Source organism: Deltaproteobacteria bacterium (genome assembly GCA_016183175.1).
GTDB lineage: Bacteria > UBA10199 > UBA10199 > UBA10199 > SBBF01 > JACPFC01.
The window spans coordinates 1-57671 of the sequence record JACPFC010000026.1; the positions used below are offsets into that span (position 1 = coordinate 1).

Consider the following 57671-nt stretch of genomic DNA (forward strand, 5'->3'; position numbering starts at 1 on the left):
ACAGGATTCTGGCCAATTCGGTTTTGCCCGCGCCAACCAGACCGGTTATTGCTACTATTTCCCCTGCCTGTAGATCGAAGGAAACATTGTGGAGAGTATTTTTTTTAGTCACCCCCTCGACTTTGAGCACCGTCTGCCGTTTTTTATCCGGAGAGGTTTTGATTTCTTCTCGTGTGACCCGGGATTCACCCGCCATGAGCCGGATGACTTCATCTATTGTCGTGTCTGGAACATTAGCGGTCTGGACTTTTTTACCATCCCTCAACACTGAAATCCGGTCCGCTACACGAAATACCTCTTCGAACTTATGGGTGATATAAAAAACAGCCGCTTGATTGGATTTTAAATCCTCGATGATTTTAAGCAAGTGATTGATCTCTTGCTTCTGTAATGAGTCCGTCGGTTCATCCATGATAAGAATTCGGGATTCCCTCACTAGCGCCTTCATTATCTCAACGAGTTTCTTTTTAACGATACTGAGACGGGAAACTATTTGGTCCGGATCCATAACGATTCTCAAAAGGTTACAGGTCTCAAAGAATTTTTTCCGCATTTTGTTTTCATCAATGAGGTTTGCGACATTGAGCGGTTCTACCCCAAGAAAGATATTTTCTAAAACCGTCATTTGAGAAATAAGACTGGTCTCTTGGTAGATCACGCCAATGCCGTCATGGCAGGCCTGCTCGGGCGACAAATAATTTTTCGTTTCCCCATTAAGCATTATCTCTCCGGAGTCTCTTTTAAGACCTCCAACAATCAACTTGATGAGGGTCGACTTGCCGGCGCCATTTTGTCCTACCAAGGCGTGTACCTCTCCCGCATAAAGTTCCAAGTCAACGCCGTCCAAAACCGTGACCCCGGAAAAAGATTTACGGAGCCCCTTGATATCCAGAAGAGGAGGGGGAGGCCTCATAATTCAGGCTGGAACCGGTCGACATTCTCCGCGGTGACCCAAACCGGGACAATCTCGACAAATTGGGGAACTTCCTCCTTCTTAAGAAATCGTGCCGCGGTCTCCACGGCCTTAAATCCCTCTTCCGCGATAGAAAAATAGGTCGAAGAACTGACCTGCTTGGATCGGATATAGGAAGCCAGTTCCCCGGAAAATTCCAAGCCGACTATTTTTGTTCCGAGCGTCCCTTTCTCACGAAGCGCCATCGCCGCGGAAACAGACGCGGTCCACCATTGGGTCACGATAATATCCGCCTCTTTGGCCGTTTGTAAAAAATCTTCCATGGCGTTGAGGGCCCCCTCCTTAGTCCATCCAGAAACGTACTGGTTGTAAACGATTTTCCAATTCGCGTGCTGCTTGACAACGGCCTCAAAACCCTCTTCCCGCATTCTTTGGGCAGATGTACCGGGAGTCCCTTGGATAAAAACTATCCTCGCGGCTTGATCTCCAAATAACTGTTCCACCATTTGTCCCAACAGTCCGCCCCCTTTGACTTCATCTCTACCAACGTGGGTAATCACTCCTTTATAATGTCCATGGCGATCTCCACCGATGGTGTTTGAAAAGGTGATCAGAGGGATTTTTGCCCGTTGCACCAAGGGAATAGCAGATTGCAAAGCCAGGTTATCTACCGAACAGATAAGGATCAAATCAACACCCTGTGAAATAAAATGTTCGACTTGAGAGAGCTGTTTGGCCGCTTCCCATTCTGCATCGGCGTAAATAAGGTTCAGCCCGTATTCCCGGGCGGCTTGATCCATTCCCTTTCTCTGTACGGCGAAAAATTCGACACTGCCGGGGATGAGAACGGCGACTACGGGATTTTGATGATTCTTCACAACGCGCAACTGGACGAAAAAAAACACCGAAAATAAAACACCTAAAACAAGCAATCCAATAAGAGGTTTTTTCATCCGTTATGTTTTTCCAATTGCTCCTTGGCAATTCTCAAGTGTGAAAAGGGGATGAGCGAATAGTCCCACGACAATATTAGGCCATCGGCGCCGCTCATCATGGCGTGTTTAATTCCCTCTTTGATTTTGTCCTCCGGTTCCGAGGCGAGACAATTAATGCCGGGAAATATCGGTTTTCCCGATAAAGTCTTGGCCAATCGTACGCCGTCACCTATCTCCTGAGGACTCAACGGTTCATCGTACGTACAGGAATAGAACATCGGCTTGATCCAATCGCAATACGCTGCCAGCTTGTGAAATCGCGTTTGATATTTCCAGTCATCTTTGGCTCCATAGATATCAAGGCCCACGGTGTAATGTTTCTCTTTTTCCTTAATATATTCATATAGTTCCCGATGGAGCCTTTCCATAATGGAAGATCGAAATCTAAGCCACTCGAGATATTGCGGAACATCGAGCAAGAATCGGATGGCCTCATCCGCCGTAGTCATTTTTTCCACCTGACCGGGAATAGAACCCGACTTCACGCCCCTCATCAGTCCCCTTTTAATCTTTTCCACGTTTATTCCCTGTTGGGCCGCTTCAGCGGCGCAGACATCACAAAAGCAGCTCAACCCCATTTCCGGATTGGCAAATCTTTTGATGCCGAGGGTATTTGCAAGCTCATCCGTCAGGGTCTGAAAGCCGAATAAGGAGTAGTGATCGAGAAGGGCATAGCAAAAACCATCCAGGTTATATTCAGCATCCAGATGGTCGACGAGACATTTATAGAACTGCCGCACTTCGGGGTGATTGTGACAAAGAATGGCGGGAATTATCTCTCCGTTGACAGCCCGCATATTCATTTCTTTGTATCTCTCCACATTGGGAAATCGATGTAATATCAGCGCATAAACCTGAATCCCTTTTTTCTTAGCCGCTCGTGCCACTTCAGAAAATAAATCCCTGGAGGCTAGCTCCGTAGTTTTTGATTTAGTCGGTTTAATTTGAGTGTCTTCATAATATTTTAGATCTACGTCACAATTGAATCCTTCACACTCAAAAAAATCCCTGTTGGCATGAGTTAATTTTCCCCAATCACGGGTCGATTGAAAATCAATATGCGTGGAAAGCAGGAGAGTATTGACCCCTCCCTCCCCGATCATTTTTTCCAATTCGGCCTCGACCCCGTGTTCGAGGAACTGCTCCAGATAAAAGGATTGTATTCCCACCACGAAAGGGGAGGTCAAGCCGTCTCCTCAATGAGGCCCAGGAAGAGCCGCTCCATGTTCATCACAGATATCTGAAGCGAGAATTTTTTTATTACCCGATCCCTTCCGTTATTTCCCATGGTTTTTCTTAGTTCAGGGCTGTCGTACAAAGTCCTGATAGCTCCGGCAAGAGAGACAACGTCGCCAGGGGGGACCAAAATCCCGGTCTCGCCATCCGATACCACCTCGGGGATTCCGCCGACGCGTGTTGCGACGACAGGGACCCGCATAGACATGGCCTCAATGGCGGCCATGGAAAAGGACTCCCTCGTCTGGGGGGTGAGCACGAGGATATCGGTTGTTTTCAACAGGCTCGGAATATCAGAACGGTGACCAAGAAAGCGAACTTCGAGTTTTTTCGAGTGCGCCAACTTTCGAAGATCGGCATCATCAGGCCCCGTACCGCAAATAAGGCAGGTCATGTTATTGACCCCCTCTGCATTCAGTAACGACAGGGCTTTCAGCAAATACCTCTGCCCTTTGTCCGTTTCCAGAGCTCCAATACTCCCCACAACGACGGTATCGGACGACAATTTCAATTCCTTCCTTGCATCGGCGACACGTTCCGGGTCAAACAGGTCGGTGTCGACCCCGTTGTACACGGTTTCCACCTTCGAGGGGATTTTTCCCCTTCGCGTGAAAAACCGCCTCACCTTTTCCGACACCGTACAGATTCTGTCGAGAAGCAGAAAATAAAAAAATCTCATCACCTTGCCCAGGATGTCCTCCTTGAAATCGTCGTGGCAGTGAGCGATCGTCCTTATCCCCGACATTTTTCCAGCAAGGCCGCCGATCAACTTTGACAAATTATCGGCGCAATAGATCAAACGGATCTTGTGTGCTTTAAGCAGTTTGCGTATTTTCCAAACGGCCCCGCCGGATAAAAACTCCCAGGCAAAAGGAAAGAAAAAAAAAGGACTTAGGAGGCTGATCTTCCTCGGATGGACTTTTGTCATTCTATCGCCCATGGGCACATGAATGGCCATGATATCCGCCTTCTTGATTTCCCGAACCACGGGTCCATCACAGGCATAGGCTGTGATGGGATGGAAGATGTCTCTCCTCAAATGCGTGATCAGGCTAAGAAATTGAAATTCACCCCCTCGGGGAGATTTAGCCCCATTCACCAGGAAGAGAATATTATATTTCCCGCCCTCGACTTTCATCCGGCAAGCCTTAAGTGAGTGAGAGACGCGTTGTCATCTCCCGCCATTTCTCGAAAAGATACGGCAGGCGCCTTGATAATCTCGCTCCGGAAAAAGTGATCAGGAAAATCAGGGCAGGCATCCAGTGGAAGCCGTATCGCCTCCGATATTCGGAAACGATCCGGCGCGTCTCTTTTGGGCTTTTTGCCGTTTGTGAGGCGGCAAGTTTGCAGTAAGGTTTTAACATCTCATGACGAATGACGCGCCGGATAAAATCTTCAGACACCCTCCACTCCTTTTTGAGATTTGCATAGATACTTTCAAAGTTCCTTTGCGCCTGTTCAAATTGACCCGGATTGAGGTCCATCGGATGATAAAACAGCTTGCAGATGCGGGTTGCTTCCTCATGGGTCAAGGCAAGATCGGTGAGGGCCTGAATATTGCGAAATATTGTTTCTGACTTCTCTGCAAGGCCTTTTTTGTCCGCCTCAATTGAACCGATCGAATTTTTATGAACGCGATAGGATACGAGAACGTCCGGGATGTTTGACAGGGCGAAATTATTCCTGATCAGCGACGACCAGAGTTCGTAATCCTGGGTGATTCTGAAGTCTTCGTCATAACCGCCGTTTTTTAAAATCAGGTCTCTCTGCAGGAGGACGCTTACATGATTCATGGGCGGGGCAAAGAAGATGCGGAAGATTATTTCATGCCGCTTCAGGGGCATCCTCCTGATCTCCTTCTTGTTTCCCTTGTCATTCACCACAAAGGCGGCGGAGCCGACAACCGCATATTCAGGATGTTTTGCGGCGTATTTCAGAAGCCTCTCCAACCAGGCGGGGTTGCTTGCGATGTCATCCGCATCCATCCTGGCGACATATTGACCCTGGGCCTTCCGCAGACCGATATTCAAGGATTTCGTCTGACCGAGATTTTCAGGGTTCGTGTGAACCACTATCCGTGAATCTCTGAAAGATTGTATTGTGTCCATGGAGTTGTCGGTACTGCAATCGTTGACAATCAACAGCTCAAAATCCTTGTGGGATTGCGAAAGGATGCTTTGAATGGCGAGCGAAAGGTACTCCCCGCCATTATAGACAGGCATTAAAACAGTGACTAGGTTGTCGGTTGACACGTCGAATGAAAGGCCCGATCAGTGTTGCGTAGCCATGAGGCGGCAAGGCCGAACCAGATCCAGTGGTAGGGGTAAATAGTTGCGGAAAAGTTCATGTCAATCAGGCTACCGATCACCCCTGTGGCCATGAGGATGCCAAGATTCCTGGTCCGGGTGTCCATGGATCGTCTTTTTTTCATCAACCTGTTTATCAGAAAAAAAATGGCGAGAATGGTCAATATATAAGGGAGCGCGGTAGCCGCTCCCGCCTCCCCAAACATGGCCCACATATGATTATGTTCTATTGACGAATATTCCGTTAATTCCTCCTTTACGGGATCCCACAAGGCCGGTATTTCGGATGTTTGAATCTCGATAAACCGGGTAAATCCGACGCCGAAGATCGGCTTGCCAAGAAAAAGAGACAGGGTGGAACCAAGAGTATAGAGTCGGGGATTGAATACCGTGGTGGTCAGGGCGGAGCCAAATACCGTCATGCCGTCCAGGGAAGAAAAATAGGGAGTCAACGTTGAAAGCAGGCGGAAGATGATTGTTTGGGTTTTCAGGATAAGCCCCCCAAAAACAAGGAGCCCAAAGAACAATTCCGTCCTGGTAAACCACTTCTTGACGGTAAGATAGAGCAGTGCCGCGGCCAATGAGACCATTGCAGATCGCGTGCCGGTTTCCAAAAGTGTGTACATTAAAAAGACCAGGGCCGCGGTATAAAAGTGTCTGTGTCTTCCTTTGGCTTGTCTGAAAAAGTATAATCCGGTCAGCACAAGGAGCAGGAGCATCGAGGCATACTCGATGGAAGAGATTCCCGGAACGGTTTGCCTGGTGAAAGCGCCCGAAACGCCTCCCGCGACATACTGAACGCCTTCAAACTCAATGTGGCCGGGACGGAGGGCATGCGTTGCCGAGAGATAGTTGGAATAGACCGCAAAGATCAGCCCCAGGATAAAAAGGAACTTTAAAGTCGTGTCAATTCTTGCATTATCTTTATAGAGGCCAAGCAGGGTCAGGTAGATAAGAATCGGCGTGAAAAGATAGATGAAGTAGGAGTGGAAATCCGGCTCATTCACAACCAGCGAGATAGAGCCAAAAACAAGGTAGAGCATCGTGACAAAGAGAACCTTGTTGATTTCTTCTCTTCCCACGCGAAGTCGGAAAATATTCGGGAGGTTGTGAATAATACTGACAAGCAAGAGGATGAACAGGGGCGCCACATTGAGCCTCAATAAATTTGTACCCATGAGGCTCACGAGCCAATAATGCGAATAGATTTCGAAGAACAGTATCGCGACAAGGGCCGAGATCAGAACAACACCGGGGTGTTGGCCCACCGGTCGCGCACTAGTCTCTTGTGCGGGGAGAGGTGTATTTGCCATAAAATCCTTCTTTGATAAACCGGTCAATGTGAGAACGGGTCGTTTCCCAATGAAGACGGCTTGATCGGTCATCCCAGGAGGTAATGTGAATTCGTCCCAGGACCTTCGGCAGAGGCGGATAGGAGTTCACCCTGTTGGAACTCGTATAAATTCTCGAGGCCCCGTTCTTGAGTAAAAATTCAGGCTGGTGTTTTAAATAGGCCCCAAAGGTAAATGCGAAATCCCTGGTTCCGGACCGGAGTTTATCCAGCTTCCGCTGGTTTTTTATAAAGGCGCTCTCCAACTCCTCATGGGTGAGGTTGACCGCATTCCAGTGGTTGTAAAGGTGATTGCCGTAAAAGACAAGAGGATGACCGTCCCACTCAAGGACATTCCGCCAGTCGGCAAACCGTCCCTGATAGCCGGAGACGGCCGCTTTATCGACCGGTCTTCTCTCCAGTTCCCATTGCGCAAGAAGACGGGGGGTCAATTTTAGGGCGGGACGCGATGCGGCATCGCCATTGTGACGAGATATCCATTCCGTGAATCCGGCCTCGTGCGTTTCGAGCCAGAAGGCAATAGCGGCCCAAAGAAGGGCCCCCTCCATCGGTTCGATATTCAAAAAAAGAAGCGCAGGCGCCGACTCCCGTTCCAGGATGGGAAGGGCGAATTCAAAAGTTCCCGCCCACCCGTCATCGAAGGTGATCAGACAGGCGTCATGAGGAAGCGGAATATTGCCGTCCAGATCCGTGGGACGGACAGGCGTATAATGCCTCAAAATCCAGAGAAGTTGCCGCCTGAAAAGATCCGGAGTAACCGACATGTCGAAGGATTGTTCAAACAAGCCGGGCTTCGGGGTCACCGAATGAAAGACAAAGACGGACAAGCCCCGGCTTTTCGACAAACGGACGCGCGGCATGCGCGCAAGAGACGCCCCGATCGCTGAACGCAGGAAGTTGGAGACGGGTTTCGGCATGTAAGGCGATTACACGTTGTCGGAATCGGACAAGGTGAAGTGCCAGCGTTGTGTGTGGGACAACAGTTCCCTGCCCGGCTGATTTTTATAGATGATCAAAGGTTGGTCTTTTCGAATCACAAAGCCGGAAACCATGAATAACCATTTCTCAATACGCGAACGATTAACCCACGTGGAATAAAGATCGGGTTGCTGATTCAAGCCTTCCTGGACGGCCCGATTGAGCAGAGCGAGAAAAACAATGGGATGTCGTCTCTCATAAAACCAATCGGCTATCATGACGCAACGCCGATTGTTGTTTTTTTGTTTTTTACAGACAAGGTAGCCCTGAAGAGTTTTGTTTACCCTTGCTTCGTAAAAGCGGTATCGGGCCAGGGGATGCGCAAAGAATCGGAACTCCAGATACTTTTTGTCGCGAACGAGCGACACATCGCTCTGGCCCTTGCATCTTTCCCAAAGGTCATTGTATTCCTCACCAAGGCCCTGAACCTCCCGAACGGAGACGCCCGATATTTTTCCCCACAGAAGCCAGAACATGCGAAGACCCTTCAGGGAGAGGTTTATCAAAGATGCCAGAAGGATCAGAATAATTCTGAAAGGGCGAGAGCGCTTTTGACCGATAATTTTGACGGCGTTGAAAAGACAGGTGGCGTTGGCCAACTGAAGAGCGGGATGAGCCAAAAAATCGCATTTTTTCTCGTACCCCGGTCGTGAATTCTCATTCGGCAGACCGTAGATAAGAGAGCAACCGGATTCATCCGCCCTCACCTTGATATCATTGATCAGGGCCGCAAAAATTCCCCGGCGTTGAAAGCGGATGTCCGTGTAGGTGTCGCCGATCTCGGCGGCCTGGATTTTTTTTCCCCTGTGCCAGATGAATTTGGGGGTTACGGAAACGGAACTGACGATATCACCTCCGTTGACGGCAAGGCTGATAAAACCCGTCCGCACGGGGTTGTTTTTGGTCTTCCACCGATAGTAGGAAGCCGACCAGACCGGGTCGTCTCCCGGGGATTTAAAGGATTCGAGAAAACGGGCCAGCTTCTCATCCATGCCGTCGGCCAGATCGTCGGCGTGAACGATTCTCCATTCCTGTTCGGACATTTATTTTTCGAGGGCTGTTTTTTTGGCGAAGGCCAGCGTTGATTTTGCGGCCTGGTCGAGAAAGATCATATCCACTCCCAAAGCCAGGAAAGTGTGATCCTCCCGAAGGGCCTTTTGGATCGCCTCTTCGGTCGGATGGACCACGTGCAAACCATACCCGATTTTCCGTTGCCGCGCCGCGTTTTGCACCTTCTTTTTCGCCTCATCGAGATCGGGATGATGAAGCTCCCCTATGGGACCAAGGGATCCTGAAAGATCATAGGGCCCGACCAGCACCCCGTCGATTCCAGGCGTCCCGGCTATCGCCTCCGCATTTTCCGCCCCCGCTTTTGTTTCAATCATGGCGATGACAATCAGTTCTTTGTCGCTTCTCTCGCAATATTCTTTGAAACCGGCCCCGTAGGCCTGGGCCCGTCCAAGACCGACTCCCCTTTTACCCCTGGGGGGATAATAGGCGGCGTCAACCGCCTTTCGCGCCTGTTCCGCAGATTCGATGGTCGGGACCATGATGCCGGCGGCGCCGGCGTCCAGGACATTTTTGGCAAGATTCGAATCATTGGAGGGAAGGCGGCAAATAGCCGGCAATCCGGCGAGGTCAATGATCCGGATAAGACGCGCCGCCTCTTCAACGCCCAAGGGAGCGTGTTCCATGTCGAGAACCAGCCATTCAAAGCCGGTGCGCGCCAGTATCTCCGCAGAGGCCTCGCACGGGAAGGTGATCCAGCAACCGAAGGAGAGGGACCGTGATTTCAGTTTCTGTTTAAAGATGTTCATACCAGAAAGGCATTTCCCGCCCTGACACGCAGTAGTGCAGATTTTTGGCCCGGTTGGAAGTCAATTTTTCCGCCGGCCCCGACAACCAGCGCCAGGCCGGCCGCCACATCCCAAAGCGCGATATCGTTTTCCTGATACATATCCGCCCTTCCGGAGGCCACATAGGCAAGAGAAAGGGCGGCCGAGCCGAACAGACGGACCTTTTTATAAATCCTGATCTTGTGAACAAACTGCGTGAGTCCCTCTTCCGTAAAATCAGTCCCGACCGGGAAGCCGGTACAGAGGACCGCCTGCGATTTTTCCCTGACATTGCCGACGCAAATCGGTTGTCCATTGAGCCATGCCCCATGACCGGGAATGGCGCTAAACATCTCCGACTTGTTGAAATCATATACGATTCCTGAGAGGGGCGCCTGATCCTGCCACAAGGCGATCGAGATGCCGTATAAAGGGATTTGGCGGGAATAGTTCAGGCTCCCGTCCAGGGGATCGACGATCCAAAAGGGACCCTGGATCCGGGACGGACCGGTTTTCTCTTGAGCCTCTTCGGAATAGACGGGAAAGGGGCTTTCCTTCGAAAGTTGTTCGGTGATGAACATGTGCAGTTTGCGATCGGCCCCGATTTTCACATCCCTCTCCAGATCCGCGAGGACCCTTTGGTCCTCCGGGAATGACAGACGACCGGCCGCCTGTTGCGCCGTGGCCACGGCAAGGTTCAGATAAACGGAAATTTCGGATGAGGAAGGCATCAAGGGATCAGAACGCCTGCAACAGGTTATCCACCGCCTCCAGTTCCATGGCGCGCCTGCACTCCGCAGTATAGGATCCGATATGAGACGTCAGGAGAACCCGGCTCGAACGACAGAGGGGACCCTGATAGGGTTCCTCCCGGAAGGCATCCAGCCAGGCCCCGGCAACCTTTCCCTTTTCCAGCGCCTCAAGGAGCGCTTCTTCACTGATCAGACCGCCTCGAGCCGCATTGAGTATAATGACGCCGTTCTTCATGAGATCAAATTCTTTTCTTCCAAGAATGACCTGATTGCCGCTACAGTGCAGGGTGATGATATCCGCCGACCGAAGCGCCTCCGTCAATTCGGCCTTCCGGATCCCGGGGTTGTCATTTCGATAAAGGGGATCGACAGCGATGACCTCAACGCCGAAAGCCAGCAGGAGTTGCCCGACTTGCCGTCCGATGCGTCCAAAGCCGATGAGGACCGCTCTCTTCCCAAGGAGTTGCCGACCCATCGGTTTGAACCATCTTTCCTGGTGCATCGAACTGTTTGAAAGATGAATACCGCGCAAGAGACAAAGGAGAGAACCGATCGTAAGCTCGGCCACCGCCGTGACGGGGCCCAGCGGCGTGGAATAAACCCGAATCCCTTTCTTACGGGCCGTTTCGAGGTCTACGTTGGACATGCCGGAACCGCAACGGGAGATGACCTTCAGCTGTGATCTTTCCAGGACCTCCCGGTCCAGGGGCTCAAGCCCTGCGATGATGCCGATCACATCCTTGTCCAGGAGGTTGAGCAGTTCTTCCCTCGTCAGTTTCCTTTTGAAGGGGTTAGGGATGACTTCCAATCCGCTGGCCGAGAGACGCTCCAGGGGGGCGCGGTCGGTCTCCGCAAAAGAGGAGGGGCCGATGAGAACCTTGGCGCCTTCCCGGGAGATCATCGCCCCTTCGCAGTCTCCTCCATGACTTTACCGCAAAGGTAATTGGCGACGAGATGATCCATGACCATGTGAATGTCCTCAACCGGACCATATTCGCCTTTCCGGGTTTTGACATGAATGGCAACGTCACAGAGCCCCTTTAATTTTCCCCCGTCAAAACCGACCAGTCCGATCACGGCGCCCCCCTGTTTTTTGACCCATTCGACCGCGGTAATAATGTTGGGAGAATTACCGCTCGCCGAAATGGCGATTAACTTGTCCCCCGGCCGGTAGTGTATTTTGAGCTGGTATAAGAATATGTTTTCGTAGCCGTCGTCGTTGCCGATCGCCGTCAGGACAGGAACGTTGTCGCTCAAGGCAAGGACACGGAAGGGAAGAGTCGTGCCGCTTTTTTTCAGGACATCGAGACCGATATCATTGGCCATGTGCGAAGAGGTGGCGGCCGACCCGCCATTGCCGATGGTAAAGACGGTGGTTCCTCTCCTTCTTGCATCTTCGAGTTCGGCGATAAATTGCGCGATCGCTTCCGTATCCAGCCCTCCGAGGAGTTCAATCAAATAACTCAAGTATCCCCTGGCGAATTCCGCCGGACTCCCCGTCTCCTTGAAAAGTTGCACGATCTTGTTCATAAAATCCGTCTTCCCGCTTCTCATCAGGCCTGGCCGGGATCCTCGATGTTGTAAGCCTTCCGCCATTCGGGGTCCGCATGATAAATACGATAAACGAGCTTCATGGTTTTTAAGGCATCCGAGCTCCGTCCATTGAGTATTTCTCCCTTTTTTAAAATTGCATCGGCAAATTCGTTGATCTCCAGCCCCCAGGAATCGTCCTCCAGGTATTTCGTACATTCCTCGCGGGTGGTTCCCACGTCCGATTCATCCCAGCGGCCGACCGCCAACTCCTCCTGTCCATAGCTCTTGCTCCCCGAGAGAATCCCGCGGAGCACGAGGAACCCCTTGGTGAGCGAGATATCGAGCGAAAAACGATGTTGCCACTGGGTGGCGCTGGAATGGAGCATGGCGACGCGGCCCTGCCGGTCGCGCATCAGGGCATACGCATTATCCTCGATGTCGTGCTTCCAAAAACTGTTGGAGATGAAGCTTTTTACCTCAACGAACTCGCCGCAGAAGAGTTGCATGAGATCAACGAGATGGATCCCCTGATCGAGAAGGATGCCGCCTCCCGCGTACTGTCGGTCGGCTCGCCACCCGCCTGCGAAGTAGATGATCTTGCTTTTGCCATAGACGCCGCGCATGTTGATGATCTCTCCCAACTCCCCGGACTTGATCAATCTCAAGGCCTCGCGCACCGAATGATGATAGCGGTGGTTAAATCCGTACTTGAGCAACAAGCCGGGCTTGGTCTTTTCAACGGCGATGACCCGCATCACATCCCCCACGTCCCGGCCGGGCGGCTTCTCGCAAAAGACGTGCATGTCTCGCGACAAGCCCGCTATCGTGGCATCGGGGGCCAGATAGTTCGGCAGACAGACAAAGAGTACGTCCAGGGGCTGTTCGATGAGTTCCTGATAGGTTGTGAAACATTTGACGCCGTCGGACATGATGCCTGCGGAGGCGAATTTTTGGTCGCAGATCGCGATCGTCTTGAGCTGTGGATGACGGTCAATGAAGTGCCTTCTCCTCTGGCCGACGATGCCGTAACCGGCGATGCCTATTTTTAATCGGGATTCTTTCAAAATTTGATGCAGGGCTTGCCTTGTTTTTTTTCAGGCGGCGAGATCCATGCTAACATTCGTTATAAAAGTACTTTTGCTTGTAGAGCTGGCCCAATTCCGCGAAAACCCTGTTGCCCTCATCGTCAAATTTTTCGGCTTTTCTGATGACCGGCCAATACTCTTTGGGCAGTTTCGCGTAAAGGGCAAAAGTCCGATGCAATGACTTGATTTCATTCCGCGACAACTGGGGCATGTTCAAAGGGGCATCCACGTTGATCGAGCCGAAGATAAAATCCTCCTCAACGTAACCCTTCTCCACGGCGATCTTTTGCAAAGGGGTGCCGTGGAAGGGGGCGAAGATGGAACAGTTTGTGGTATCCGTGATCAACTTCCGGTTCAACTCGATCGTGTCAAAAATAAGCTCACGCGTCTCGTCGGGAAACCCGATGATATTATTGACGGTAACCGGAATTCCTTCATCCGCAAGAATCCGCGTGCATTCGATGATTTTTTGATCGTCAAAATCCTTCCGGATCACCCGTCTCCGAAACTCGGCGTTTCCATGTTCCAGCCCCAGGGAAATCCGGTGCAATCCCGCCTCCCGGAGTTTTTTGGCCTTGTACCGATTGATCGTTTCAGGTCTTGTCTGAATCCAGAAGGGGAGTCTGAAATCCTTGTAAATTTCGATAAACTGATCGAATTCGGCATCCGATATGGCGAGGAAGGTATCGGAGGTGAAATAAACATACTCGGCATTCCACCGCTTGATCTGCCGCTTCAATTCTTCATGCAGGGCGGGGACGGTTTTCTTTCTGTAAAAATTCTCCGAATTATTTTCTTTGTACAGCGACACCATCGAGGGGGAGTTGCAAAAGGTGCAGAGGAAGGGGCATCCCCGGTTCGATTCGACCGGGACGGTCCGATAGACCTTGCCCGCCATCGGGCGGTAGAGCCGCTCGACCTCAAAGAGGCTGAAATCGGGGATCGGGAGCTTGCTGATGTCCACCAGGTGCCGCGTGTTGTTCTTGATGATCCCGCCGTTTCGCCGAATCCACAGGTTGCCGATTCCGGAGTAGTCCTCGCCGGCGGCCATCTTGCGAACCACCTCGACAAGCACATCCTCTCCCTCTCCAATGGCAACCATGCCGACATTTTTGTTCCGAAAGACGAGATGGGGGGCGTGTGTCGCGAACACCCCTCCCACCAACACCGGGATATCATAGGGTTCAATCGCCTTGAGCATCCGCAGGCACTCCGCATAGGTGCACTCAAGAACCGAAACCGCAATCAGGTCCGGCTGGAAGGCCTCCACCTTCTCGACGAGGTCCTCCTCCATGCGGGTGGTTTTCAGCCGTACCCCCTTTTCTCCCCAGTCAAAAGGGCGCACCTGCAGGGAATCCTGCTTGGATTTATCGGAACTTACCTTCTTGTCCGGATCGGGATAGAGAGTGGAATCGAAAAGATCGACTTCGCATCCCTCCTGCTTCAAGAGGGCGGTAAAAATCCCGATCGAAATCGGTGCGGGATTCATCATTTCACTGTTGGGATAAAGGAAAAGTATCTTAAAAGGTCTCATGGGTTGGATATCACCCCTTGAAAACGAAAACGATAATCCATCGAATACACCACAAACGACTTATAGCATTAAATAACTCAATGGGGCATGTCAAGCGTCATGTGGGTTTGAACTTTTCCGTAAAACGGACCGAAACCATCTTCATCTTCAATGAAGACGTCCATCGTCTCGCCGGTCGGTTCTGTAAAGTAGTCCTGTAAAACCTGTTCCCCGATTTTCCGAAAACACTCCGGGTCGTCTTTCAGCCTTGAATTGATTGTGAGCAATTGATCCCTCATTTCTTCAGGAGTATTAATCGGGGCCAGGGGATAAGCGGTTGCCGCCATCGGATCGAAAAAGAAGGAGTTGTCGGGAATGACCCGCAGGACAGGTATTCCCATGGCGGCCCCCTCGAGCACAGTGATTGAAAGGCCGATGGTGATGAGGGCATGGGCCCCTGGAAGCCAGTCCTGGATTTTGCCTTCATCCGCGAATTCATAGCGGTTCATCCCTGTTCTCCGGAGAAACTCGATCACTTTTTTCCGGGGGAGAACAGGATGGTTTCGGAAATACACCTTGTATTCGGCGAGCGGCTTGAAGGCGCGGCTCGTTTTATCGATCAGCTCAAACGCCTTGCTCGGATTCGGTTCTCCCGGCAGGGAGACCAGAAGCATTTTCTCTTTCATTGTGCTTCCCTTCGGGGCGGGTGGTTCGGTTGCGGAGGCGGTTCGGTATCTTAAACTGGGTCCCTTGAAGAGCATGTCGGGAGGGAAGCCGGCATTTCGAAACAATCGGGAGTAGGCGGGTCCGCTGCAGATAATCTTGTCGGGAAGGGGATGGCGCCGCCATTCCCGGGGTGCAAGATGATAGGCCAGCTGGTTTGGAAAAAACGTCGTATGCTGGAAGGCGATAATCCTGGAATCCGGAAAATATTTGCGGCACGAGAGAATAAACGGTTTCTCCGGGGCGTTGTTTTCAAAGGCGTAGAAAAACCGGTCGATCTCACAGTTTTGCTCCTTCAATTTTTTTAAAAGCGGCGAACAAAGATTCATGACGAGAAGAGAGGGTGAAAGATCGCCCTTCAGGGCCTCATTGTAGAGCGGCGCGATGTCGGTCTTGTCCAATTCCGCTCTTTTGACGGTTTTCCCTGTCTCCCGCAACGCCCTCCAAAGGGCCTCGAGGTAATCCACGAATCCCAGGTAATGGTAAGGCACCAAAAATTTATCATTTTGGCCGCCGAGTAGCATGAGAAGTTTCTTTTTTCCCATCGGGATGTTGAAGAACATGGGGAGAGTCCAGACCTCAAAGCCTTTTGAGCGCAACCACGCCGGCAGGGAACCGAAATTTCGATCCGAAAAACGGCCGTCTTTGCCGAAATTTCCCAGGGTAACCCAGCTTCTTAACAGGATCCTTTTTCCATCCGATTTCTTCCGGATCGGGAGCGGTCGAAGGAATTTTTTTGTGGCCCGGTGAAATCGAAAGCATTCCCATAGATAATAAGCGCACTTCGCCAGGTTGTTGAGTCGGGGCTGTGCCCGAGCCCATATCTTGTCGGCCCAGCCCCACTCGTTTTCAACTTCATATCCCCTTGCCCTTGCAAACTTCTCTATGCCCATCGAAAGGGAGAGGCTTTTGGTGATAAAGATGAGATTGGAGGAAGACATCCCGAGAATTTTTTTGGCGGCGAAAAGAAAAACCACATTCAAAATGAGGGGAGTCGATGCGACATTTCTTGAAGAAACATTATTGCTCCACCAGTCTTGAGAGCCGAATTCAATGTTAATTTGAGCGAGCAACTCAAGCAAAGGTTCTTTTATTTCCTGCAGGGTCTGATCGAAGATTCCGGAGAGATTTCTTGGCTGAATTTTGCTTCCAATCCCGTCTCTCAACTTCGTCCACCGGACATAATCATCAACTAGGAAATAACACAGGGCCTCTTCGTGACGGCCCCTTTTGAGGAATGACAAGGCCTTTCCAAGGGGTATGATCGTCAGATTCCTGGGCATCTTTTTGGTGATTTTATTCTCCCCCCGCCGCTGTCAGGGTTGAACCCGCAATGTAGCCGCTTTTTTCGGCGATCAGGAAGAGTATCGCATGGGCGATCTCGTCCGGCTCCGCCATCCGTTTGAGGGGAATCAGATTGATCCGTTCCTCCAGATTCTTTTTTGGAACGGAGGTGTGCATCTTGGTGTTTGTCACTCCGGCGCGCAGGGAATTCACGGTGATGTGATAAGGAGATCCGGCGCGTTGCAGGGTCCGGGTCAGCGCCTCCAGGGCCGCCTTGGAAATGGCGTAGTGGGCCGTTTGCGAGCCGCCCCCGAATTTGATGCCGATGCTGGAGATGTTGATAATCCGGCCCCAGCGCCGTTCCATCATTCCCGGCAGGACCCTTTGCGCCAAAAGGAACGGGACCTTCAGATTGACGCGCAGGACATCGTCAAGGGCCTTTTCCGTGAGGGAGACAAGGGGGGCCGGATCCGGAATGACGGCGGCATTGTTGATCAGGATGTCGATCCCATGGCCGATCTTTTCAACCTCTCTCCAGAGCTCGGCGGCGCTCCCGGGCGCCAGAAAATCCTTCCGGATCAAAAAAAGGCGCTCCGGATGCTCTTCCTTTTGTTGAAGGAGTTCCGGCGAGGAACTATGGTAATGAGCGATCACCCGATAACCTTCTTTAAGAAGTTGCCGGACCGAAGCGAGTCCGATTCCCGAACCCGCGCCCGTAATGAGCACCGTTTTCATTTTTGGCGGTTATGGAAATGATCCCAGGCGAGGTAATTTTCTTCACCCATGATCGTGCCGATGACATCACATTTGTTGCAGGGATTAAAACTGCGGTCGCTCTTGCCGAGGGTTTCCCGAATCACTTCAAGGCGGCGGCTGCGCCAAAGATCCCAAAAAGACGACCGGGTCAGATTGCCGACGACAACGGACTTCGACCAGTCGTGTGTGCAGAGGAGCATGTTGCCGTTATGGTCTATGAGAGAGAGATAGTGGGGGTAAAAGCAGGGATGCGCCAGGGGAAGGGGGGTCCTTTTATCTTCTTCCGATTTGTACTCTTCGATATCAGCCAGCCCCGCCCGGTTTGAAAAAGTAATGCCCATATTCCCGTTTTCCCTATAGCGGCGTCGCAGAATGAACTGTTCATCCCGCAAACGGCAGGCCTCTTTCAGACGCAGGAATTTTTCTATTTGATGGGGGCCGTCATACATACTGACGCTCAAAAGGTCGAGGCCGGCGGCAAAGATTGAATGGAGGCGCTCCCCGGTCAAACGATCGCCGTTGGTAACGACTTCGACGCCTGCCCTCACATGGCGTTTGGCCGTGGAGATCAGCTCCTCCAGTTTCTTGTGAAGGAGCGGTTCACTGAAAGCCGAAAAGACAATCCGCGAGTCAAAATCGATCTCGGCCAGATCCCTCATGATCTTTTCAAAAAGGGGGACTTCCAGAAATTCGTTGGTATTTGGGAACACTTGGGGATCGGAACGGGGGCAGAAACCGCATGTCCTGTTGCAGAGGCCCGTCAGATTGAACTCAACGATGGCGGGCTTGGGAAAGCCATCCACCGTTTTCACGTTTTTCCTGACGATCTCTTTCTTGCGGTCAATATGCGGATCGAGAAAACGTTCCATCATATCGCTTTTAATCGGGACATAATCACGTCATTGGTCTTGCTTCCGATCCAGACCTGATTCGGTGATTTTTGAAAGGGATACCATGATCCCGTCGGGATAAACATCCGGAACGGGAAAGACTCCAATCCCACCTGGTAATGTTCCTTATGGGCATCGTGAAGAATCACGACCCCGTTATCCCGAACAATTTCCCTGGCTGTCTGAAGGCATCTCCTTCTGAAGCGGGCGTCGATGAAGACGACATTAAAATCCCTTTTAAGCTGTTTCGGAAAATCGATGTAGGATTTTTCGGAATCCGATTGCGGGGCAAAGGCTCCACTGGCGAGGGGCAATCTTCCCCAACCCGATTTTTCCCAAAAAGGCTGAAACTCTTTCAGATATAACTTGACGCAGGAATCGAGCCCCCTGGCCTTTACTATTTTCTTGATCTCTTCATGCCAAATCCGGTTGCTGTCAATCGAATGCCACTCAAAGGGAATGCCTTTTTTCCTCAAATAGTCGGCGTAATAGATGCTGCTGAACCCGCTTCCCCATTCGAAGATCGACAGGACATCGACGTTGAGATGATCGAGTATTTTTTTGAACAACCGGCGATCCTGTTTCGTTTGTGCCGGAAGCTTTAGCCGTCCGTAGACAAACAGTTTGAGGCCAAAGTACAGTTCCTGTAATTTTCTTCCAAGTCGGTTTAGGCGATTCATTTTTGATATCTCAAAAAAAGCGCATCCTTCTCCATAACGGCGCAGACGACTTCACGATCGCTTGGTGTGTCCACCGCATAGGTCTTGAATGGCGAGAGGACGGCCTTGATCGGGACACGATGCTCGATAAAACGCATCATGTCAACGGATTCGGCGATCTCAAGGGGGGTCTGTTTCATCTTCGAATATTTCACGACAACCTCTTTCCTTAACCCGTAAATTCCCAGTTGCTTGTAATGTTGACGGGTCGCTCCATCGGGAATGGGAAGCCTGGAAAAATAGAGGACAAAGTTGTCGGGATCGGAAACCGTCTTGACGTTATTTCTGTTCCGGATCTCATCTTCGCTCTCCAACAGTTCGATTAAATTGACGCAGGAGACCTGTTCATCCTCTGAAAACGGTTGGATCAGGAGATCGAGCGCCGCCGGGTTCAAGAGGGGTTCATCCCCCTGAATCACCAGGACGACGTCAAATTCTTTTCCCTCATCGAGGAGCTTCCCGCATGCCTCCGCAATCCGCTCGGTGCATCTCTCATGTTTGTCGGAGGTCATAACGACGTCCGCGCCGAAATTCATGGCCGTTTCCCGGATCTCCCGGTCGCAGGTCACGATAAAAACCGAGGCGACCTTCTTGTTCATCCTCGTCCTTTGCCAAACGTGTTCGATCATGGTTTTACCACAGATATCGGCCAGGGGTTTGCCCGGAAAGCGTGTCGAGGCCATACGGGCGGGAATCATGGCGATGACCTGTTTTTCTTTGCTCATACCGCAGGGCCGCAGATCACCGCCGGCGTGTCCCCATCCAGTTTCACTTTTCCCTCGTTTCTCCGTTTCCGATTGGTTCCAAAGGAAACATAGGAAACTTCAAGGGCCCCGGGGACCAATGTTTGGAACGAGACCGTCCGCCCTGCATCCAGGGTGCCGTAGATTCCAAAGTCATCCGGGGACTCGCTCTGCAGATCGTGTCCGACGTTTCCTATCCAATAACGGCACGGCATTCCGGCAGTGGTGAGCGAAACCGGAGTTCCCTTGATCCGCCCTGCCTCCCTCGCGCCACGTGTTGGTTCCGGCATTCCATCCGCTTCCACTTCTATCAGCTCCAGTCGGGTTCCGGACCCGTGAAAGGAGACGCTCAAATCGTTAACCGGGGAGAGGTCGTTGGTTTCGAATACGGTCCTGCCTTCGCCCGCATCGGGGAAAGCATGCATTGTAACGGTGCGTCCCCCGTAAAATACCTGATCGACGTTCTGAAGCTTTCCCTTGAAGGTCAGGGAAAATACAAGTCTGCCGTCTCCGAGCCACGACAGATCGGGAAAATGTAGCGTCCATCTCCCCTGGGATGCATAGGGGATGACGGAGGCCCGCAGAATTGTGCCGTGATGAGGTTCGGGGAAAATCCGGGAGAAAAGATTCTCTCCCTTGACCAAAAATGCCGTTTCACCCTCTTCCCCCCGCGTGAAGAAGGGGCGGAAAGCGCCAAACGGCCGGCCTTCCACATTGCCGTAGAATTCCATGTTCATATTCTTGAAGAGAAGCTGTCTGTATTGAGGATACATCCACAATCCCGGTTCCTTGTGATAGATCTTGTTCCCCATCCAAAAAGCCATCGGGTGCATGAGGGGTTCGGCCTCCGGAAGCCGGACAACGACGATTCTGTCCGTCGCCTCGTTCAAGGCGCGATAGGCGGCCTGGGATGATTCGAAGGGACGCCTGTAGTACTTTTCGGCCCTGTCAAAAGGTCGAACGGCCTCATTGAGTACGGCAAACATCATGATCAACGCCACCGCTGTTTTTATGGAGGCCTTTTGAGAGAGGAGATCCGCCAGCACCATGCAGAGAATGGTCCCGGGGAGGGTCCACATCCCCGGTTCTGCGCGGCCCGTGTACATCACGCAGGCGAGCATGGAGAAAAAACCGAGCAAAAGAATTTTTCCTGTCGGGGAGAGAGAGGGCAAACCACGGCGCCGGACCCGAGCCAATCCCCAGACGATCGCCGTCAGCGTCACGGCCCCGGCCGCGACCTGGATCGCCGGTGACCGCTTTGCCACAAACTCGGCGATGCCGAAACACCAGATCGACATTTGATAAGCCGCTATTTTTGCATAATGGAGGGCATGGGTAGCCCACCCTCCGGTTGCGACCAGCCCCGCCCGCGACGACGGGATTGGCGTCCCGTATAACCAAATGTGCGTCATGAGGTAAGGGAGAAACAAAACCGTCATCAGGCCTGCGATCCGCGCCAATTCCTTTATCTTCTTCGGACGGGAGATTTCTTTTTTCCAAATCATGCACAACGCGTAGAGGGCGAGCAACGGCATCGCCACGAACGCGCTCTCAAAGGAAAAAGTCAGCAGGAGATAACAGATTGCAAAACCCGATAAATCGACTTTCCGTTCTCCTTTAAGAAACCGATGCAGGAAAAATAAAGACCACAGGGGCGCCATCATATGAAGAGTGGGAGCTCCGGGGAGGATCATGTTCCGCCAGGTCATCGAAAGATCGAAGGTCACAAGGAGGAAGAAGAACAAAAGGACCCGCCTGCTTTTCCAAAGGGAGCCTACCACTATCAGACTGCTCATTACAAAGGCGAGATAGAGAAGCTTGGCCGCGACATTCAAAACGACTGTAGGATCCGGGGAAAACAATGCGCACAGGTAGCCGAATAAATTGTTGAGAGGGGAGAGGTGATCCTCTCCCAGAAAACCGGCAACAAGCGCCGTCGCGAATCCGCCAGGGGAGGCTTGGGCCATAAACCTCCCAACCGGCCAGAGGTAGACGACGCCATCGTCTCCCAAAGGAAGAAGGTATTGAGAGGCGCGCCATAGGTAGAAGATCTGAAAGAGGGCAATGACGGCGAAGAGGCTTCGATAGCGTGCTTGAGGACCGATCACGCCGCCTCTCTTAACCGGAAGGATTTGATTCCAAGACCCGTTCTCATCATAATCAAGAGTGCGCCCAGCGTTGAGGGAATGTATTGGATCATATGGAGGACGATCGCCGCCGCCAGGGCCTCTTCTTTGTCAATTCCGAAATGGGTCAAAGGGGCCACGATGGAAGCCTCGTAAACTCCAATGGCTCCCGGGGAAGAGGGAAGGGCCATGCCGAGGGAAGAAATTAAGACGACCGTCAAAATTTGTCCGAAATCGAGGTCCAGCCCCGCAATTCCCCATAAAACGAGGTAAGGCACACTCACAAAAAAAACCCAGACAAAGAGGGCATAGACAAAAAGGGATAATAGAAACCTGAGATGAAAATGAGTTTGGACCTGCTTTAGGAATTCGGTGATGAATGAAGTCAGAAACTTGGGCTTGATCACTTTAAGAAATCTGATGGAGGCATCAGGCCATCTTTTATTCAAGATTAAGAGGCACCAAATGCCGGCCATGGGGCCAAGAAGGGTCAAAGCGATCCGGACGTCCCGAATGAAGAAGGCGGCATGAATCGTGGCGAGAAGAAAAATGGAGTGCAGATCAGAAAACCGCTCCCAGAAAACGATATTCAGGCCGCGGCTGATCGGGATCCCAACTTCTCTTTTCAGATAGACTCCCTTTGCCAATTCTCCAAGTCTTGCGGGAAGGATATTGTTCATGCCAAGACCCAGCATGACTGTTTTGAAGGAGTGGAGAAAACCGGCTTTTTTCTGACTCAAAAAATTGATCCGAAGGGCAGGCAGGGAGAGGACCCCCAAGAGATACACTTGGGCCGCCACCAGAAAAACCGGATTGAAATTTCCAAAGACGATCCCAAGACGACCCAGATCGACCTTCCAAAAGGCATAGAGGAGGCAGAGGACAACCAGGGAGAGGCGTAGCAGGAGTCCAAGAACCTTTTTGGGAATCATTTTATCCGCCCGACCCCAGCTTCCAAAGATTTTTTAAAAAAAGAAAACAGCGTGCGACAAACCGCCCTTTCGATGAAAGCAGATAGTGTCCATTCTCTTCGGTAAGATAGCCATTCGCTCTCATGGTATGGAGCCGGCCTCCGACAAGGTTTTTCGAGACGAACCGCTCTCGCAACTGATTGACAGGATACCGTTGTTCCGGAGCGGTCTGGACCAGGATCAACGATTGGAGCGACAGGGAGGTATCCATGGCGTAGTAAAACGGCATGTAGAGTATGAAAAGACACAGAATCGTCAGCCACCCCCAGAGGAGCGGCATCACGAGGTCGCTTTGAAGAAGCAACATCGTTGAAGCTAAATGGCCAAGCAGGGCAATGAGAAGAAGACCGATGATGAACTTGGCGCGCGGGACCGCAGGATTGATATTAAAATAGATCAGGTGCCCCATGAAAAATATCGCAAACCAGATGAGGGCCGACGCCAGAGCCGACGTCATGCGTGACCTGCCGGAGAAACCGCAGGGAATTTGAACCAACGGCGTAGTCGGCTGAAAAGGACAGCGGCCCTTTTTCCCTTTTCCGTGTTGGAAACGGATCCGTCTCCAAGGAGCAGGAGGCCCTGGGATACCATTCCCTGAATTCTTTTTTTATACATCCAATCAATTCCCCGACCTTGACTGTAACCGGTCATGATCTCGTCGAGACTCATCCTCCCCGAGGGGTTCTCGTACAGGTCAATCAAGATGCGAAGCGAAAACCCCCGATCCGCAAGATTGTATAATTGGAGAATACCGCCAAAAAAACCGGCGCTGTACAGAAAGATTGAAAATGCAACGGCAATCCAGTGATCCATGGGAATCATGCTGAAAGGCAGGACACACAGGTCAGGCGAAATTAAATAATAAAGAGCCGGAACGAGAGGCAAGAGGGCGAGATGGCTGAATGTCATCATCCGGGCCCTCTTCCCGGTCGGAAAGAGGCGTAGGCGAATGGTAATGACGGCAAAACAGACGATTTCCGCCGCGAGTGCGGCAACAATAGGGCGCATGGTTTACGGCAGTCTAATCCGGCGTGGAGGCAATTCCATTCTGAAAGCGCCTCAAAACCTGCAATTCAAAAAAGAGGCGGATGACGGTGGCCAGAACGTTTTGGATATTTTTCACGCTGACTGCCTTCGACGAACGGGCGGTCTGCTCGTCAATCGGAAGCTTGAGCTGAATGACGGAAAAATCCTGGAACAAGGCCTTGAGCATCAATTCTGCCTGAAATGCAAATCCGGTCGAGTTCACCCTGGTCGTCCGCAGAAACTCGATAGGATAGATCGTCAGACCGTTGAAGTACTTCATCCGTCTGTTGAATAGAAAATTGAGCGCCAGGGTAAATAGTCGCGAAATAATCCGTCGTCCCCAGCCGCGGACCTCTGGATTGCTGGCATAGGATGTCACGATATCGGCCTTGGCCATGCTTCCAAAAAGCGCCAACAGGGATTCATACGGCCAGGAGTTATCCGCGGGGATGTAGACCAGATAATCCTTGGAGGCCTGAAGAATCCCCCGTGTGTAGCTGGCTCCCAGCCCCAGATTGCCGGGATTGTCGAATGAGCGGACGCATGGATCCGAGCCGCCCAAGCCTCGCGCCACTTCGTCCGTCCCATCCGTGCTCCCGTCATTAATGATAATGACCTCGTAGTCGGTGAGCGATGCGGCGGCCAGAGCCTTCTTTAACCGATCCACCGTGGCGGCGAGATGCCGGCGCTCGTTTAACGCCGGCACAACGATGGAAAGCGATTGCTGTCTCATAACGGGCGGCGAGCCACGATGCCGATGTTCCCCAAAGGGATCGTCAACGGGACCCTTCCCAGACCGGATGTTTTCAGGACCCCCGCCGCCATGCGTCGAACAACCTGGGGAACCCCGGGGGCTCGACTGGCAAAAAAATCAAGCGAATAGCAATTAGAGGTGGAAACAACCTTCAAGACCTCAAAACCGTGATTGGCAAAGAGGGCCCCCAATGTCCGCTTCGAGAAATAATAGAAATGATAGAGGTTGAATGGCGGAAAGCGCCCACCCAGGATCCGCCCCAAAAGCGATTCAACATTGTGCACCACGGCCATCATCACCCCGCCCGGTTTCAAGTCACACAGCGCCTTGGCCAGCACCACCCGGGGGTCGACCAGGTGATCGAGCACGTGGATCATCACCATAAAATCGAAAGAGGACGACGGGTAGGACGTCTGTTCGTAAAACTGGTCAGAGAGGACTGCATCCTTTATATGGGCGGCCAGCTGGCGCGCCGCCGGATTTGGTTCCAGGCCATGAACCTCCTTGAAACCGTCCTTGGCCGCTTCCTCCAGGATGAAGCCCCGATCACAACCGACGTCCAACATCCGGTGGCGACCGTCGAGAAAGGGTTGGGCCAAACGGTAATACCGCCGCATGGTACGTTGAACATTGGTCTCTTCACCCGGCGCGATGTTCGTTTCAGAAGAATCCCGATAGAGCTTGACAACTCCTTCCTCATCAAGGATCGGACTGGCCCTCAGTAACCCACAGTGAGTGCAACGATTGATCTGATAGTGAGCTGAATAGGGGTTAAACGAGGCCATGCTTGACGGATTCTGCTGGAGAGTGGAGTTGTAAACCACCTCGCAGTGCTCTTTTCCACAGGTCGGACACGATGGAATATCTCGCATAGGGGGTAACTTATTCTAAAGATGCCTTTCGTACAACTTGTACCATGCGGGCTTCATCGGGGTAATACTCCTTCTCCAGAGGGGCGCTCATCGGCGTATGGCTGTCCGGGAAGCAGATTCTCTGCGGGTTGGCGAGCAATTTGTCGCCGAGCCGTTCCGAGACCAGAGCGATGATTTCCGCCGCGACACTGACCGATCTCCAGGCCGGGTCGGCGACCACCAACCTTTTCGTCTTCGACACAGACTCACAAACGGTGCCGTCGTCCAAGGGAGAAAGCGTCCTCAAATCAACGACCTCGACGTCAATGGATTCCGATGCAAGCTGGTCCGCAGCCCGGAGCGCCATTGGGACCATCGACCCGATGGCAACGAGAGTGACATCCTTTCCCCTCCGCCTCACGTGGGCATGACCGAATCGCACACGGTAGGGCGCCTCCGGGACATCTTCCGTCATGCTGTAGAGCGATCGGTGTTCGATAATCATGACGGGATCCTCGCCAAAGATGCTTTCGAGCAACAGTCCTTTGGCGTCGTAAGCGGTTGCCGGGACGGCAACCTTCAGGCCCGGAAGATGGGCGAACCAGGCATGGAGACTTTTGGAATGTTGCGGACCCTGTCCCCACCCCTTGCCGACGATGGCACGGATGGTGACGGGCAGATTTGAATGTCCGTTGGATTTAAAGCGCATGAGTGACAACCAATTCACAATGGCATCCAGCGAGTACATCATGAAATCGATGCGCTGGTGGACAATGACCGGACGCATCCCGACCAGAGCCGCGCCAATGGCCGCCGAGGTCATCAACCCCTCGGAGACCGGGAAATCCTGAACCCGCTCGGGCCCAAAACGTTCGACCAAACCGGTTGTTGTTCCGAAAACTCCCGATTTGTAGTCAACGAGCTGACCGAGCACCATGACATCGGGGCTTAGCTCCATCGCCTGAGTCAGGGCCTGATTGATCGCTTTACCGAAGGTTTGTGGAGGCATTTTAATTAATAAGGTCCCGGAATTGTGTCGGCCTGATTCTGATTAAATTCCTTTAATTCACAATCCTTCAGAAGTTGATCCGCAAGCGGGCTTCCCCGGCTGTAATTGAGTTTTGACCATTCGGCATTTCCGGGAAATGGGCTCTTCTTTGCAAATTCAAAGGATGCCGCAATCTCGCTATTGATCTTCTTAAGGATTTTCTCCTTCTCGGGGGCCGACAAGAGATTCTGTTCAACCATCCTCTCTTCGAGAAGGGAGATCGGACAATTTTGTTGCCAAAAATCGAATTCTTCCTTCGGGCGGTAACCCACGTAGCTGTCATCCTCCGGACCGACATGGCTGTTCATCCGGTAGGTAAAAGCCTCCAAAAAATAGGGGCCGCGGCCAGCGCGCGCCCCTTCGACCATCTCCCTGAGCATGGAGGTGCAGGCCATCACGTCGTTGCCGAAGACTGTCCGGGCGGTGACGCCAAAGGTAGCCACCCGCTCACTGATATTTTCACTGGCCATCCGTTTGAATTGCGGGGAATAGGTGGAGTAGCGATTGTTTTCGCAGACGAAAACAATCGGCAGTTTGTGAAGGGCGGCGTAATTCAGGCCCTCCCAAAAGACTCCTTCGTCTGAGGCGCCGTCCCCGAAACCGGCCACCGCAACATGCTTCTTCTTCTGCCGCTGGAAGCCCAAAGCGGCGCCGACCGCCAACGCGGTTGCCCCGGAAAGAATTGCGCCGCTGCAAAAATTGACCGACGGCATGGAGAGATCCTGAGAACCGGCCAGTCCGCCGCTTGCGCCGGTGGCCTTGCCGTACATCTCGGCAAAGAGGGAATTCATCGGCCCCCCCTTTGCCAGATAGAACCCGTGGGTTCGATGATGGCTGAAAAGATAGTCTTCAGGTTTTATAACCACGGAGAGGGCCGCCGGAACGGCCTCCTGCCCGATACAGAAATGAATGGGGCATTTCATTTCATCGGCGGGATGATATTCCGCGATGAGGGCCTCCTCGCACCGTCGAAGGCGAAGCATGAAACGATGCAGGTTCTTCACAACCCCCGGATCGGCGTCTTTGAGGGAGAGCTCGCGATAGCGGCCCATTTTCAAAATTGTTTCGTGATTCATCGTCATGACCGGAGATCCTTGTTAATTCAACTGAACAGTACGGTATTCTTGACGTTCGATTGATTGAATCGTTGTAACGGCGACTTTAATGTCCTTGACCCGGTGGGTGACCTTAACATCCTTATTGTAGCTACCGTCAATCAAAATCGTCCTGCAACCCGCGGCCTTACCGGCTTCCATGTCCTTCCAATTGTCGCCTATGAGATAGGATCTGTCCAAACCGACCGCCCACCGATGAGCCAGATCCAGCAACATCCCCGGTTTGGGTTTTCGGCAGAGACAGTGGTGACTGTCGTCGTGCGGACATATGAGGATTTCCCGGATGGGGAGGGAATCCATGATTTTTTTGTTCATCTTCTCGACCATGACAGCCTTCACGCGCCCTTTGGCGATATCAGGCTGGTTGGAGACGACGAAGAGGAGATACCCCATCTGGGACAATTCTCTGAGCGGTTTCTCGATCCCGGGAATGAATTTGAACTCCTCCAGGCTCCAGGGCGCAATCGGCTTCGAACTCCCCCGGAATACCACCTCGTTAATGACCCCGTCCCGGTCAAGAAATACGGCCCTGTTCATTTAGAGATCCGTCAACCTGACGCGCAACTCGTCCTTCGGATCCAAATTGACAAGATTCATCCGTCGCAGGGTATACAAGTCCGAATTCATGATTTCCTTGATGGAGGCCCTGAAAACATCGGCGCCCCATTTGTCGAAGCTGGCGCTGATTGTTTTTCCGCTGAGTCCATTGGATTCCGGTGATATGAGAAACAGGATGCACTTTACGACCAGATCCAGGGGGACGGATCCCTTCTTCATCTTTTCCCGGGTAAAACGGTAATAGCCCTCGCCGACGACCTCCTCGCCGGCTTCTAATGTCGCCCGGTGAATGTCTGTTGCCACAAAACCCGGTGCAACACAGTTTATCTGGACGCCCAGGCCCGCCAGTTCCTCGGCACTATTTTCCGTAAAACGCACGACGGCGGCCTTGGAAATGGCATAAGCGCTGTAATTGGGAAAATTGCCAAAGGCCCCGCCTCCCGCAAAATTCAGAATTTTTTTAATTTTTGATTTAAGGAGAAGGGGGAGGAGATGTTTTGTGACAAGATAGGTGCCATACACATTGATCTCAAACGTTTCCTTCCATTTTTTCGAATCGGTCCTGTCAAACCGTCCGATTTCCCCCTGAAGTCCGGCGCAGTTGATGAGGACATCAAGCGCATCAAACTGCTTGCCGACAAAATCGGCAAAAGTGGCGACGCTGTTTTCATTCGAAACATCGCAAACATGGTGGCGGATGCCGCTGTTCGTTGAGGCGACCTGCTCCAGTCGTTCTCTCCTTCGACCGCAGATGATCACGGAATGGCCGAGGGTGCTGAGATGCTTGGCCAGAGCGGCTCCAATGCCGGAGCCGCCTCCCGTGATCAGTATTTTAAGGGTTTGAAGCAAGTGATCGGATCGATTCGGAGATATAGAGATCGTTGTGATAGGACGATCTTCCGAGGGCAGTCATCTCTTCAAAAAACTCAATGTCTCTCTTCCAGGTTTCATCGGGACCGGAAAAAGAAAAAGTTTCCTCCCTCGGAACGCCGCTTGGAAATATCCGCTCTCTCCGAATGACCCGGCTTCCGCCCCATTTGTTCAGGCCGGCAACATGGAGCGAGCCTTTGCTTCCAAAGATGTCGATCTCAAAAGTGTTCTTCCACATGAGGGTGCTACAGAGAAAGTGGAGGCGGCCGTCCCGGCTGACAAACGAGCACGAATCCCACGTTTTGGCTTCACAGTGAATTCCTGAAGTGATCCGGTATTGAAGAGGATTTCCCGCGAAAAAAAAGGCGGCAAAATCGAGCAGATGGCAGCCGAGATCCTCCAAAACTCCGCAATCGACGTCTCTCCATGTATTGGCGATGTTTTGAACCGTTCCGTTCCCATAGACAAACCTGGCGAAATAGAACTCACCAAGGGTTTTTTCCTCAAGAAGCTGTTTTAATTTCATCACGGAAGGTTCAAAACGGTGATTATAGGAGGTATACCAGACAACGTTGTTGGCAATCGCCTGGGCATGCAGTTTTTTTGCCATCGACTCGTTTTTGAACAGGAGGGGCTTTTCCAGAAGAACGTGCTTCTTTTTTCCCAGGAGATATTCAAGAATTTCCATTTTTACCGCGTTCGGAACGGCGAGAACGGCCGCGTCAAAGGTGTCCGGAGGAACATCCTTGCAGGACTTGTAATCCGCGTCCTTTTCAAAAGGATCAACCACGGCGGCGCACTTATCCTTGAGCGCCTGTCTTCTTTTTTTGCCGATGTTTCCGTTGCCGACAACGATGTATTTCATTTTATTCAAACTTTTGATTTTTGACGGCGTCAATTTTCTTTTCGATGGCCTCAACGGAAATGGGATTATTTCCCTCAATTTCGCACGCGACGGCCGCGGCGAGATTGCCCAGGATGGAACTGATCAGGATATTTTTGGAGGATTTATAGGCGAGCGTGCTCGCGGCCAGCATCGCATCGCCGGCCCCCAGCCCGTCCACCATGTCCTGGACGAAACTGTCGATAAAGAAAAAGTCCCGGGGACTTTCACTCAAGTCCCGATAGACCAGAATCCCTTTTTCACCCAGCTTGAGAATCAGATATTTTGCCTCCGAGCGTTTATAAAGCTCCGCGCCAAGGGGTCGGATGCCGGTATCCTGATCACCCAGCGAAAAACGGGCTTCTTTTTCATTGGGGAAGATCAGGTCAAACTGTTTGAAGTCCAGAATGTTGCCCCATCGGTTGCTGACCTGGCTGTCGGCCACCATGATCGAGGCGGGATTTCTCACGTTTGTCAGGGCCTTGATCGTTTCTTTCTGGAAAATGCCGTGACGGAAATCGCTGAAGATGGTGACTTCCGCGTCGACACCGGTCACATGATGACACAACTCCCCCAATATCTTCTCGGAGACGACGCTGTTGTCGACCGTATCGACCTGAAGCAACTTGTAGCCGTCGGCCCAAAACCTCTCCTTCTGGGTTGTCGGTCGGGAGTGATCGATGATGGCGTTGGTCTTGATGCTCCACTCTCTCAGACTCCCTAAAACGTAATCTTTGAGGGGGTCATCGCCGATGACGGTGGTGAGGGTCACGTCCGCCCCCAGGCTTTTCAGATGTTTGGCCACGATCCCGGCCCCCCCCACAAAACTTTTGGCCGATTCGAGTTTGATGCTGAACGTCGGCGTCTTGGTCGTCGGCCCCAAAACCGAACAGTAGGAATACTTGTCGACGATCGTGTCCCCCACGACGTGGACCTTGATGTCCCTGAAACTGTGCAGGGTGTCGGTTAGATCTTTGAAGCCGATCTTTTCCGCATCCATGAGGGCCAAAAGCCTGTCGATGGAAATCCTGGGCCTGTGGATGGTTAAAAGATGCGTTGAAGAGTAGACAAAATCTCCCGGACTGAAGATGACCTCTCCTCCGTAAGAGGAGACGGCCTGAATCTCTTCTTTCGTCTTGGGATGTATGCCGTCCTTGCCGTAATCGAAACCCTTGATGAAATAATCCGGCTTGATCATGAGAATGTTGTCTATGGGGGTTTCATGGTAGTCGATGACGACGTAGTTCACCATTTCGAGAGCCGCCAAATTTCTCGCGCGCAAATCCTGGGGCACGTAGGGCCTGTCCTGTCCCTTATAAATATATTTGTCCGCAGTGACGCTGGCCACCAGAATGGCCCCCTTTTCTTTCGCATAAAAGAGGTGGCGGATATGGCCCGGGTGAACAATGTCAAAAGTCCCATGGCACATCACGACCGATTTTTTGCGGGGAGGGGATCCCAATATCTTGACAAGCTCTTCGGCGGTTTTGATCTTATCGGCGATCCTGTTTTTGTTTGGTTTCATTGGATTCCTCCCTGATCATTTCCGAGATATTTGAACCAGTCCCTTGTTGCCTCTTCAATCTTTTCCGGCGACCAAAGAGGCGCCTTTTTCCAATAGGAAATATTCTCGAGCATGATTTTGACCCCCTCTTCGAAGCGGACGGAAGGTTCCCACCCAAGCACCCTTCGTATCTTTGAAATATCCGCAAAGGTGCAATCGGGTTCGCCGGGTCGTTTGGGTATGTGCACGACCTCACCGCCCAGAAGACCGACCAACTGATTGACGCTGTAAGTGCCGCCGCTCCCCACGTTGAAAACTTCATTGTGCACGCCGGATTTCGCCGCCATCACACAGGCATTGACGACGTCCGTAACAAAGGTGAAATCCCTTGTCTGCCGTCCGTCCCCCACGACGGTATAGGGATGGCCGTTGAGTTTCTGTGCGAGGAAAACCCCGAAGGCGGCCCCGTAGGTCCCCGATGTCCTGGACCTTGGTCCGTAAACATTAAAAAATCTCATCGAAACAACCGGTAGCTTGTAGACTTTTCCCCAATGGAGGACCAGCCTCTCGCCCAGAAACTTTGCCAACGCATAAGGATACTCGGTGCGGATTTCCGCGTCTTCCTTTGTGGGGTACTCGTCCGGGATTCCATAACAGGAGGACGAGGCGGCATAAATGAAACGCCCTATTTTTTCTTTTCTTGACGCCTCCAGGACGTTGAATGTTCCCGTGACGTTCGCATGATAATATTCTGCAGGCTTGTTGATGGAAGGAACGATATCTCCCAATGCCGCAAAATGAAAAACCCAGTCCACTCCCTTGAAGAATTCGATCAGGGAATCAAGCCGCGACACGTCGGCTTCAATCAGGGTGAGGTTTCGCTCGTTTTTGCAATGATTGAGATTCTCACGGCGGCCCGTGCTGAAGTTGTCGATTACAGTGACTTGATGGCCCTCCGCCAGAAGCCGATCGACCATGTGGCTTCCGATAAATCCGGCTCCTCCGGTGACAACCGCTTTTTGGGTCATGTTAATCGGGACGCCTGAATGGCCTTGACGTTGTAATAACGGATGTTTTCCATCGAATTGGGGATTTTCCCGTTGCGAAAAGCCCCGCAAAGATCCACGACCGCTTCCTCCAGGGTATGTTTCGGCGCCCAGCCCAGCTCCGCCAAAATCTTTTTGGAAGAGACGTGGTAGGAGCGGAGATCGTTGGAGGGGGCGGTTTCAACGGCAATGGGGTTTAAATGAGGCATCTCCCGGGAGACGATTTTTTGAACCATCCGGGCGAGTTCAGCCACCGTGAAGTTTTCATAGCCGGCGTTGAAGATTTTCCCCGCAATTTTATCGGCAGGCATCTCCAAAAGCTCCCCATAAAGATCGGAGATATCCTCGATATGAATATTCGGTCGTTTTTGACTCCCCCCCAGGACAAGGATTTTACGGTTGGTGACGGCATGATTGGCAAGAATGTTGACCGTCAAATCGAGACGAAGGCGCGGGGAATAACCGCAGACCGTCGCGGGGCGGATGACGACGGTGGTGAAGTCGGGCGACTGGTATTTGAGAAGATGAGGCTCGCACATCCCCTTGTATTTGTTGTAGTCGGTGAGCGGGACAAGGGGATGATCCTCCGTGACCTCCAGGGCGTCGCTGATACCGTAAACGCTGGATGTGGAGGCATAAATGAAACGTTTGGCCCCGCTTTCTTTCGCCATACGGACCATCGGTTCAAAACACTCATAGTTGATGGAGCGGCTTAAGTCGGGATTCAGTTCAAAACTGGGATCGTTTGAAATGCAGGCCAGGTGAATGACCGAATCCACTCCATACAGCGCCTCTTGGAGGAGTGACCGGTTTCGGATATCTCCTTCAACGCATTCCAAAGACCGGTGGGTCGGCAAGACGTCTTTCCCAAAGAGAAAAAGATCGATCACACGAACCTGATATCCCTGCCGAAGGAGTTTGGGGACCAGCACGGCCCCCACATAACCGGCCCCGCCTGTTACAAGGACTCTTTTCATTTTGATTGAACGGCCTCGAATTTCGCCCCGTCCTTCAAAAACATCTGGACCGTCTCCTTGGAATAGGGATGAACAAGCATTCCTTCGAGGAGACCCGGCGTCGCCGTTACGATGTGGGCGCCCGCATCGAGCCATTCAATAACGTTCAGAACCTCGCGGGTTGAACCCACGATGATTTGGGCCTTGAGCCTGAAGGCGTCGAGGAGTTTGCGAAGTCGGGAAATCTCCCCGCAGGCATCGTAGCCCATGTTATTCACGCGGCCCCCGAAAATCGAGACATAGGTTGCGCCCGCCATGGCCGCCAGAAAGCACTGTTGCGCGCTCATCATGGCGGTCACGTTGATCCGGATATTACGCTTCTCTTCCAGCTCATGAATCAGTTTGAGATTATCCAGCTCGCCGTTCGGACCGTGGATGGTGATTTTGACGTTTATGTTGGGGGCCCACTGGCTGAAATCCAGCGCCTGTTCGAGCATGCGTCCCGGGTCATTATTGGTGACCTCGACGGAGAGGGGGAGGGGGGAGATCAGTTTCGCAATTTCGATGCAACTGCGTTTCACACCGGCCAACCCGCCCGTGACCCCCTCTTTGGCAAGAATGGTCGGATTTGTCGTAACGCCGCGAACGATGCCCATGGCGTGATATTTCCTGATTTCTCCCAGATTGCCGGTGTCCAGAAAAATAGCCATGGGGTATCCTTTCTTTGTCTTATCGGGTGCTTTCCCACTTCATTTCGTTCTGTTTGAGACGCGGGTGTGAGACCAGCAGATGCCAGATCACCGCCTGAAATCCCTCGGTGTGTGCGGTGACTGTTTCGGCGTTGACCGGGGGGATAATCACGCAACTGTCAGCCACCTGCGCGGTATACCCCCCGTCCCGCCCCACAACCCCGCAAATTTTTGCGCCCATTTCTTTCGCATAACGGAGTGAATTGACAATGTTGACGCTGATATTTCTTTTGATGTCGCCCCCCCCGACCGAGAAAACGAAAATGACGTCGTTTTTCTTGAGTTTGTTGACTCTTAGCCAATTCAAATAGGATGTGTCCCAACCTTCATCATTGACGCGCGCGGTAAGTTCGGAAACATTATCCGTCGGGGTATAGGATTCAATGCCGCAGATCTTCCTGAAATCGTTTACGGCATGAGAGGCGTGGCCTGCGCCGCCCCCAACGCCCAGAAAGAAAATTCGCCCCCCCTGCTTTCGGGCCTCCGCCAACAGATCAACCATCCGCGTTATCCGGCCCCTGTCGAGTTTGCTCACGATCTCTTTGATCTCCTCAATGTAGTTCTCGATAAATTCCATTGTATCCCTTTAATATCCTGATTGTAGCGTTCGTCAATTAAATAGTATTGCCGCGTACAGGGATGATTTCCATGCCGAGTTTCCCGGCGTCATCCTTCCAAGGCGTCGTTTGTTCAACCAACCAGTGGGTGCACCCGTAACGCTTCAGTTCCCTCCCGACCTCTATCATGTCTTCCGTCCCTGGTTCCTTCGGGGCCGCCCCCATCACCATGAGAAGAGTGCGCGCCGGAGGGCAATGGTCGCGAAGAAGTCTTTCGAAGGAACGAATAACGGCATCCGTCTCCGTGTCGGCTTTCACCCCCACGAGGAGGCTGTCGCAATTGAGTTCTTCAAAGGCCCGGACGACAATTCTCTCCGCCTGGCGATCGGCCGGTTTCGCAGTGACATAAGCCGCCACCTTCCGCCATTTTTTCTGCGCGGCGATCTCCGCGAATTGTTCCGGGGCCAGCTCGTAGGGATGCTTTCGAATCTCCCGGCGCGCGGGTGTTTCTTTGTCTCCCCATAACGGCGCCTGCGACACAGGTTTTCCCGTCATCGCATTCTGGTCTATCAGGGAACGAATGAAAGCCACGCACGCAACCGGGTATCGGCCAATGGCGGTTTCAGCGGCCAGAACAAGGCCATCCGCTCCATCCAGGAGCGTGTTGACCACGTCGTTGACCTCCGCCCGCGTCGGAAGCGGTTCGTTCACCATCGATTCCAGAAGATTGGTGGCTACATAGACGGGGGTTCCTGCCCGATTGGCCCGCGCAATCACCCATTTCTGGATCCTTGGAATGAATTCGACGGGAACCTCTCGGGAAAGGTCGCCGCGGTCGATGAGGATGGCATCGGCGGCCTTGAGAATGGCGTCCAGATCTTCCAGGGCCCGGCGATTTTCCACCTTGGCGATAATTTTGGACCCGGGAGGCGCCATACTCCGAAGCGCCTCAACGTCGGCGCGACAACCGGCAAAGGAAAGGGCATAGTCATGTATTCCCAGTGCCACGCCCAGACGTATCGCGCGACGGTCGAAGGGCGTGAAGGGTTCCAGGGATATTTCCCGGTCCACGGCGACCCCTTTGTTCGATCCGATCTTTCCTCCCATCAAGACCCGGGCGCGGCAATGTCCCGCTTCGGCCATGATCACCTGCAGGATGACGGAATTGAAATCCACACTGACCAGATCGCCCGGCCGCAATTGATTGACCGCGCCTGCGGGGTAAAGAGCCGCTTTTTGCGGGGTCCCGCGCATTTCTTCTCCCACCAGTTCAATTTCGGAATACTCCTCCAAAACACAACTGCCTCCCCGAATCGCCCCCGTTCTTATTTGCGCCCCTTGCGTGTCAAAACATATAGGGACCCGCGCATGATCCCTGATCATTTTTACGGCCGGCGCGATCGCGTCATCGGCGGTGTGGGAAAGATTGATTCTGAACAAATCGGCGCCCAGCTCTTCCAGGCGTCTGATGACAAGGGGGTTAAGGGAGGCCGGTCCCAGCGTGCAAAGAATTTTACGGGTTCGACTGTTCATAGGGATCGGGATCCATGGTCTCCCGCCCAATTTAATTTTCCGGGCAACAATCCCCTCAATAAATTGAAATTTTCCACCGTGATGACCCTTAGTTGAACCCCGAGATAAACATAAATCCCCGCCAGGGCCGTTTTGAGCGTCACCCGAACCGGATACTCGGCCGATGTCACGTTCAAGATCAGGGCCGCGAAGGAAGCGGCAAAAAATATCAGGAATATTGCGGCCATTTTTCCATACTCCCATCGAATGGGGTAATAACGCTGGGCCACCAGAAGGCTGATTGTCCCTGAAATAATGCCTGACGCCAAAAGGGCCCATGCCGCCCCGATGGCGCCCCACTTCATGATGAAGGGGATATTCAGGGCTATCGTAAGGCCCGTGGTGACAAAGGACAAGAGTGTCGTCATGTAGGTTTTTTTCGTAAAGAGAAACCGGGGTCCCGTGAGTTTCCCGAAGAAGAGGAAGCCGTAGTACATGGAAAGAACGATGACGATGCGGATCGCCCCATGATAGGCAGGAGGGGTCAAGAGCGTTATCATTTCTTCGGAGAATAAGGAAACCAGCAGGGCCGGACCGAGGCAGACAAAGGCAAAGGGGGTTATGTACCGTCCGATCGACTCGCCGCCCTTTTCCCCCGGATCAAACATTTTCCGGTAGAATCGGGGCGTGAAGACATTCTCGACAGCCGTCATGAAGGTGAAAACCGTGGAGGCGATCTTCTGGCCGATATTATAAACGCCGACGCCTCCAATGGTCCCCATGAGGCCGATCATATATTTGTCGAACTGGTTATTCACAATTCCAAGGAAAAGCCGGGGGGTCAGCGGGAGGCTGATTTTCAGTGATTCCCGGAGCATTGTTTTATTGAAAGAAATCGGAAGGAGCCTGAAAAACTTCCATCCCAGAACGAAAAAGATGATTATGCCGGATAAAAGTTGCGACCAGACGAGACCCGTAACTCCCACCCGGAGATAGACCACCATCAGGAAGGAGAAGAGGAACCAGAGCCCGCTTTCGGCAATTGTATACCGGGTGAAGTCGCCGGCCTTCTCGCTGTTTTTGAAATAAGTGAGATAATGGGTTTTCAGGGTTGCCGTCCCAGTCGCGCAAAAGGCCCAGAACAAAAGATCGGCATGAAGGCGGGAACCCATAATCCATTCGGCAAGTTGCGGTTTGAAGAGCCAGGTCAGTGTGATTCCGCACCCCAGGGCGATGATTGAGAAGAGCAGAATTGAATAGAGAAGCCGGGCCGCCTCTTCTTTGCCCCGGTATTGGAAAAAATTGCGCTCATAGGCGAGGTTTAGCCCCAAATTGACGAGTCCCGAGGCCGGAAGGGCGTAGATTTGCGCAAGGGCCAGGTGACCATAGTCTTCCGTCGTCAGGATGCGGGTGAAGATGGGGAGTGAAAGGAGGGGAAAGAGGCTCGCAACGGCGACCGGAAGGAGGTAGAGGAAACTGTTCCGGATTGTTTTTTTCCTGGTTTCCACGGCTTTTACCTAAAGAAGAGGGGTTTCATTTTTTGAGGTCAGGAATCGCCGAAATCGGGTGAATGCCAGGCCGTCCAGATAAGGCTCCACTTTCCCTTTGACGTGCCGATCGAGATATTCCGAATATTCCTCATCCGTGACGCCGTACAAGAGGCGGTGGACGTTCTCCCGCATGGCCGCGTAACCGTGGGACACAAGACCGGGAATCTTGTCGTAGACGTTATTCCCCCTGTGCTTGTCGCCCGACTCGTACCAGATGGCTTTTTTTCCCGCTCCCAGGGCTTCTGCCGTGGGGGAGGACATGCAGTGGGTCACCACAAGATCGCTTACAGCCATCATTTGAGGGCTGTCTCCCCCCGGACCCGCCCAGAAGACCCTTGGGTCCGATTTTAATCTTTCCCACAATTTAATGATCCGCCTTCCCCGAACCGGAGAAGACCATTGAAACGAGGGAGAGACAAACCATTCTTCTCCCTTGGCCGGTTTGACGATCATGAGAAAGTCTTTGCCGGAATTCAGGAGCGTGAGAATATCCTCGTAGAATGAAATGGCGTCTTCGAAAGAGCTGGGACAATTCTCGGCGTCGATGAAGGAGGTGTCATAAAAGGCGATGACCCTTGTTCGGGCGGTTGACTTCCGCCCAAAAAGCCCTGACAGCGCCTCATCTCTCCGGAGATTCCCCTGTTTGATTCGGACCAGTTCGGAAAAAAGACAACCGATGGAAACGTAATTTTTTGTGCTTTGATGGTGAAGCTTGTAATAGTTCGTGGCGTCGCCGTTGACGACAAAGAGGGTGTCGGGATTCAGAAACGACCACATGATATTCTGACAACTTCGAAAATCGCCGTTTCTTGCATGAGTAAAAGCGCCTCCAAGAAAGAGGGGATAGTTCCATGTCCTGCAACCCTGCTTCTTAAGCAGGATATTGAGCGCTATCTGGTCGGCGCCCTCCTCATTGGCGTAGAGGTAGTGAAGAATCGGCAGATCGCGCAGGACCAGATGCCAATGGATCAGCGTATTGAGGCTCACGTAAAAGGCCCTGATGAAAACCGGGGGTGAGTTCCAGCAGGCCGGCATCCGAACAAGAGCCTCCACCGTTCCGAAGGGAAAGGAAGCCCTGCCGCAAATCTCCGAACTTTGGAGAATGTGGTATCCCTTTTTTTTAAGAGACTCAAGGGCATTAACATTGATGGGGAACCGGAAAAGGAAAAGAGTATTGTCCTGACGGATTTCAACGCCGTCAAAAAACAGATCGAGATCCCTCCCGTTCGTAAACTTCACCTGGGAGCCGTAATTCATGGCGACAACGTGTTTGAAAGGGGCCGTTTTTTCCCCTTTTCCCGCTGAAAGTTTCCTTAAGCTTAAGGCAAGGCCCCTCCAGAGGATAAAGACCGCCGAAGCGGAAAGATATTTCATCTTGTCCAGGGCTCCAACGATCGATGCGATGAGCCGCCCCCATCGGAATAACCCGATCCCCGGCGGCAGATCGACCCGACGGCAACCGTAAGACTTAAGCAGGTTCCGGTAGAACTCGAATGTTTCGGGGACGAAACAGATTCGCAGGAGCGGATTCGGCGGTTGGAGCTCTTTTTCCAGATAGCGGCTTGTGTAAACAAGTTTAAAAATCTCCTTCACCAGAAGTTTTTTAAAGATATCGTCCGTTCCCTCCGCCTGATAGAGTGAGGAGACGATTCTTGGAGGCCTCTGATCTTTCAGGTGTTCAAAGAGGCGATGGGTCTCGTCGATCGCGTCGGCATGCTCCTTGTTGTAAGGATGAATGTAGATCCGTTTTATCTTCCCGTCGTTAATGAGACGCCGCAACCATTTTTTCCTTTTCAGATTATAGTGGAAATCGAAGACGCGTATTTCGTTTCCACGCCACAGATGATATGCTATGAAAGGGTAGTGCAACGCCCGAAGATTTTCAAAAAAAATGACGGTTTTCAACGGCTTTCTCCGCATGATGCAGGATGGATTATCGGGATCGTGTTCTTAAGTCTTTCACCGGGCGCCGGCGCGACTTCCGTGATCCGGGGCCCATACCTGCAACAACTCACTCCCACATCCGTTGTCATCGTTTGGCGCACCGATTCGGCTTCGGACAGCCTCGTTCACTATGGCACGGATCCGGGCAACCTTTCCGGAACGGTGGAAAAAGATCCTGCCGTGACACAGCATGAGGTTCAAATCGCCGATCTTTGGCCAGAGACGAGATATTACTATTCAATCGGCGCCTCGGACAAAATATTGGCCGGTGGAAATTCCGACTATTTCTTTACGACGGCTCCCCCTGTCGGAAAACGCGCCGCCGTTCGCATTTGGGTCCTCGGGGATTCGGGAACAGGAGCTTGTCCCGCGTGCTGGAGCGGCAAGGATGACGCGCCCGCCGTTCGCGATGCCATGCTGAATGAAATGTCGAAAAGCGGAGATATTCATCTTTGGCTCATGCTGGGTGACAATGCCTACATGGGGGGCACGGACGAGGAATACGAAGCCTCCGTCTTCGAGATGTATCCGACTTTCTTGAGAAACTACCCCCTCTGGCCGACTCTCGGAAACCATGATGGATATCTGGCGGATTCAGAGGACCAGACCGGAGCCTATTTCGAGGCATTTGTATTGCCGACCCTTGGAGAGGCAGGCGGCGTTGCATCCGGAACCGAGGACTACTATTCATTTGATTACGCCAACATTCATTTTATCTGCCTGAATTCCATGGCCGGTCCATTGACAAAAGATTCCATGCTCGCCTGGTTGGGGGCGGATCTTGCCGAGACACAACAGGATTGGCTGATTGCCTACTGGCATCATCCTCCCTACTCAAAGGGAACAATCGACTCCGACTCGGAAACAACATCAACATGGATACGGCAGGAGGTTCTCCCCATCCTTGAAAGCGGAGGCGTCGATCTTGTCTTGAATGGGCACAGCCACGTCTACGAGCGCTCTTTCCTTGTCAACGGCTATTATGGCGCATCAAGCACCCTGTCAGCCGGGATGGTGCGCAGTACCGGCATCGAAAGCGATATTACAAATAGTGAGAATGCTCTTTTCCAGAAAGCGGGAGGTCCGAATCAGGGGACGGTGTACGTCGTTGCGGGAACCAGTGGAGTCGTTATTGCCGAGAATCATGATTCCCATCCCGTGATGGCGGTAACCAGCTTTGCTTTGGGGTCGTTGATTCTCGATGTCAACGGCGACCGCCTGGACATGATGTTCCTCCGCGAAACCGGGGGAGTCGATGACTCTTTTACCATCTTGAAAAGCGGCGAATCCAAACTCCCGGCCGCGGCGGGATGCGCTTTAAAACGGCCAAAGAGAGGGGTTGATCTCACAAGAGAGGGCTTTTGTCGAGGAGGGCCCTGTAGACCTCGGGGAAGAGAAAGCACCGCTCAATGAGTTTAGCCTCATCGGTTCGATGGTCCAGACAGCTTTGACGCAACAGTTCCAGTCCAAAGTCGACCTCGGCATTCCGGTTGTCGGTGCGCCATCCCTGGCATTCCCGGCTGTCCCTGACATGGCATCGGTAGGCCTCTTCATAAAAACCGTTGTTCTGAAGACCTTCGGCAAGGGTATATCCGGCCATCGCCAGATCCGGGGCGGTCACGAACTCGATCAATCGCAGGATGTCCCGATCCAGTGATCTCTTCCAGCGATCCACCGTGTCCTGGAATATGCCCTGTTGGGGCACTCCCTCCTGATTACTGTTGGGAAGCCAGGCCCCACCGTCCGGCGCGACGAAATTCTTCGTATCAATCATCCCGGACCGGTAGTCGATCTCCAGGAAATCACACAGGCGACGTGTTGCCTTTTCGGGATCCTTGACCAGTTGTTCATAGGTCAGGATATGGAGACGTCCCTTGAATAGATCCATCCCCTGATAATGACGCGCGAAGGCGACCTGTTTGCGCCAGCAACGGGCGAACGAAAGGATCAGGGCGACAAGCGACCTGTCCTTGGGATATTGATAGAGGGGGTTGGTGTGGACCGCCTGCATGAGACGCAGATGCGAGGAAATACAGGCGCGGACATCGCGCAAAATCACCATGAAGCGGGCCTCGGGAAAACTCCTTGCGATCGGCGCAAAGAACTCGATGGCCCAATTATCATTGAAGCCGACCCAGGCCGCCTCGGGGCGCTGATGGGCAAGGCGAATCATCCGGAGACCTGAATCCAGAAGTTGTCGGTACGTCTCTCCCTTCAGGTGGTCAATCAGCGGGATTAGGCGAGGTGATGAGAAACTCATCCGCTTCACCTGGGAGTCCATCAGCGCCGCGACTTCCGAGGCGTCAAAGGGGATATCCATCGTTGCCGCCTGGATCAGCCGCATGACCTCCAGCTTGTGGTCAAAGTAATAGTACTCGTCCAGCGGCGCCTCCCAATCATGACAGGGGGCTTTGCCCGAGCGTCTGATCAGGGTGTTGCGAAACGACTTCAAAAGCGGCAGGTAGGGGTTCTGCGCAACGGTGACCTCCGGATGGACGCTTAAGATCATGTCCAGGAGGTTGGTCCCGCCGCGCGGGGTGCCGCTGATAATCAGGGGTCTTATTGGCATTGTGCCCTACCTGACATCCCTCAAGTAGTCGCTGGCCCAATCCAGCATGCAGAGGGAAAAGAGGTCGTTTCGTTCCGATCCGGTTGCCTCTTTCCCGTCGAGATAGTTCTTGGTCACGGTATTGATGTGGTTCATATCGAAGATCTCCGGGTCCAGCATCCGCTCGTAGAAACGACCGGCCAGTTGTTTCTTGTGATAGGAGGTAAAGGAGGATCCGTACAGAATTTCGGCCGAATGGTTGAAGTTCGGGTCCACGTCATAGAGATAGGAATGGGGACCGACCTGGAGATGTAGAGGATAATCGATCTTGTTCTTGAGCATCCACTTCAGGGGGTATTTGGTCGGCCGGATGTCCAGGCCGCGGCCCCAATCTTCCGGCATCGCCGACAGAAAATCAATGAGGCGGCTGTCCCGGAACGGTGTTTGGACATTGATCCCATACTTGTCTCCGGCAAGATCGATGCAGGCCACGGTGGATCCCTGCCAATGGAATGAATTGTACAGGTGGAGGTACCAGGCATAGAGGGTTTCAGGGGTTGCCTCCCGGGAGGCCCTGGCCAGGTAAACCCCCATTGTTTCGTTGTGATGGTCCTGGCCTTTTTTGGTGAGGAGTTTTACGTTCCGTCGGGAAAAGAGGGGGATTCGGCTGTTTCTCAAAAAGAAGCTTTCCAAAACCTGTCTCCGGATGGAGCCTCCACCCGCCGGTTCGTCGAATTCACAGCCTTTTGCGTTGGAGCGAATGAGGTTATAGATGGGGTCATTTTTAAAGGTTCCCTTTTCCAACAAACCGAGGAAGGTCGGTCCATACAAATAGCTTGCCATTTTATCGGCATATTCACGAAATCCCAGATCGGGGTGAAAGACGGTGACGAATTGGCTGAACCCCAGATTGTGCGCCCCGTCGCTGATTTCACCGACAAACGCCGATTCGCCGCCGTCGGAGGTCTGGGCGATTTTTGCCGCCAGGCGCATGTGGTTCAAAGCGGTAATGCTTGAAATATGTTGCGATCGGAAGGCGCCGCGGCACTCCTCAAGGTATTCCGGCCCTTTTTTCCAATAGTCGAATTCCGCAATGTCCAGACGCACTCCAAAATAGTCCGCGACCTTTTTCGCGCGGTCCAGTTCGAACTGGTTGATGATGCCGCTCCGTTCGTTGTAGTTCATCCGTCCGATGACCGCGCGGACCTTCCGGGCGCCGAAAAGATGAACGAGACAGGCGAGCAGAGAGGTCGAGTCCCATCCCGAGGAGAGATAAACGACGTTGCCGTAACGGGACCCCCGCTTTTCCACCGCATCGAGGAGCGTCTCCGAGTATTCCTCCAGTTCCCGATCGCCGTAAAGGCCGATGGGGGTCCCTTTGAATTCCGATTCCCCTATTTCAAGGGAGGTTCCCCGGAGGCGCGCGGTCTGTCCCACGCCGAGCCGGCTGATACCCGAGTAGAAGGTATGTTGCTTGGGGGGACGGTAGCCGTAGACGGTGAGAAAATGGGCGATCGCCTCCTGGTTGTATCGGCCGCACTTTCGAACCGGGAGAAGGTCAAGGTCGTTGGCCAGAAGAACCCCCTCCGGAGATTTCACGATGAAGAGATCCGACTGCGCAAACTGATCGAGCGTTGTCTCACAGCCGCCCTCCCGGACGACGGCAAGGAGATAGCGTCCCTCGAAAACATTGCGGCACTCTTCCACGGAATGCGAAGAGATATAATCCTGAAGAGAGCCCGGCGAGGCCCCCTCGAGGGCTCCGGAGGCGCTACGAATGCCGATAACCCGCCCCGCCAAAAAAGCGGATCGGCCGTCGGGGAAATTCAGGCGGGTCACATCGGGATCGGCCTCAATGGTCAGATCGCCGGATTGGTATACTGCCGCAAGCGGGCTCTTCTCAAACCCCTTGCCTTTTCTGATTCTTAGTTTTTGCATCGTGACTCCTTTTTTGTGTTGGTTTTTTCCCAGCGCATGGGCAAAACAGGGATATCGTTAATTTCCGCAAAGGGGGGAATCCACTCCTCTTTCAGGGCGCTGTAAATCACTTCATCCGCAAACCGGTTCTCGGCCGGAAGATACGCGTTCCCGCGCAGTTGGGCGTCTTTGCGCATCCGCAGTTTTTCCATGACGCGGATGGAGGCCCTGTTTTCGACAATCGCGCCGGCCTGAACCCGGTGGTACTCCCTTCTTTCAAAAAGATATCTCATGGCCGCCCCCACGGCCAAAGTGGCAATTCCCCTTCCCTGAACGTTTCTATCGCCGATGAGGTAAGAGATGTCAATCCACCTGTTCTCACGACTCCAGGCGGAGCAGGAGACATTGCCGATATGCCGCCCCTGATAATAAATCCCCCAGTGGTGGCGTTTTTTGGACTCGCAGTCCTCCAGAAACCGGATTACGTCCTCCTGCTTCAGCGGTTCGCGGCGATGACGGATCCCGAGATATCGGCGAATTTCAGGGTTGTTCAGCCAGGAGACATAATCCGGCGTCACCTCTTTATCCGTGAGAGGATTCAACCGGATTTCTTTTGCTATTGTTCCAGGCTGGTCCATCGGATCACGTCCCCCCCGACAATCCTGTGAATCGTTTTGCGGCCCACGACGGCGTCGAGAGACGGGGGCTTGATGCTTCCTTCCGGCGCCGGGCGGAGCACGTCGATATCTTTGCGTTGCAACAGATGACCTGCGGGCAGGTCGCATTTTGCCCGGAGACAACGCTGCTGGACAACAAGACTCTCCCTCTCGTTTTCTTCAACCCGTTTCACCCCGTCTCCCAGCGAGACCTCCAGAAGCCTTGTCAGCTCCACCATTTCCCGCCACGTTGTGGGATTCATGGCGAATTTGTGGTCCGGCCCCTCGCGATTATTGTCATCCGTGAAATGTTTTTCCACGACCCTTGCTCCAAGGGCCACGGCTCCTAGGGTCGTAGCCGGGCCGAATGTATGGTCCGAGAGTCCAAGGACAAGATCGGGATAGAGAGATCGGTAGGTTTGGAGGACACGAAGATTCACGTATTTGTAGTTTTCCGGGCTTGCGGTGTAATTCGTGTTGCACTGCATGAGTACAAGATGGGGATTGATTTTAAGAATAGATTCGACAGCCAACCGGACATCATCGGGCGAAGCGGCCCCGGTGGCGAGGAGTACAGGTTTCCCTTTTCCCGCAATGTATTGGAGCATCTCAATCCAGGTAATGTCCCCCGAGCCTATCTTGTAGACATCGACAAAGGGATCAAGATGGTCGACGCTCTCGAAGTCGTAAGGCGAGGAGAAATAATCGATCCCGACCCGGGCGCATTCTTCCTTTAAAACGGGGGTCCAGTCCCGTGAAATACTGTAGTCTTGGTAGGCCTCGAAGACCGATTTTTTCCAGCCGGACTGATGGGCCTGCCGCCGGCCAAGGTTCCTGAATCCGTAATCGCTCACGATTTTGGGGGCCTGGAAATTCTGGAATTTGGCGGCATCGGCCTTCGCCTCTTTGGCCAGACCGATCAGTTTTTTTGCCCGATCCAGGTCTCCGTCATGATTGGCGGCGATGTCCGCGACGAAGTAGGTCGGATGATCGGCGCCGATCTCCCGGCCGCTGATTTTGATGGTTCCCATCAGATTTTCAAACTCGTATCCAGTTCGCTTCGGGACAACTTCGGCCGGATGTGCGCGTTCATCCTCGCCGTCTCCGGATGTTGATCCATATAATTCAGCGCCTCCCTCAAGTCCACCGGTTTCCCGGGCCGGTACAAGGCTTCGTGGAGCGCCTTGAAGAGGTTGAGATCCTCCTCGGTGTCGAGGGTCAGCCGGTAGTCCCGCCGATATTCGGACGGGGCCTCAAATTTATTCACGACAAAGGCGGTCTCATCATCCAGATACCAGGTGAGATATTCGGTGTTTTCGGGGTAGCCCGCCCTTTCAACGATGGTTTCCAGGGCCCGCAGGCTGATAATCTCCGTATCGCAACTGTAGGTAACCCCGGTCATCGCCGTGTAATCGGCGTGATTCTTCAGGTGGGATTCGATTGCCCGATCGATCAGGGGAACGTCCCGCAAGAGGTCGTCTCCGGTGACGCGAACCACATGGTCGAGGCCGAATTTTTGTCCGGCGAGGAGCAACCGATGGGCTACATTTTCATCCGGTCCCCGAAAAACCCGGATCCCCTCCCGGGCGGCAATTTCTGCAAGGATGTCGTCTTCCGGTTTTTCCGTGGTGCAGAGGATGACCTGGTCTGCCCGGGAACAGTGTTTCATCCTCTCGATCAAGAGGGCAATCGTTTCCCTCCCGCAGATCTTTTTCAAGGCCTTTTGGGGGAGCCGGGTGGATTGGGTCCTGCAGTTGATGAGAATCCCGACATTCTGCCGGATATCGAGACCGTTGATGAGGCTGTTTTTTCCTATTCGCCCGGCGGTCCGCCGCCGGGAGACAAAGTCCGAGGGGAGGGGATTGGAAAATTTCGTGGGGCGAACGAATTTCAGCTTTTCACACTCAAGGGGTGCGCCGGCCTCCAGCGCGCCGGCGGAAAAGTATGTCTTGGCCGCCTTTTCCCGATACCTCTGCCGCCCTTCCGTCCAGACGGGAAATTTACGGCTGACGGCCTCGAGCCCCCGGACGAGAGAGACGAGTCGGGCAAAATCCTCCGGTTCCACAGCCGACTCATAGTCCTCCCAGCGCCGGGAGCGGTCAAGGGTCAGATGTTTTTCGATGACGACCGCCCCGGCCCCGATGGCCGCCAACGGAAAGGCAACGGCCAAAGGGTCTCCTCCGTCAATGTGATCGGCGCAACCGACGATCACGCCCATATCTTTATAGGTTTGGGAAAACCACCTGATCTCATCCAGGCTGTGCTCCGAGGGAGGGGTCGGGAATAACTGGTGCCCCGGCAGGAAAACAACGGGGCTGTCGGGGGAAAATGAACGGATCCGTTTGACCGTTCGGTAGATTTCAACGCGTTTGTGGCCGCCAATGCCCAAAAGAACCGGCTTTCCCGACTTTGCAACCGCCTCCACGAGACAGGCGTTGTCCAGATCCGCCGCATGCAGTTTGAAGGCATCGGTCCCGAGCGTTCGGGCCTCTTCAAAGGAATCGGGGCCGAAAATATCGGCAAAGATTGCTACTCCGGCCTCGCGCAATCTCGCGAAGATCTTCCTCCATGTGTCCATTCCGAATTCCAGTTTCTTGAAAAGGGCGTAATCGGCGTGGTCGGGGTTGCAAAGTTCGTCCGCCTTGTAGAACTGGAATTTGACGGCGTCCGCACGGCACCGGATGGCCGCGAGAACGAGCTCCAGACACTGATCCGGCGAACCCATGTGGCCCCCGGCAATCTCGGCGATCACCGTGTATTTCCCTCCCAAAAAAGATTTTTCAAGGGATTGGATCATTGCACCGCGGAATTTTTTTCCGGTCGCCGGCTTTTCCTGTTCTGATAATGCTCCCGGGCCATACGGTAGGCTCGCGGGATGTTTTGGGCATGGCGTTCCCAGTCCGCCTCTTTCATGATTTTTTTCCGATTTGCCGTTCCCATCTCTTCCCGCCGGGTTTTTCCGGAAACGGCGTTCAGGACGGCCGCGCAAATATCCTTCGCGCTGGCGCAATCGACCAGCCAGCCGTTTTCCCCATCCCTGACCCATTCAAGATTGCCGTGTTCCCGGTGGACGATAACCGGCAGGCCGCAGGCCATCGCCTCAAGCAGGGAGACGGAACTCCCGTCCCGCAATGAAGAGCTGATGTAAAAATCGGAGGCGCCGTACCATACGGGAAGCTCCTCCTCGTCGATCCACCCGGGGGAGTGAATACTTCCGTCCAATTTCAACTGTTTGATCTGCTTACGGATCTCGTCCCGCAACGGGCCGTCTCCGGCCAGGATCAGCCTGACTTTCGGAAGTCGCTCCCGAAGAAGGGAAAAGGCTTCAACGAGAACCGGAATTCCATAATGGGGCAACCACGATCGCGTGGAAATCAACACCGTATTGTCGGTCCATCCCAGGCCTTGTCGAAGCGCGCGGGAACGGGTTCCGGGCAGATCCCGGAACCGATCCAGCTCCACTCCCCATGGGAACCGCATGGTCGGAATGCGGAGATCGGGCATCCATCCATCGAGTTTTTTCAGAACGGACCCGCAATCGACAATCAGTGCGTTCACCTCAAGAAGATTTCGGAGCAATTGTTCTCTTGAATCCGCCGTTTCCGAATCCATGGCCAGGATGTCGCTTCCCCATGACATTCCGACCAACGGCCGATCGATCTGTCCGACGATCCGGGGCAACACGCTGTTTAAAGGACCCGCGTGGACGACGTGGACATCGTGGCGCTCTGCGAGTTCCTGCCACAGGCTCACCGGCTGACCGATTCCGGGCCAGAGAGCGACGGAAGGGGGAAGGGTCAGATTCTTCAGGACTTGAGAACCATTGACGGGGGCAAACCATGTCTTCCCGATCTGCCGGCCGATCGCCTTCAAAAACCGCCTGTCGTGCGGGGTATAGGATTCCGAAACGTAGAGAACGCTCCTCACGATGCTGTCCCCAGAAGACCTGCCTTGACCAGGGCCTCAATTTGAGGGGCAAAACTCCAGACCGGCTGATTGGCGGATGAAGCGATACTGATGAGGTCCCGCTCCCCATTCGAATAAGCCAGCAGATATCTTGTTCTCTCAACATCTTTTGGTAAAAATTGTCCCGCCCCGATCGTGGGATACAATTTATGTTTGCTCAAATGCGGTTCACAATAAGGGGATCGGTTCAGAAAAGTGTCGTTCAGTTCAAGCGCCTGAATAATCCTTAGGCACATTCTTAATGAATCCGCCATGGCGTCCGGCTTGACAAAATTCATGTTGTCGAGCGACGAATGATACTCCGGAAATTTCTGGTATCGGGACCTCATCAGCGATCCCACCGGAAGGGCGAAGCCGGGAGAGCAGTATTGCGTTTCATCACTGCCGCTGGGGAAAAAATCGACGATGTTCACCCGGCCGTCCTTTCCAAGATGGCCCAGACAATGTTCGGCCGCCCGGTCCGCGATGGTGTCGGCCCGCAACGACCGTTTGTAGGTGTAGGGGCCCGGATCGCCGACGCAGGTGAGCACATAACCGGCATGGAGTTTCTTGCGCAGATGGTCTCCTTCCTGATGCAGGTAGACGATGGCGCCGATTGTCTCCGGGACGAAGACAAAGCGATACGTGTAGCGCAGTTTCATCGGCGAGAGAATGTTGCAGAGAAATGCGGTGAGGACGACTCCCGAGAGGTTGTCGTCCGCCTGCGAGGGATGGCAGATATAAGTCGAAAAGAGAATTTCCCTGTCTGAAAAACCGGGAATCACCGCATCGGCCAGGGTCAGAGAGCCTTGGGACAAACGGCTGTCGATGAAGACTTCATAGACATCATCCGGGAGGGAATCGAGCTGTCTTTGACTTAAGCAGAACCCCCATTGCTCCCGGTAATAGCTGGTCACATAAGGGATGGCGTCAGGCTGATCCGGATTCGTAAAAAGATGAGGGCGCAATTCCTCAAGGGTCAGTCTCCCCGAATACGGAATACTGTAGTTCAGCACATGCAAATTTGAATTCTTTAAATCCACGATCGTCTCGCCCCGTGAATTCCTGATGGAAGCCCCCTGAATATTCCATTCCCTGGGGACCTTCCAATCGAACGCCTGATACCCTGTAGGGATCTCCCGTCTTTTTATTACCGCAACCTCGCTTAAGATATCGAAGGCTTGGCGAACCCCGTTTCCGGTGAGGCTTAAAGGTAACGGAAAGAGTTTTTTCATAAGGCTCATCATGGCCTCGCCGAGGTTCTCGTCCTCCACCCTTTTGACGGCGCGTTCCATATTGTTCCAAACGGCAAAGATATCCTCTCTCCCGATTGCAACTGTGCCGGTGTCGTGTCGAAGCGCCATTTTGTCCGCTGTGTTCATGAGACTAAACGGTTTTCATCTCAACAAGATCGGCCGCAAGCGGAGTCCCGCGCCGCACATCCCGCGTGAATCTCCTGTTTACGACCTCGGGATAGCGCCGGGGAGGCAGACCGTTTCCCGGGCGGATCGACCGAACATTTTCCGATGAGATCCTGTCCCCCGCCTTCACATCCTGAACCACGAAAAGGGACCGGCGGAAGACCCGGTTGTTGAGTTCTTTTGCCGTGGGGTGATACCGCACCTGGCCCATGGCCTTCTCCACGGTGCGAATACCGTCCACGAGATCCCTGAATTCATGCGGCTCCAGGGAAAACCCTGCATCCGGACTTTCCATGCCCCGGGAGAGGGTGAAATGCTTTTCAACGATGGAGGCGCCCAGGGCGACGCCGGCCACCGCCACCGCATGGCCTAGGGTATGATCCGAAAGACCACATGGAACGCCAAAATCTTCGATCATCTGTGGGATCGTCTTGAGATTCATCTCCTCGGGAGGGGCAGGGTAGGCGCTGGTGCACTTGAGAAGGGCTATTTGCGAATTACCGGTAGCACGGATCGCCCGGACCGCTTCTTCAATCTCCGATCGCTCCGCCAATCCGGTTGACAGGATAATCGGCCTCCCTTTCCGCGCGATATATTGAATCAGGGGAATATCCACCAACTCGAACGAGGCGATCTTGTACGCCGGAACGCCGATCTCTTCCAGAAAATCGACCGCCGTGACATCGAAAGGGCTCGAAAAACAGTGCAACCCGAGCTGATCGGCCAGACGCTTCAGCCTGGGTTGCCAATCCCACGGGGTATAAGCCTTGCTATACAGCTGGTATAAGGTCTGGCCGGCCCAGTTGTTCCCCGCGCCGATCTGAAAATGGGCGTTATCGCAGTCAATGGTCATGGTGTCCGGGGTGTAGGTTTGCAATTTGACGGCATCGGCCCCCGCCTCTTTGGCCGCATGGACCATTTTGACGGCGGTCTCGTAGCTCTGGTTATGATTGGCCGATATCTCTGCCACGATATAGGCCGGCCGCCCCGTTCCTATTTTTCGGCCCTGGATTTCTATAAAAGGCGACGGCGTCGTCAATGGAGCCCCCTCTCCCTTCTCATCTCTTCTTCTCTCAATAGGGAGATCCGTATGTAGATCTTCTCTCCCTTCTCCTCAAAATAGGCCCCCGAATAGGGCGCAAAGGTCCGGGCACGGAGCAGGTTGATCAAGTCCCTCGCGCGGTAGTGCTTGTCCAGATCGATAGGATCGAGGGTCTGCAGATCCCGGGCACGGTGGAACGTCCCTTCGCCTCGCTGTTGAGGGGTGGAGGGGAGTCTCTCTCCCCGCCGGATCCGGGGCCAGGTCTTTTGAAACAGGGAGAGGGAGGCCGCCTCCAATTTGCCGTATAACGATGCCCCGGTATCGGTCCAGGCCGCCTCAACCCGCTCCTTTGCGATAATCCCGCCCGTATCCATCCCTTCGTCCATGTAATGGAGGGTCACCCCGGCCGGTGTCCCTTCAACAAGGCTCCAGACATTGGGATGGGCCCCCCGGTTATAAGGGAGATAACCCGTATGAAGATTAAGGCACCCCAGGGGGAAGAGCCCGATAACGGCCGGTTGTAAACGATAGCCAAAATTGATGCTGATGCCGACATCGGGTCGGAGCTCCCGGAGACCGGCGATTGTCCGGGTCTCTTTGAGCGATGGAGCCGGCCAGATCCGGTCCTTGCCGAGCTCTGCCGTTCGGACAATATCCGATACATACCTTCCCTTTTCGTCGGGATGGATCACCAATCCCACAACCTCTTCCCTCATCTCTTTAAGCCAACGGAGGATGTTGAGGCCGTTCCGATTGTTGCCGAAATAGACGATGCGCATCCTTTAATACCAGATCCTTCCCGCGCCCGAATCGATCCGGTTGTTGAGGGCGTTGATCTCCGGATGGGAGCGAAGATACGCGATAATCTTTTCTATGGAGACGGGCTTGTCGGGATTCAGCCGGAGATCTTCGTACACCCTGCGTAAAACGATCAGATCCTCGGGCCAGTCAACGGTCAGACGCACGTCCCCGCTTCGGACCTCCTCCGGGACACCCTGTTTTTTTATCTTGAACTGGTCGGGGTGTTCATGAATGTATGAAGTGCAAAACTCACTCCGGTGCCTCTTTTCCCCCAGCTCCCAGCTTTTCTTCAGGGCATCGTAACGGATAATTTCGTAGTAGGCCCCATCGGGGACTCCCAAAATGACGGAATGGTCGAGGCCGTTGTCGCAATGATGCCGGTAGACCTCCTCAAGGTTATCGAGGTAGCAATACGGACTCTCCGTTGTCACACGGAACACCTGGTCGGCTTGCACCGATTCCGCGCCCCGTAACAGCCGGCCAAGGGCATCATGATCATCCCCGATGACAAAGGGAATCTCGTGGCGACGCGCGACTGTCCGATAGACGGCATTTTCTTCCTTCTCGGAAATGGCCAGGACAATGCCTGAAAGGATGGGGATCTGCTTCAATTGACGGATCAGGAAATCGAGAATGGTCAGGCCCGTTTTGACATCCAGGGTTTGAAGCGGTTTCGCATACAGGCGAAGCGATTGATTGCGGCACGCCAGGACCGCCGCCATTTTTCCGGCTTTCATGAAAATTCCTCCATGGCGGCCACTGCGCGGTCCGCCCCGGCGCCGTCCACAATCTCCCGGCCGCGTCGGGACATCGTTGTCCGCCGGGCGGGATCTTCCATCAAGCGGGAGACGGCCTCCGCGATTTGGGGGATGACGACCTCCTCATGCCGCCCCAGATGCAGGGCGCATCCCGAGGCGTGCAGGCTTGACGCAATAAACCTCTGGTTTGCCGCCGTGGAGATGAGAATGGCGGGCAGTCCCAAAAAACAGATCTCCCAACAGGTGCTCCCACCGGCGCTGACGGCCAGATCCGCCCATGTCATGAGCGTCGGCATATTACCGTTCGATCCGACCAATTCATTAGAACCGTTCAGGCCGGCGATCAGGCGCCGGAGAAGGCGTTCATTCGGATTCACATCACCCGCAACAATTTTCACGCGCCATCTTCCCTGATTCACGGTCGCTATCGCTTCGATGACCCTGGCGGCCTGGTTGTGACGATCTCCCGCACCCATCGTGATTAAAATGTTCCGGTTTCGGGGCTTTGGGGGATGGACGGCGCGCCCCCGCCGGAGAAACTCTTCCCGCAACAACGCATAGCGACTGCCCAGGAGCAGAACGGCGCCCTGCTCCGTGTTGTACGTGAACAGGTTTTCGGCGTCATGGGTCTGATTCAGGACAATATCGGCCAATTGACGTCGGTCGGCCAGTTCATCGATGCAAAAGAGGAGCGAGCCGCCTTTCTTCAAAAGGCGTTGGTATTCGGTATCAAAAGAATAACCGTCCATCACGATCCACCGGCACGATTCCGCAACGGCCATCCGGCTTGTCGCCAAGGCATCCTCCCGTAGCGGCAGACCCGATTCAAGCCGCCTTACGGTCAATTTTTGCCGTTTGAGCCCGGCTACCAGACTGTCAGACAGGGCCTGTGACACAAAAAGGACATCATGGCCTTTCCTTCGTAGCGCCTGGGCGAGGGCCAGCGAGCGCATAAAATGACCGTAACCGGCAATCGGCCCGGCATCCACCCGCATGAGAACTTTAAACGACATTGTTCAGATGCTTACTTTGCAACTTCTTTGCGTTTTACAAAGAAGTCGGCGGACGGTTTGAAGTGCCATTCGGATCATCTGGTTGGCGGCCCTGCCGCCTCAAGTCAATCGTTGGAAACCGGCCGCGGCCGGTGGACCCTTCAGGGACTCTTCAACCCGGTCGGATTGCAGGAGATCGGCCATTTCTTTAAAAACCTCATCGGCGGCCTTCAGGTATGAGGCGACCTGTTCCGCCTGGTGGGCATACATCGAGTAGAAGGCGGTGGAAGCAAGATAACCTCTCTCCAGCATTCGCTGAACAAACAGGGCCTTGAGGGCAAGTTTCTTCGCATCCTGAAATTCAAGATGACCCATTGGCAGGATCCCTCCCACCTGGAGCGGCAACCGGCGCCTTTCGCCCAAAGTCCGCCAACCGGTTTGCACGGTTCCTCCGATCTCGGCCAAATGTTCCTGCACCCGGTAGCGGCGGTATTTTCGGATCATCGCTAGGGCCGCCGTGGGGCCGATCCGTTCGGTCCAGTAGGTGCTGCTGATGAAGGTATTCTGGGCCGCTTCCATGACTTCCGCCCGTCCAATGACCGCTCCGATCGGGTAGCCGTTCCCCAGGGCCTTGGAGAATACCGCCATGTCGGGGGTCACGCCCAGGACGAGGTGCGCCCCTCCGCACGCCAACCGGAACCCGGATGAAATCTCGTCAAAGATGAGAACCGCCCCGACCTCGTCCGCTGTCGCCCGCACCTTCTCCAGAAAGCCGGGGAGGGGTTGGGTGTTGCGAATCGGCTCCATGACGATGGCGGCGATTTCCCGTTTATGTCGGGCCATGATCGTGTTTAATTCATCGGGACAATTATAGCGGAAGGGGAGGGCCGTCCCCTTCAAACCTTGCGGAACCCCCGCAGGTTTGAGGCCCGATAGAAGATGCTCCCCAAGGGCGTTTTCGGTCCCCAGGTTTGCCGCCAGATACCAATCGTGCCAACCATGATAACCGCAAAAGGCGATCTTGTCGCGGCCGGTATGGCATCGCGCAATGCGGACGGCGATCGCCATCGATTCTCCTCCGGTGCGCGCGAACCGCGCCATCTCCGCCCAGGGATGAAGTTCGCACAACAGTTCGGCCAACTCGACCTCTTCCGGGCCGTTGAGCGTGCAACTCGTTCCGGCCTCAAGGGTCTCTTTGACGGCGGCGTCGACATCCGGGTCGGCGTATCCGAGGACATTGGCGCCGATTCCGCCCAGACTCATGTCGATATAACGATTACCGTCCAGATCCCAGACCTCGGCGCCCTTTGCGCGACTGAAGTACCCCGGCCACACTCCCGGCGCAAACTGATCGGGTCTCTTGGAGAGGAGCTGTGTCATGCCCGGAATTCTCCTCCGGGCCCGCTCCTGCATCCGGAGTCCTGCCGTAATCTTGCTTTTCAAGTCCGATGACATGAAGTCTTCAGCGCCGAATAAACTTCTTTATAGAGAAACGCCTTTCTCACAAGGGGCTCCTCAAACATAAAGTCCGGTGAGAGCAGAAGTCCCCGCCGGAGGAATTCAAATCCATAATCTTTTTCAGGCAGACCGAAGTCGGTCCGCCATGACTTCGGCTCTTGTCCGTCTTTGATGAGGGCGGAAAGTATCCCGGGATCCAGCGGGGCGGATTCGGAATGATCCAGCGGTTCATATCCAAAGAACTCCATCTCAAACCCGCAAATAAAGTCGATCAACCGGACCTGGTCGTTTGGGAGGTGTTGGCGCCATCGGCCGATGCGATGCTCTTTAAAACCGTGGGCCACAGGCTCAAAACTGCTGTAACCATTGTAAGTCTCTCCCGTTGCGGGATCGACATACTTGTGGGTATCCAGCATATCCGGGTGAAAAGGGATCTCGAGAAAGCGGCACAGCTCTTTGCATTTTCCCTCCGGATCCCGGATGAGATCCTCATAGCGCAAAAGGACGAGCCGGTTTCGAAACACCGGAAGCGTTTGATAGTAGAGGGCGCAGGCCATCTGTTTTCTGATGCACCGCGCGTAGGATGCAATATGCCCTCTCTCGGAAGAGTTCGAAACGTGCAGATTGGAAGCGATGACGGCGCGCGGATCCCGGAGGATGATCAAAAACCGCCCCTCCGGGAAGGCGTTGGCGAGCGGCAAAAGAAATTCGACCGTCCAATTTTCGTGCAGTCCGACCCATTGGGTTTTGGCGCCCTTTCGCGTCTTTTGAATGAGCCGCAAGCCGTTGAGAAAAAAATCGCGATAGGTGTCCCCGACAAGGGAATCCATCAGGGGGACAAGATCCCCCGAAGAGAGCCGCGCCCTCTGCCGGAGCAGGTCCAGCAGGGCGGGCCGCTCCTGGCGCTGAAACGGGACATCCAGGGGGGCATTCTGAATGGCGTCCAGCACGTCAAGCTGTTCTTGGGAAAAATAGTAATCCGCGAAGGGCGCATCGGGGTTGTTGCAGGTTTGCCTCATTTTTTCCGAACCGTGATGTCTGATAATGGCCGACCGGTAAGAACGGAAAAGGGGAAGAAAGGGATCCAGGGCGATATCCACCAGGGGACTGACGGACAACATACGGGTCACAAGACCCGTTCCCCCCCGCGCCGTTCCGGTTGAAAACAGGCAAGGAGTCATGGATTCTAGGTTTTCAGGTCCTCCGGCGTGTCAATTTCCCTCCATCCGCCGGAAATCGGCACGGCCTTCACAGGCACGGAAAGATGGATGAGGTGCTGAATAAATGTCGTCATGTACATCTGATCGAATCGGGCGCCGTCATAGAGGCGATCACGGTCCATCCGGCGGTAAAGCGCGCGAATCCTATTCGTGATCGAGCGTCGGATTTTAAGAAGTCCTATATATTGCCCCTGGATTTCCTGATATGTCGCCGGCTTCTTCCCGATCTCCAAAATATACCCCTGTCGATTGAGCTTAAGCGTCTCGGCATCCTTGAGGGGGTCGAGCCCTCTTCTTGACCAGAGGGTTTTCCATTCCTTGTCGACAACAACGGCAAAGTCGGAAGGCTCGTCGATCAGCGTTTGAAGAATAGCAGGCTCGTAAACGATATCTGCATAAGAAATAATGACGTCATCATCCATTTCCTGTTCCGCGCAGAATAACGTGGCGACCATGTTTGTTGCGGCATACCGCTCATTGAGGATGCTTTTTGCGCCGTCCGTTTTCAAGGCCTCCGCCTTATATCCCTTGACAACCGTAATATCGTCGATCCGGCAGTGTCGCAGGGTCTCCAAAATGCGGGTAATCATCGGCTTGCCGTTGTAGGCGACCATCGCCTTGGGGCGATCATCGGTCAGGGGACCGAGTCGCGACCCCCGACCCGCGGCAAGGATGATGGCCTTCATCGATCAGGATTTCACCGGGTGTAAAATTCTCTCACGAACTCGATGTCCGGGGGCGCGAACGGGTGGATCCTTTCCGGGTGCCACATGAGTCCTTGAATGGGTCTCGTTTTATGCCGAACCGCCTTGACGACTCCGTCAGGGGCCGCCGCCCATACATCCAAAACATCGGTTGTTTCAGTCGTCCCCATCCTGTGGTAGCTGGGAACTTCCCGCTCGGTTCCGTTCACGGTGATCTTGAGTGTTGGTGTTATGTGGCCCTCAACCTGGGTCAACCGGATTCCAAAGAAATGCTGGATCAGTTGCATTCCTCTGCAAATGCCGAGAAGCGGCAGATTCCTGTCCAACGCATGCTTGAGGAGAAACAGCTCGGTTTCGTCGCGCTCCGGGGCATCCCCCCCATAGTCAAGAAGGTTATTTCCACCCGTCAACAGGATTCCATGACAGGCGATCGATCGTACGAGCGACTCGGCCGATCTCACATGATTGGGAATGGGATAAGGAGTGAATCCGCATTGTAAAAGGAAGGCGATCCATCGCTGATCCAGTTGATCGCGACGCTCCCTGTTCTCCGAGGTTCCCACGCGCTGGGTGACGC

At 53.5% G+C, this 57671-nt stretch carries 54 protein-coding genes (1 of these 54 running past the window's edge); 1 reads left to right on the forward strand and 53 read right to left on the reverse strand.

Going from position 1 to position 57671, the window contains the following annotated elements:
* The 38 genes from HYU99_03005 to HYU99_03190 form a co-directional block, all read right to left on the reverse strand.
* The coding region (locus HYU99_03005) for a sugar ABC transporter ATP-binding protein (protein MBI2339324.1) at nucleotides 1-847 on the reverse strand (847 nt) is incomplete at its 3' end.
* A 62-nt stretch (nucleotides 848-909) separates the two neighbouring features.
* Nucleotides 910-1866 (reverse strand): sugar ABC transporter substrate-binding protein, encoded by a 957-nt coding sequence (locus HYU99_03010; protein ID MBI2339325.1) that lies wholly within the window; start codon nucleotides 1864-1866, stop codon nucleotides 910-912.
* Entirely contained in the window at nucleotides 1863-3020 is a 1158-nt protein-coding gene (locus tag HYU99_03015) for a hypothetical protein (protein MBI2339326.1), read from the reverse strand. Before HYU99_03015 ends, HYU99_03010 begins: the two co-directional genes overlap by 4 nt.
* 71 nt (nucleotides 3021-3091) lie before the next feature.
* A complete protein-coding gene (locus HYU99_03020; protein ID MBI2339327.1) occupies nucleotides 3092-4282 on the reverse strand; it encodes a glycosyltransferase family 4 protein in 1191 nt (396 codons plus the stop codon).
* Nucleotides 4283-4292: 10 nt separating this feature from the next.
* Nucleotides 4293-5366 (reverse strand): glycosyltransferase, encoded by a 1074-nt coding sequence (locus tag HYU99_03025; GenBank protein ID MBI2339328.1) that lies wholly within the window; start codon nucleotides 5364-5366, stop codon nucleotides 4293-4295.
* An 11-nt stretch (nucleotides 5367-5377) separates the two neighbouring features.
* Complete coding sequence (locus tag HYU99_03030; GenBank protein ID MBI2339329.1) at nucleotides 5378-6628, reverse strand: O-antigen ligase family protein; 1251 nt, start codon at nucleotides 6626-6628, stop codon at nucleotides 5378-5380.
* Nucleotides 6629-6728: 100 nt separating this feature from the next.
* Entirely contained in the window at nucleotides 6729-7718 is a 990-nt protein-coding gene (locus HYU99_03035) for a polysaccharide deacetylase family protein (protein MBI2339330.1), read from the reverse strand.
* Nucleotides 7719-7727: 9 nt separating this feature from the next.
* The gene (locus tag HYU99_03040; protein ID MBI2339331.1) at nucleotides 7728-8822 is read right to left on the reverse strand and encodes a GNAT family N-acetyltransferase; all 1095 of its coding nucleotides are present in this window, start codon (nucleotides 8820-8822) and stop codon (nucleotides 7728-7730) included.
* On the reverse strand, nucleotides 8823-9596 hold the full coding sequence (locus HYU99_03045; GenBank protein MBI2339332.1) for a 2,4-dihydroxyhept-2-ene-1,7-dioic acid aldolase: 774 nt from the start codon (nucleotides 9594-9596) through the stop codon (nucleotides 8823-8825).
* Complete coding sequence (locus HYU99_03050; protein MBI2339333.1) at nucleotides 9593-10345, reverse strand: inositol monophosphatase; 753 nt, start codon at nucleotides 10343-10345, stop codon at nucleotides 9593-9595. The genes HYU99_03045 and HYU99_03050 overlap by 4 nt, the downstream gene beginning before the upstream one ends.
* A gap of 7 nt (nucleotides 10346-10352) precedes the next feature.
* Complete coding sequence (locus HYU99_03055) at nucleotides 10353-11267, reverse strand: phosphoglycerate dehydrogenase (protein ID MBI2339334.1); 915 nt, start codon at nucleotides 11265-11267, stop codon at nucleotides 10353-10355.
* Complete coding sequence (locus HYU99_03060) at nucleotides 11264-11896, reverse strand: SIS domain-containing protein (GenBank protein ID MBI2339335.1); 633 nt, start codon at nucleotides 11894-11896, stop codon at nucleotides 11264-11266. Before HYU99_03060 ends, HYU99_03055 begins: the two co-directional genes overlap by 4 nt.
* Nucleotides 11897-11919: 23 nt before the next feature.
* Nucleotides 11920-12963, reverse strand: a complete 1044-nt coding sequence (locus HYU99_03065; protein ID MBI2339336.1) for a Gfo/Idh/MocA family oxidoreductase — start codon at nucleotides 12961-12963, stop codon at nucleotides 11920-11922.
* 49 nt (nucleotides 12964-13012) lie between these two features.
* Nucleotides 13013-14518, reverse strand: a complete 1506-nt coding sequence (locus HYU99_03070; protein MBI2339337.1) for a B12-binding domain-containing radical SAM protein — start codon at nucleotides 14516-14518, stop codon at nucleotides 13013-13015.
* 77 nt (nucleotides 14519-14595) lie between these two features.
* Nucleotides 14596-16503, reverse strand: coding sequence for a hypothetical protein (locus HYU99_03075; protein ID MBI2339338.1), 1908 nt, complete (start codon nucleotides 16501-16503; stop codon nucleotides 14596-14598).
* A gap of 13 nt (nucleotides 16504-16516) precedes the next feature.
* Complete coding sequence (locus HYU99_03080; protein MBI2339339.1) at nucleotides 16517-17239, reverse strand: SDR family oxidoreductase; 723 nt, start codon at nucleotides 17237-17239, stop codon at nucleotides 16517-16519.
* The gene (locus HYU99_03085; protein ID MBI2339340.1) at nucleotides 17236-18132 is read right to left on the reverse strand and encodes a radical SAM protein; all 897 of its coding nucleotides are present in this window, start codon (nucleotides 18130-18132) and stop codon (nucleotides 17236-17238) included. Before HYU99_03085 ends, HYU99_03080 begins: the two co-directional genes overlap by 4 nt.
* The gene (locus HYU99_03090; protein ID MBI2339341.1) at nucleotides 18129-18830 is read right to left on the reverse strand and encodes a class I SAM-dependent methyltransferase; all 702 of its coding nucleotides are present in this window, start codon (nucleotides 18828-18830) and stop codon (nucleotides 18129-18131) included. Before HYU99_03090 ends, HYU99_03085 begins: the two co-directional genes overlap by 4 nt.
* Nucleotides 18827-19594, reverse strand: a complete 768-nt coding sequence (locus HYU99_03095) for a 3-deoxy-manno-octulosonate cytidylyltransferase (GenBank protein ID MBI2339342.1) — start codon at nucleotides 19592-19594, stop codon at nucleotides 18827-18829. Before HYU99_03095 ends, HYU99_03090 begins: the two co-directional genes overlap by 4 nt.
* The gene (locus HYU99_03100) at nucleotides 19591-21720 is read right to left on the reverse strand and encodes a hypothetical protein (protein MBI2339343.1); all 2130 of its coding nucleotides are present in this window, start codon (nucleotides 21718-21720) and stop codon (nucleotides 19591-19593) included. Before HYU99_03100 ends, HYU99_03095 begins: the two co-directional genes overlap by 4 nt.
* The gene (locus HYU99_03105) at nucleotides 21717-22670 is read right to left on the reverse strand and encodes a flippase-like domain-containing protein (GenBank protein ID MBI2339344.1); all 954 of its coding nucleotides are present in this window, start codon (nucleotides 22668-22670) and stop codon (nucleotides 21717-21719) included. Before HYU99_03105 ends, HYU99_03100 begins: the two co-directional genes overlap by 4 nt.
* A 1-nt stretch (nucleotide 22671) precedes the next feature.
* Nucleotides 22672-23166 carry a hypothetical protein gene (locus HYU99_03110; protein MBI2339345.1) on the reverse strand — a complete coding sequence of 165 codons (495 nt, stop codon included), beginning with the start codon at nucleotides 23164-23166 and terminating at the stop codon, nucleotides 22672-22674.
* Entirely contained in the window at nucleotides 23163-23717 is a 555-nt protein-coding gene (locus HYU99_03115) for a hypothetical protein (GenBank protein ID MBI2339346.1), read from the reverse strand. Before HYU99_03115 ends, HYU99_03110 begins: the two co-directional genes overlap by 4 nt.
* A gap of 13 nt (nucleotides 23718-23730) precedes the next feature.
* Entirely contained in the window at nucleotides 23731-24468 is a 738-nt protein-coding gene (locus HYU99_03120) for a glycosyltransferase family 2 protein (protein MBI2339347.1), read from the reverse strand.
* Nucleotides 24465-25361: a class I SAM-dependent methyltransferase gene (locus HYU99_03125; protein ID MBI2339348.1), complete on the reverse strand. Its 897-nt coding sequence runs from the start codon at nucleotides 25359-25361 to the stop codon at nucleotides 24465-24467. Before HYU99_03125 ends, HYU99_03120 begins: the two co-directional genes overlap by 4 nt.
* A gap of 10 nt (nucleotides 25362-25371) precedes the next feature.
* On the reverse strand, nucleotides 25372-26349 hold the full coding sequence (locus HYU99_03130; protein ID MBI2339349.1) for an alpha-ketoacid dehydrogenase subunit beta: 978 nt from the start codon (nucleotides 26347-26349) through the stop codon (nucleotides 25372-25374).
* A 5-nt stretch (nucleotides 26350-26354) separates the two neighbouring features.
* Nucleotides 26355-27464 (reverse strand): thiamine pyrophosphate-dependent dehydrogenase E1 component subunit alpha, encoded by a 1110-nt coding sequence (locus HYU99_03135; GenBank protein MBI2339350.1) that lies wholly within the window; start codon nucleotides 27462-27464, stop codon nucleotides 26355-26357.
* Nucleotides 27465-27485: 21 nt separating this feature from the next.
* On the reverse strand, nucleotides 27486-28040 hold the full coding sequence (locus tag HYU99_03140; GenBank protein ID MBI2339351.1) for an HAD family hydrolase: 555 nt from the start codon (nucleotides 28038-28040) through the stop codon (nucleotides 27486-27488).
* Nucleotides 28041-28910, reverse strand: a complete 870-nt coding sequence (locus tag HYU99_03145; GenBank protein MBI2339352.1) for an SDR family oxidoreductase — start codon at nucleotides 28908-28910, stop codon at nucleotides 28041-28043.
* Nucleotides 28894-29796, reverse strand: a complete 903-nt coding sequence (locus HYU99_03150; protein ID MBI2339353.1) for a Gfo/Idh/MocA family oxidoreductase — start codon at nucleotides 29794-29796, stop codon at nucleotides 28894-28896. Before HYU99_03150 ends, HYU99_03145 begins: the two co-directional genes overlap by 17 nt.
* A gap of 1 nt (nucleotide 29797) precedes the next feature.
* Nucleotides 29798-31339 (reverse strand): adenylyltransferase/cytidyltransferase family protein, encoded by a 1542-nt coding sequence (locus tag HYU99_03155; GenBank protein ID MBI2339354.1) that lies wholly within the window; start codon nucleotides 31337-31339, stop codon nucleotides 29798-29800.
* Nucleotides 31336-32346 carry an SDR family oxidoreductase gene (locus HYU99_03160; protein MBI2339355.1) on the reverse strand — a complete coding sequence of 337 codons (1011 nt, stop codon included), beginning with the start codon at nucleotides 32344-32346 and terminating at the stop codon, nucleotides 31336-31338. Before HYU99_03160 ends, HYU99_03155 begins: the two co-directional genes overlap by 4 nt.
* Nucleotides 32343-33341 carry an SDR family oxidoreductase gene (locus HYU99_03165; protein ID MBI2339356.1) on the reverse strand — a complete coding sequence of 333 codons (999 nt, stop codon included), beginning with the start codon at nucleotides 33339-33341 and terminating at the stop codon, nucleotides 32343-32345. Before HYU99_03165 ends, HYU99_03160 begins: the two co-directional genes overlap by 4 nt.
* A complete protein-coding gene (locus HYU99_03170) occupies nucleotides 33338-34030 on the reverse strand; it encodes a transaldolase (protein ID MBI2339357.1) in 693 nt (230 codons plus the stop codon). Before HYU99_03170 ends, HYU99_03165 begins: the two co-directional genes overlap by 4 nt.
* 19 nt (nucleotides 34031-34049) lie before the next feature.
* Nucleotides 34050-34646: an SIS domain-containing protein gene (locus HYU99_03175; GenBank protein ID MBI2339358.1), complete on the reverse strand. Its 597-nt coding sequence runs from the start codon at nucleotides 34644-34646 to the stop codon at nucleotides 34050-34052.
* A gap of 37 nt (nucleotides 34647-34683) precedes the next feature.
* The gene (locus HYU99_03180; GenBank protein MBI2339359.1) at nucleotides 34684-36159 is read right to left on the reverse strand and encodes a hypothetical protein; all 1476 of its coding nucleotides are present in this window, start codon (nucleotides 36157-36159) and stop codon (nucleotides 34684-34686) included.
* Nucleotides 36156-37646: an oligosaccharide flippase family protein gene (locus tag HYU99_03185; protein MBI2339360.1), complete on the reverse strand. Its 1491-nt coding sequence runs from the start codon at nucleotides 37644-37646 to the stop codon at nucleotides 36156-36158. The genes HYU99_03180 and HYU99_03185 overlap by 4 nt, the downstream gene beginning before the upstream one ends.
* Nucleotides 37647-37655: 9 nt before the next feature.
* Nucleotides 37656-39467 (reverse strand): hypothetical protein, encoded by a 1812-nt coding sequence (locus HYU99_03190; protein ID MBI2339361.1) that lies wholly within the window; start codon nucleotides 39465-39467, stop codon nucleotides 37656-37658.
* An 84-nt stretch (nucleotides 39468-39551) separates the two neighbouring features.
* Here HYU99_03190 and HYU99_03195 point away from each other — a divergent pair, with 84 nt between their 5' ends.
* A complete protein-coding gene (locus HYU99_03195) occupies nucleotides 39552-41045 on the forward strand; it encodes a metallophosphoesterase family protein (protein MBI2339362.1) in 1494 nt (497 codons plus the stop codon).
* Here the strand turns inward: HYU99_03195 and HYU99_03200 are convergent.
* The 15 genes from HYU99_03200 to HYU99_03270 form a co-directional block, all read right to left on the reverse strand.
* Nucleotides 40978-42201 carry a sulfotransferase gene (locus HYU99_03200; protein ID MBI2339363.1) on the reverse strand — a complete coding sequence of 408 codons (1224 nt, stop codon included), beginning with the start codon at nucleotides 42199-42201 and terminating at the stop codon, nucleotides 40978-40980. The genes HYU99_03195 and HYU99_03200 overlap by 68 nt on opposite strands.
* 6 nt (nucleotides 42202-42207) lie before the next feature.
* Nucleotides 42208-44118, reverse strand: coding sequence for a hypothetical protein (locus HYU99_03205; GenBank protein MBI2339364.1), 1911 nt, complete (start codon nucleotides 44116-44118; stop codon nucleotides 42208-42210).
* A complete protein-coding gene (locus HYU99_03210) occupies nucleotides 44106-44735 on the reverse strand; it encodes a GNAT family N-acetyltransferase (GenBank protein ID MBI2339365.1) in 630 nt (209 codons plus the stop codon). The genes HYU99_03205 and HYU99_03210 overlap by 13 nt, the downstream gene beginning before the upstream one ends.
* Nucleotides 44714-45784 (reverse strand): N-acetylneuraminate synthase family protein, encoded by a 1071-nt coding sequence (locus HYU99_03215; protein ID MBI2339366.1) that lies wholly within the window; start codon nucleotides 45782-45784, stop codon nucleotides 44714-44716. Before HYU99_03215 ends, HYU99_03210 begins: the two co-directional genes overlap by 22 nt.
* The gene (locus tag HYU99_03220; protein ID MBI2339367.1) at nucleotides 45784-47550 is read right to left on the reverse strand and encodes an N-acetylneuraminate synthase family protein; all 1767 of its coding nucleotides are present in this window, start codon (nucleotides 47548-47550) and stop codon (nucleotides 45784-45786) included. The genes HYU99_03215 and HYU99_03220 overlap by 1 nt, the downstream gene beginning before the upstream one ends.
* Nucleotides 47547-48680 carry a glycosyltransferase family 4 protein gene (locus HYU99_03225; GenBank protein MBI2339368.1) on the reverse strand — a complete coding sequence of 378 codons (1134 nt, stop codon included), beginning with the start codon at nucleotides 48678-48680 and terminating at the stop codon, nucleotides 47547-47549. Before HYU99_03225 ends, HYU99_03220 begins: the two co-directional genes overlap by 4 nt.
* Nucleotides 48677-50080, reverse strand: a complete 1404-nt coding sequence (locus HYU99_03230) for a DUF4910 domain-containing protein (GenBank protein MBI2339369.1) — start codon at nucleotides 50078-50080, stop codon at nucleotides 48677-48679. Before HYU99_03230 ends, HYU99_03225 begins: the two co-directional genes overlap by 4 nt.
* 4 nt (nucleotides 50081-50084) lie before the next feature.
* Entirely contained in the window at nucleotides 50085-51158 is a 1074-nt protein-coding gene (gene pseI / locus HYU99_03235; GenBank protein MBI2339370.1) for a pseudaminic acid synthase, read from the reverse strand.
* The gene (locus HYU99_03240; GenBank protein MBI2339371.1) at nucleotides 51155-51940 is read right to left on the reverse strand and encodes a hypothetical protein; all 786 of its coding nucleotides are present in this window, start codon (nucleotides 51938-51940) and stop codon (nucleotides 51155-51157) included. The genes pseI and HYU99_03240 overlap by 4 nt, the downstream gene beginning before the upstream one ends.
* 3 nt (nucleotides 51941-51943) lie before the next feature.
* Entirely contained in the window at nucleotides 51944-52699 is a 756-nt protein-coding gene (locus HYU99_03245; GenBank protein MBI2339372.1) for an acylneuraminate cytidylyltransferase, read from the reverse strand.
* The gene (pseG, locus tag HYU99_03250) at nucleotides 52696-53733 is read right to left on the reverse strand and encodes a UDP-2,4-diacetamido-2,4,6-trideoxy-beta-L-altropyranose hydrolase (GenBank protein ID MBI2339373.1); all 1038 of its coding nucleotides are present in this window, start codon (nucleotides 53731-53733) and stop codon (nucleotides 52696-52698) included. The genes HYU99_03245 and pseG overlap by 4 nt, the downstream gene beginning before the upstream one ends.
* A 99-nt stretch (nucleotides 53734-53832) precedes the next feature.
* Nucleotides 53833-55167, reverse strand: coding sequence for an aminotransferase class III-fold pyridoxal phosphate-dependent enzyme (locus tag HYU99_03255; GenBank protein ID MBI2339374.1), 1335 nt, complete (start codon nucleotides 55165-55167; stop codon nucleotides 53833-53835).
* Complete coding sequence (locus tag HYU99_03260) at nucleotides 55152-56351, reverse strand: sulfotransferase (GenBank protein ID MBI2339375.1); 1200 nt, start codon at nucleotides 56349-56351, stop codon at nucleotides 55152-55154. Before HYU99_03260 ends, HYU99_03255 begins: the two co-directional genes overlap by 16 nt.
* Before the next feature lie 5 nt (nucleotides 56352-56356).
* On the reverse strand, nucleotides 56357-57076 hold the full coding sequence (locus tag HYU99_03265; GenBank protein ID MBI2339376.1) for a phosphocholine cytidylyltransferase family protein: 720 nt from the start codon (nucleotides 57074-57076) through the stop codon (nucleotides 56357-56359).
* Nucleotides 57077-57087: 11 nt separating this feature from the next.
* Nucleotides 57088-57671: the 3' portion of a gamma-glutamyl-gamma-aminobutyrate hydrolase family protein gene (locus HYU99_03270; GenBank protein ID MBI2339377.1), read on the reverse strand. Its footprint extends 13 nt past the window's final position; 584 of the gene's 597 nt are visible here — the last part of the coding sequence; its start codon lies beyond the right edge, outside the window; it ends in the stop codon at nucleotides 57088-57090.

Excerpts from the sequence above, each read along its gene's own strand:
- HYU99_03010 (MBI2339325.1), bottom strand. The coding sequence starts at position 1,866 with ATGAAAAAACCTCTTATTGGATTGCTTGTTTTAGGTGTTTTATTTTCG.
- HYU99_03020 (MBI2339327.1), bottom strand. The coding sequence starts at position 4,282 with ATGAAAGTCGAGGGCGGGAAATATAATATTCTCTTCCTGGTGAATGGG.
- HYU99_03025 (MBI2339328.1), bottom strand. The coding sequence starts at position 5,366 with ATGCCTGTCTATAATGGCGGGGAGTACCTTTCGCTCGCCATTCAAAGC.
- HYU99_03030 (MBI2339329.1), bottom strand. The coding sequence starts at position 6,628 with ATGGGTACAAATTTATTGAGGCTCAATGTGGCGCCCCTGTTCATCCTC.
- HYU99_03035 (MBI2339330.1), bottom strand. The coding sequence starts at position 7,718 with ATGCCGAAACCCGTCTCCAACTTCCTGCGTTCAGCGATCGGGGCGTCT.
- HYU99_03040 (MBI2339331.1), bottom strand. The coding sequence starts at position 8,822 with ATGTCCGAACAGGAATGGAGAATCGTTCACGCCGACGATCTGGCCGAC.
- HYU99_03045 (MBI2339332.1), bottom strand. The coding sequence starts at position 9,596 with ATGAACATCTTTAAACAGAAACTGAAATCACGGTCCCTCTCCTTCGGT.
- HYU99_03050 (MBI2339333.1), bottom strand. The coding sequence starts at position 10,345 with ATGCCTTCCTCATCCGAAATTTCCGTTTATCTGAACCTTGCCGTGGCC.
- HYU99_03055 (MBI2339334.1), bottom strand. The coding sequence starts at position 11,267 with ATGATCTCCCGGGAAGGCGCCAAGGTTCTCATCGGCCCCTCCTCTTTT.
- HYU99_03060 (MBI2339335.1), bottom strand. The coding sequence starts at position 11,896 with ATGAACAAGATCGTGCAACTTTTCAAGGAGACGGGGAGTCCGGCGGAA.
- HYU99_03070 (MBI2339337.1), bottom strand. The coding sequence starts at position 14,518 with ATGAGACCTTTTAAGATACTTTTCCTTTATCCCAACAGTGAAATGATG.
- HYU99_03075 (MBI2339338.1), bottom strand. The coding sequence starts at position 16,503 with ATGCCCAGGAATCTGACGATCATACCCCTTGGAAAGGCCTTGTCATTC.
- HYU99_03080 (MBI2339339.1), bottom strand. The coding sequence starts at position 17,239 with ATGAAAACGGTGCTCATTACGGGCGCGGGTTCGGGAATCGGACTCGCT.
- HYU99_03085 (MBI2339340.1), bottom strand. The coding sequence starts at position 18,132 with ATGATGGAACGTTTTCTCGATCCGCATATTGACCGCAAGAAAGAGATC.
- HYU99_03090 (MBI2339341.1), bottom strand. The coding sequence starts at position 18,830 with ATGAATCGCCTAAACCGACTTGGAAGAAAATTACAGGAACTGTACTTT.
- HYU99_03095 (MBI2339342.1), bottom strand. The coding sequence starts at position 19,594 with ATGAGCAAAGAAAAACAGGTCATCGCCATGATTCCCGCCCGTATGGCC.
- HYU99_03105 (MBI2339344.1), bottom strand. The coding sequence starts at position 22,670 with ATGATTCCCAAAAAGGTTCTTGGACTCCTGCTACGCCTCTCCCTGGTT.
- HYU99_03110 (MBI2339345.1), bottom strand. The coding sequence starts at position 23,166 with ATGACGTCGGCTCTGGCGTCGGCCCTCATCTGGTTTGCGATATTTTTC.
- HYU99_03115 (MBI2339346.1), bottom strand. The coding sequence starts at position 23,717 with ATGCGCCCTATTGTTGCCGCACTCGCGGCGGAAATCGTCTGTTTTGCC.
- HYU99_03120 (MBI2339347.1), bottom strand. The coding sequence starts at position 24,468 with ATGAGACAGCAATCGCTTTCCATCGTTGTGCCGGCGTTAAACGAGCGC.
- HYU99_03125 (MBI2339348.1), bottom strand. The coding sequence starts at position 25,361 with ATGCGAGATATTCCATCGTGTCCGACCTGTGGAAAAGAGCACTGCGAG.
- HYU99_03130 (MBI2339349.1), bottom strand. The coding sequence starts at position 26,349 with ATGCCTCCACAAACCTTCGGTAAAGCGATCAATCAGGCCCTGACTCAG.
- HYU99_03135 (MBI2339350.1), bottom strand. The coding sequence starts at position 27,464 with ATGAATCACGAAACAATTTTGAAAATGGGCCGCTATCGCGAGCTCTCC.
- HYU99_03140 (MBI2339351.1), bottom strand. The coding sequence starts at position 28,040 with ATGAACAGGGCCGTATTTCTTGACCGGGACGGGGTCATTAACGAGGTG.
- HYU99_03150 (MBI2339353.1), bottom strand. The coding sequence starts at position 29,796 with ATGAAATACATCGTTGTCGGCAACGGAAACATCGGCAAAAAAAGAAGA.
- HYU99_03155 (MBI2339354.1), bottom strand. The coding sequence starts at position 31,339 with ATGAAACCAAACAAAAACAGGATCGCCGATAAGATCAAAACCGCCGAA.
- HYU99_03160 (MBI2339355.1), bottom strand. The coding sequence starts at position 32,346 with ATGACCCAAAAAGCGGTTGTCACCGGAGGAGCCGGATTTATCGGAAGC.
- HYU99_03165 (MBI2339356.1), bottom strand. The coding sequence starts at position 33,341 with ATGAAAAGAGTCCTTGTAACAGGCGGGGCCGGTTATGTGGGGGCCGTG.
- HYU99_03170 (MBI2339357.1), bottom strand. The coding sequence starts at position 34,030 with ATGGCTATTTTTCTGGACACCGGCAATCTGGGAGAAATCAGGAAATAT.
- HYU99_03175 (MBI2339358.1), bottom strand. The coding sequence starts at position 34,646 with ATGGAATTTATCGAGAACTACATTGAGGAGATCAAAGAGATCGTGAGC.
- HYU99_03180 (MBI2339359.1), bottom strand. The coding sequence starts at position 36,159 with ATGAACAGTCGAACCCGTAAAATTCTTTGCACGCTGGGACCGGCCTCC.
- HYU99_03200 (MBI2339363.1), bottom strand. The coding sequence starts at position 42,201 with ATGCCAATAAGACCCCTGATTATCAGCGGCACCCCGCGCGGCGGGACC.
- HYU99_03205 (MBI2339364.1), bottom strand. The coding sequence starts at position 44,118 with ATGCAAAAACTAAGAATCAGAAAAGGCAAGGGGTTTGAGAAGAGCCCG.
- HYU99_03210 (MBI2339365.1), bottom strand. The coding sequence starts at position 44,735 with ATGGACCAGCCTGGAACAATAGCAAAAGAAATCCGGTTGAATCCTCTC.
- HYU99_03215 (MBI2339366.1), bottom strand. The coding sequence starts at position 45,784 with ATGGGAACCATCAAAATCAGCGGCCGGGAGATCGGCGCCGATCATCCG.
- HYU99_03220 (MBI2339367.1), bottom strand. The coding sequence starts at position 47,550 with ATGATCCAATCCCTTGAAAAATCTTTTTTGGGAGGGAAATACACGGTG.
- HYU99_03230 (MBI2339369.1), bottom strand. The coding sequence starts at position 50,080 with ATGAACACAGCGGACAAAATGGCGCTTCGACACGACACCGGCACAGTT.
- HYU99_03240 (MBI2339371.1), bottom strand. The coding sequence starts at position 51,940 with ATGCGCATCGTCTATTTCGGCAACAATCGGAACGGCCTCAACATCCTC.
- HYU99_03245 (MBI2339372.1), bottom strand. The coding sequence starts at position 52,699 with ATGAAAGCCGGAAAAATGGCGGCGGTCCTGGCGTGCCGCAATCAATCG.
- pseG (MBI2339373.1), bottom strand. The coding sequence starts at position 53,733 with ATGTCGTTTAAAGTTCTCATGCGGGTGGATGCCGGGCCGATTGCCGGT.
- HYU99_03255 (MBI2339374.1), bottom strand. The coding sequence starts at position 55,167 with ATGTCATCGGACTTGAAAAGCAAGATTACGGCAGGACTCCGGATGCAG.
- HYU99_03260 (MBI2339375.1), bottom strand. The coding sequence starts at position 56,351 with ATGACTCCTTGCCTGTTTTCAACCGGAACGGCGCGGGGGGGAACGGGT.
- HYU99_03265 (MBI2339376.1), bottom strand. The coding sequence starts at position 57,076 with ATGAAGGCCATCATCCTTGCCGCGGGTCGGGGGTCGCGACTCGGTCCC.